This window comes from Paracoccus sp. TOH (assembly GCF_030388245.1).
GTDB classification, from domain to species: domain Bacteria; phylum Pseudomonadota; class Alphaproteobacteria; order Rhodobacterales; family Rhodobacteraceae; genus Paracoccus; species Paracoccus simplex.
Map to the genome: position 1 here is coordinate 57,672 of NZ_CP098362.1, position 56,274 is coordinate 113,945.

A 56,274-nucleotide genomic window follows, 5' to 3' on the forward strand; every position below is an offset into this window, starting at 1 on the left:
GGGCGACCTGTGGCCGGCCATCGGCCCGGTCGCCCTGCCGGACTAGGGCCGCCGGCCGGCCAGATCGGCCTCCCGGCGGCTCCGTTCCCGTGCCGGAATAAGAACCGCGGCCTTGCCGGCCGGCTTGCTGTCGCGCGCCATGCGACCGCCCCATGCCGTGGGGCCAAGCAACCGGCACGGCAACACTGTCGGAATATTCAGGTCGGCAAGGCTCGCCAAGCCGCGCGCTTCGATTAAGATATGTATAGTCGAAAGAGCATGGAGAGCCCTGATGGCCAACAGCGAAAGCAGCCCGGTGGTCGATCCCGAACTCGACGCGGCGCTCTGCGAGCTGCTGGCGCAGACGGCAAGGGAACCGATCTCGCCGCGGCTGCACGCCTTGGCACAGCGCCTCGAGGCGGCACTCGAGGCGGCCCGGCTGGGCCAGACCGGCCAGCGCGCCCACAGGAAAGCCGGCGGCGAAGGCGACCCGGCCGACCGCGGCGCGGATCGCCGGCGCGACGGCGGGAACGGCACCGCCTGAGGCGGTCCGCCCCCGGGGCCTCCCGGCTTCGGCCGCTTCCAGCCGCCCGGCGGCATGCGCGCGGAACCATCCCGGCGCGGCGGCATTGACTCGGCACCGGAACCGGCACCGCAGGCCCCGCCCGGGACGGCCGGCCCGCCACCGAACGAACCGCCGAACCGAACCTTCGAGGAGCGTGAAGCACTGCCATGTCGGATGACATCATCGGCCACATCCCCGCGCTTCGGGCCTATGCGCGCGCACTCTGCCGCTCGGTCCCCGATGCCGAGGACCTGGTCCAGGAAACCTTGCTGCGCGCCATCGAGAACGCCCATCGCTACCGGCCCGGCACCAACATGCGCGCCTGGCTTTTCACCATCATGCGCAACCGCTTCTTCACCAATTGCCAGAAGGCGGCGCGCGAGCGCACCGGCGCGGCCGACTGCGCCTCGGCGTTGCCGCAGGTCCGGCCCGACCAGGAATGGCACATCCGGGCCAGCGAGATGCGCTCGGCGCTGATCGAGATGCCGCGCCACTACCGCGAGGCGATCATCCTGGTCGGCGCGCTTGGCGAAACCTATCTCGACGCCGCCCGCATCCTCGACTGCGACATCGGCACCATCAAGAGCCGCGTCAACCGCGCCCGCGCCATGCTCAGAAAAACCCTGGAACCCGCGTTGTAAGGACGGGACGGGGCTGCCGGCGCGGCCGGGGGCAAAGCCGGCCGGAACCTCGTTCGCCCCGGTCCCGGCGTCATGGCCGGATGACGGCCGCAAAGGGCGCGGTGCCGCCTTTGGCAATCACGCGCGGCGGGCGACGGCTATCGCCCATCCGCCTGCCCTCAGGCCGCTTCGCGGTTCGCCTCGCTCTCGGCGATTTCGGTCAGTAGCTGGACGGTTCAGGTTTCCTCCTCCGGACCCTGCTCGAACAGCGCCGCCGCCTTCTTGATGAGACCGGCGATGGCCGGGCCGGTCTTGCCGCGCAGCGCCTTCGGGATCTGCCGCTCGGCACGGAATAGCGGCCCTTCAGCGCGTCATGGCACGGATCGCCAAGAAGCTGGTCAAGGTGCCCCAAACCGGCAAAGGCCAGGTTTGTTCCCGGGAACAAAGCGCCGAGGAAACGGTTCGGAAGGAAACAGGAACGGAGAAAGCCCATGTCCCGTCCCACGCCCCCTTCCGTATTCCATCCGACCCCGCGGCGGATCGCCATGGCCGGCTTCGACCGGGCCTGGCCGCTGGCCGCGCTCTGCGCCGCGCTGCTGTCCGCCTTGGTGCTGGGCGCGCTGGCCGCCGGTCGCGGCCTGCCGGTCTGGATGCCGCTGAACGCCACCAGCCACGGTCTGCACGGTCCCGAGGCCGCCGGCGTGACCGCGCTGGATCTTGCGCATACCGGCCTTGGCGCCGCCATCCATATCGCCTCGTGCTTCTTCTGGGCGGCGGTGGCGGTGCTGCTGATCCGCCGGGCGGCGCAGGGCGGCGCCTGGCTGGGCTGGACGGCCGGACTGGCCACGGCGGCAATGGCCGGGCTGGTCGATTACGGGCTGATGCCCGCCCGTCTGCGCCCGGGATGGGAGCTGGTGCTGCCGCCCTGGGGCGTCCTCGCCGGGTTGGCCGCCGTGGGCGTCGGCCTGTCCCTGGGGCTGATCGCAGCGCGGAGACTTGACCGCGGCGCTGCGGGAACATCGACGACCCGCGAGGGTTATGCGCCCCTCTCCGGCATGGCCGGGACGCCGCGCGAACCGCCGCTTACGGCGGTCGAGCGGCTGCGCCATCCGGCGCCGCATGTGCTCGACCAGCGCCAGCAGCGCATGGACCCGGCCAGTGCCGTCACCGAAGACCCGAACCGCCTTGGCAACGGCAACAAGCAGCCCGGCGATCCGCATCCTGACGAAAGGCCCGACCGATGAGCGATTATCCCAAGCCACCCTTTCCGGAACAGCAGCAATCGCTGCCCGGCAGCTTCCGGAAGATGAACCCGCGTCCCGACCATGGCGAGGAAAGCTGGAAGGGCACCGGCCGGCTGGAGGGCAAGGTGGCGCTGATCACCGGCGGCGACAGCGGCATCGGCCGCGCCGTCGCCATCGCCTATGCCCGCGAGGGCGCCGATCTGGCGCTGTCCTGGCTGGACGAGGCCGAGGATGCCGCCAGCACGGCGGAACTGGTGCGCGAGGCCGGGCGCGACTGCCTGTCCATCCCCGGAGACATCGCCGATCCCGGGCATTGCCGCACGCTCGTGGCCCAGGTGGTCGAGCGCTTCGGCCGCATCGACATCCTGGTCAACAACGCCGCGCATCAGAGGCTGTTCGACAAGATCGAGGAAATCCCCGACGAGGAATGGCGCCGCACCTTCGCCGTGAATATCGACGCGATCTTCTACCTGACCAAGGCGGCGGTGCCGCACATGCCGGAAGGGGCGGCGATCATCAACACCGCCTCGATCAATGCCGACAAGCCCAATCCCAAGCTGCTGGCCTATGCCACCACCAAGGGCGCGATCCAGAACTTCACCACCGGGCTGGCGCAGATGCTGGCCGAACGCCGCATCAGGGTGAATGCGGTGGCGCCGGGGCCGGTCTGGACGCCGCTGATCCCCGCCAGCATGTCGCCCGAGGACGTGTCCCGCTTCGGCGCCGACTATCCGATGCAGCGCCCGGCGCAGCCGGTCGAGCTGGCCACGGCCTATGTCATGCTGGCCGAGCCGATGTCGAGCTATGTCTCGGGCGCCACCATTGCCGTGACCGGCGGCAAACCGATGATCTGAAAGGAAAGGAGCCGATCATGAACAACCGGCAACTGGCCTTCTTCTGCGGCCTTGCGGCGGGCTTCGTGCTCAAGGGGTTTTGCGACCTGGCGATGACGCCCCGTCGCGAGCCGGCCGGCCCGCCACGGGTGCGCACCGCCGGCCGGCGCGAGATGGAGGACCCGCCCCGAGACTGGGACATGGTGGACGAACAGGGCGACGAATCCTTCCCCGCCAGCGACCCGCCGGGGAATTACTAGCAGAAAGGGCGGGGGTTGGTGCCCCCGCCCGCATCCGTTCCGGTTGGTTCGTGTCAGTGTTTGTGCTCGGGCTTGCCCTTGCGCTTGGTGCTGGCAAGCTCCTCGAGCTCCTTCTCGGTCATCGATTCATACATCTGCTTCGATGATTCGTGCAGCTCGCTCTTGCTGGTCTCGCCGCGCTTGGCGGACAGCGCCGCGCCGGCGGCCTTTTGCTGCGCCTTGGACTTGGCAGGCATGTCATCATCCTCCGAAGACCGGCGGAAGCGGCCGTTCCTTGCGGAAGGTCACTCGCCGCCATTGGTTGCACGGTCGTTCTGCCGGGCCTTGCGGTCGCCCGCCTCGCGGTTCTGGCCGCCGGCATTCGGCTCGTTCGAGCGCTGCATCTGCTTGGGGTTCAGCACCGGATCGGCATTGCCCATCTTTTCCTGCTGCGCCCTTTGCTGGACATTGAACCTTTCGTTTTCCGCTTTCGGGTCGAATTTCGCGCCCATGGCGAATCCTCCTGTTTTGCCGGGGCGGCCGGTCCGACTGGCGGCCAGCCGCGCCGGATCAGTGGCGATGTTCCGGCATTTCCTTCAGCTCGTCCTTGGTCCAGCGCGAGACGGCGTGGACGCTGTTGCTGGCGTCGCGCATGAAGTCCAGCTCGGTTGCCGGGACGGAAACCGGCTTCGAGCCGATGCCGAGGAAACCGCCGACGTCGATCACCACCGTCGCTGTGTTTCCGGCGCCGTGGACATGCGAGACATGGCCGATCCTTTCGTCCTCCGGGCCATAGATGGTGGCCCCGGTCAGCGTGGCCTCGGTCAACTCGGTTTCGTTCAGACGGGTATGCGTGGCATGGTCCATTGGGAACCTCCTCTGCTTGTCCGGTTGAGGTTCTTCCAACCACCGCAGGGCCCAGATGTTCCATAACGCGGATGTGAGGCGCGGCGCAGAGCCCCGGGAACGGCGGTCATTCGCCCAAGGGCAGGCCGCCGGCAAGCACGCTTTCGGCAAGCTCGGCGGGGATCGCGCCGGACAGCCGGCCGCGCTCAGCCGTCAGCCGGGTGGCCACGAAAGCCTCGGCAACCGGGCCGGGGCCGGATTGCAGCAGGGCGGCGGCTGCCAGCAGCAGGGCGCTGCGCTCGGCGAACCAGCGCGCCTCGGCCTCGGCCACGCCCCGGCTCCAGCGCGCCCGGTGCGCCGCCAGCGCGGCGTCATAGGCCCGGTCCAGGCCGGCCGCGGCATCCAGCCGCGCGTTCAGCACCTCGGCAGCCAGCGGCTCGCGCGCCAGCGTCCGCAGCGCGTCGAGGCAGATCACGTTCCCCGCCCCCTCCCAGATGCCGTTCAGCGGCGCCTCGCGATAGAGCATCGGCAGGGACGTGTCTTCGATATAGCCCGTGCCGCCCAGCACCTCCATCGCCTCGACCACCACCAGCGGGCAAAGCTTGTTGGCCAGGTATTTCGCCAGCGCCACGCCGATGCGGGCAAAGGCGCGGTCCGCCTCGTCCGCGCCGTCGAAGGCCCGCGCCACCGACAGGCCAAGCGCCAGGCTGCCCTGCCAGTCCAGCGCCAGGTCGGCCAGCACGGCGCGCATCAGCGGCTGGTCGATCAGCCGGCGCTGGAAGGCGCTGCGCTGCGCGGTCCAGTGCCCGGCCTCGCGCAGCGCCGCCCGCATCAGCCCGACCGGCGCCATGGCGGTGTCGAGCCGGGTGTGATGCACCATCTCGACGATGGTGCGGATGCCGCAGCCCTCCTCGCCCACCTGCCAGGCCAGTGCGCGGTGATATTCGATCTCGGCCGAGGCGTTCGAGCGGTTGCCGAGCTTGTCCTTGAGGCGCTGGATACGGATGCCGTTGCGGCCGCCCTCCAGCCAGCGCGGCATCAGGAAGCAGGTCAGCCCGCCCCCGGTCTGCGCCAGCGTCAGGAAACCGTCCGACATCGGCGCCGAGCAGAACCACTTGTGCCCGGTCAGCCGCCAGGCCTCGCCGTCGCGCTCGGCCCGCGTGGTGTTGGCGCGCACGTCCGAGCCGCCCTGCTTTTCCGTCATCGCCATGCCCAGCGTCAGCCCGGCCTTCTGCGCCATCGGCCGGACCGAGGGATCGTATTGGCGCGACAGCAGTCCAGCGCGCCACTCGCCCGGCAGCGCGGCGCCCGAGATCACCGGGACGGCCGCATGGGTCATGGTCAGCGGGCAGCAATGCCCCGGCTCGACCTGGCTGGCCAGATAGACCATGGCCGCATGGGCCAGATGGCCGGCGGGGCCGCCCTCCCAGGCAACAGCGTGATAGCCGGCGGCGGTCGAAAGCCGCAAGAAGCGGTGATAGGCGGGATGAAAGCGCAACTCGTCCAGCCGCCGGCCGCCGCTGTCGAACAGCCGCAGTTCCGGCGGATTGCGGTTCGCGTCGCGCGCTGCCTCGCGCAGCTCGGCCCGGCCTAGGGCGGCACCGTAGCCGGCCAGCCCGGCCTGCGCCGCGCCGCTGCCGGCCAGGGCGGCGCGCAACGCCGGATCGTCCTGCCACAGGTCGCGGTCGCCGGGCGGCGCGGGCTGGTTCAGCACCTCATGCGTTTCCAGCTCCGCCGTCGCTTCAAGCGCTGTCATGGCGTCCTCCCTTCGACTGCTGCGCGACCAGTCTAACCCATCCCACGCCCGTCGGACGAGTCCCGCGGCCGGCGGCCCGGCTTCACCCATTCGTCTGATACCAAGAAGAATTGCTTGGAAAACGCCACCGGCCTCGGGTGAAACTTCCCGCAGGGAGAAGAAAAATGTCTCAGCTAGACCCCGTCGGGGCGGGCCCGGTCACCCGCCTTGCCGCAGATGTCGCCAGCGGCCTGGTCGGACACGAGCGCATGGCCGAGCGGCTGGTGATCGCCCTGCTGGCCGGCGGGCATGTGCTGCTGGAGGGCCCGCCCGGCATCGCCAAGACCCGCGCCGTCAAGCGGCTGGCCGCGCATCTGCCGGACAGCCATGCGCGCATCCAGTGCACGCCCGACCTGCTGCCCTCGGACCTGACGGGGACGCAGGTGTTCCGCGCCGACAGCGGCCGGTTCGATTTCGTGCCGGGACCGATCTTCCACACGCTGGTGCTGGTGGACGAGATCAACCGCGCACCCCCCAAGGTGCAGTCGGCGCTGCTGGAGGCCATGGCCGAAAGCCAGGTGACCACCGGCGGCGTGACCCGGGCGCTGCCCGACCCGTTCATGGTCGTCGCCACCCAGAACCCGATCGAGCACGAGGGCACCTTTCCGCTGCCCGAGGCGCAGATGGACCGTTTCCTGCTGCACCTGGCGCTGGACCTGCCCGACGCCGAGACCGAGCGCGGCATCCTCGACCTGGTCGAGGCCGAGGCGATCCGGCCCCCCGCCGCGCCGGCGCCGCCGGTCGGCACCGGCCAGATCCACGCCGCGCGCGAGGCGGTGGCCCGCGTGCACCTGGCCCCGGCGCTCAAGGATTACATCGTGCGGCTGGTGATGGCGACGCGGCCGGGCGGGGCGGTGGCGGAATGGGTCGAACATCCGGTCTCGCCCCGCGGCACGCTGGCGCTCGCGGCGGCGGTGCGGGCGCGGGCCTGGCTCGACGGCCGCGACCACGGCCTGCCCGAGGATGCCGAGGCGCTGGCCGAGGACGCGCTGGCCCATCGCCTGATCCCGAACTGGCAGGCGCTGGCCGAGGGGCGCTCGGGCCGCAGCCTGATCGCCGACGTCCTTCAGGCGGTGCGGCCGTGGTAGCGATGGCGGCGGCGCTGGACCGGACCGGCCTGCGGCTGACCGCGGCCGAACTGATGGCGCTGCGCCCGCCGGCCCGCACGGCGCGGCCGCGCCCGGCCAGCCGCCGGCCCGGCGCCATCCCGGCCCGCATCGCCGGCCAGGGCATGGACCTGCGCGAGATCCGCGCCTTCGCCGACGGCGACGACCCGCGCCGCATCGACCCGGCCGCCACCGCCCGCACCGGCCATCTGCATGTCCGCAGCTTTCACGAGGATCGCGACGACAGCACCCTGTTGATCGCCGATTTCCGCCGGCCGATGCTGTGGGGCACCGGCGCGGCGCTGCGCTCGGTCCGCGCCGCGCGGCACCTGGCGGTGCTGGGCTGGCGTGCCGTCGCCCGCGGCGGCTCGCTGGGCCTGCTGGTCGCGGGGGACGAGGCGCCGGCCAGCCTGGCCCCGGCGACCGGCAGCGCACAGATGCAGGCCGTGGCCGGGCTGCTGGCGCGCTGCCACGATGCCGCGCTGCTGCGGACGGCGGCGGGCCATGATCCGACCCCGCTGGCGCCGGTGCTCGCCCGCGCCCTGCGGCTGGTCCCGGCCGGCGGGCGCGTGCACCTGGCGACCGGCCCGGATGGCCTTCTCGGCACCGAGGCGGCGCTGACCCGTCTGGCGCAAGGCCGCCGGGTCGAGATCCACCTGCTGCTTGACCCGCTGGAAACCGCGCCGCCGCGCCCGGCGCTGGCGGTCAGCGATGGCGCGGCCAGCCGCTTCGGCCGGCTGGCGCCCTTCGACCCGCAACCGCTGCTGGCGCATCTGCGGCAGCTCGGCGCCAGCCCGCATCTGGTCCCGCCCGATGACGCAGGATGAGCTGATCGCCGTCCTGGCCCCCAGCCGGCTGCCGGCGACCCTGCTGAACCCCGGCTGGCGCGAATTCCTCGCCCTGTTCGGGCTGGGGCTGCTGCTGGCGCTGCTGCTCGCCGCCCTGCTTTCGCCGCTGCTGGTGCGCCGCGTCTCGCGCCGGGCCCGCATCCGCGCCACCCGCGGCATGCCCCCGCAGGACCGGCTGCTGGCCATCGCCCGCATCCTGGGCCGGCTGCCCGAACCGCTGCGCCCCGCCGCCTACGGCGCCGCTGCCGCCCCCGACGAGGCCGAGATCGAGCGCATCGCCCTGCGCCGCGGACGGGTCCGATGACCCTGGCCTTTCCCTTGGCGCTGCTGTTGCTGCCGCTGCCGCTGCTGGTCCGGCTGCTGCCACCGCTGGGCGCACGGGGTGGATTGCGGGTGCCGGGCCATGTCTTCGCCAGCGTCAGCGACCGAAGCGCCGGCCGCTCGGGCCTGGTGCTGGCGGTGCTGGCCTGGGTGGCGCTGGTGGTGGCACTGGCCGGGCCGGGCATCAGTCGGCAAAGCCCGATGCTGCCCGCCTCGGGCCGCGATATCGTGCTAGCGCTGGATCTGTCGGGCAGCATGGCCAAGCAGGATTTCGCGCTGGACGGCCAGCCGATCTCGCGCCTTGATGCGGTCAAGCGCGTGGCCTCGCGCTTTGTCGCGGCCCGCAAGGGCGACCGGATCGGGCTGGTGATCTTCGGCGAGCGCGCCTATTTCGCCCAGCCGATCACCTTCGACGTCGCCGCCGTGGCCCAGGCCATCGACGAGGCGCAGATCGGCATTTCCGGCAAAGCCACCGCGATCTCGGACGGGCTGGGCCTGGCCCTGCGGCGGCTGGCGCAAAGCCGCGCGCCGACGCGGATCGTGGTGCTGCTGTCGGACGGCATCGACACCTCGGGGCAAGTGGGCGCGGTGGATGCGGCGCGGCTGGCGGCACGGCACGGCATCCGCATCCACACCATCGCGCTTGGCCCCGACGATCTGGAAACCCGGCCCAAAGCCCGCGACGCCGTGGATGCCCGCACCCTGCGCGAAGTCGCCGAGGCCGCCGGCGGCACCAGCTTCCGCGTGCGCGGCATGACGGACCTGGCCCGGATGGCCGCGACGCTGGACGCGCTGGAGCCCAACCCCTCGGACCGCCCGCCGCTGCGCTACTGGCAATCGCTGTGGATCTGGCCTGCCCTGCTGGCGCTGGCGGCGCTGCTGGCCATGGCCGGCAGGGGCGTGTGGACCGGCGCAGGGCCCGGCGGCAGGGGGCGGCCATGATCCTGCTGCGCCCCTGGTGGCTGGCGGCACTGCCGCTGCTTGCGCTGGTCGCCGCCTGGCTGTGGCGGCGCGGGCCCGAGGCCGGCGGCTGGCAGACGGTGCTGCCGGCGCCGATGCTGGCGGGATTGGCGGCGCTTGGCTGGCTGGACGCGGGCGGGCGGCTGGCGCGGATGCTGCCGCTGGCCGGCGCGGCGGCGCTGGTGCTGGGCCTGTCGGGCCCGGCGCTGCCGCGCGACGACGCGCCGGTCTTTGCGCAAAGCGATGCGGTGCTGCTGGCGCTGGACCTGTCGGCCTCGGTCGCCGGGGGCGCGCAGGCGCAGGGGTTGAAGGACGCGCAGGCCGCCGCCGCGCAGCTGATCGCCGGGCTTGCCGGCCGGCCGGTCGGGTTGATCCTCTATGCGCGCGAGGCCTATGCCGCCGCCGCGCCGACCACCGATCCGCAGGTGCTGGAAAGCCTGATCGCGGTGCTGGACCCCCAGACCCTGCCCGACAAGGGCAGCAACCCCGCCGCCGCCATGGCGCTGGCCGGGCAGATGCTGGCCGGGACGGAACGCGCCGACCTGGTGCTGGTCTCGGATGGCGGCGGGGCGGGCGACCCTGCGGCGCTGGCCGAGGCGGAACGGCTGCGCGCCTCTGGCATCGGCCTTTGGGCATTGACGCTGCGGGGCGAACGCGGCCTGGACGAGGCGGGGCTGCGCGGGCTTGCCCTTGAAGGGCTGGCCCCCGCCACCACGCCGCAAACGGTCATTGCCGGGCTGGGCCGCTCGGGTCTGGCCACCGATCCGATGCTGGCGGGGCTGCGCTACCGCGATCTCGGGCCGCTGGTCGCGGCGCTGGCACTGCTGCCGCTGCTCATCCGCTTCCGGAGGCAGTCATGAAGCCGTGGCTGATCCTGGCCCTGGCACTTGGCTGCCTGGCGCTGGCGGGGCCGCTGGCGCTGGGGCGGCTGGCGCTGGCGGCCGGCCTGCCGCGGCTGGCCGCGCCGCTGCTCTCCGACCCGGCGGAGCGGGGCGTGGCTCTGTATCGTGCCGGCGATTACGCGGCGGCCGATGCGGCCTTTGCCGATGCGGGCCGGACCCAGACCTACAATCGCGGCCTGAGTCTGGCGGCGACCGGCGATTACCTGTTGTCGCAGGCCTATTTCGACGCCGTGCTGTTCTCGAACCCCGCCGATGCCGAGGCGCGGCGCAACCGCGACCTGGTCGCCGCCATGGTGCCGCCCGAAACCGGCGACAGCATCGCGCCCGGCCGCATCGCCGGGGCCGGCGGCCTCGGCCCGGGCGAGGAGACCGCGGCCACCACCGCCGGCATCCTTGCCATCCACTGGAAGCGGGACGTCGATGCAAGGGGCATCGCCGCCAGCGACGCCTGGCTGGCCACCATCCCCGACGATCCGGGCGAATTCCTGAAGCTGCGGCTGAAGGCGGAATACGACCGCCGCGCCGCCCTGGGCCTGATCCGCCCGGCCGAGGGCGAGCCATGGTAAGACGCCCGCCCTTATTCCTGGTCCCCCTGTGGGCGCTTCTGCTGCTGGCACTGCCGGCGGCGGCGCAGGACAGCCTGCGCCTGATCCTGCCCAAGATGCAGCCGGTGGTGGGCGAGATGATCCCGGTCACCATCCGCGGCGAATATACCGGCTGGATCGCGCTCGAGGAGATGACCTTTCCCGATTCCGCCGGTTACGACTGGATCCAGCTCGGCCCCGACGAATGGCGCGACGAACGGGTCGAGGGCCGGTCCCGCCGCATCTTCCAACGCCATGTGGCGGTGTTCGCCCGCCGCCCGGGCAGTCTGGAGATTGGCCCGGTCAGCCATCACCTGACCAAGGCCGAGGGCAATGCCCGCCTGCCGGCCGAGGTGATCGCACCCCCCGTCTCGATCGACGTGCAGCCCTATCCGGCGCCCGGCACGCCGCTGGTGACGCGCAGCCTGAAGGTCACCGACGAGCTGTCGGGCGACCCGGCCCGGATCAGCGACGACCAGACCATCCTGCGCCGCATCACCCTGACCGCCGAGGGCACCATGGCCCATCTGCTGCCGCCGCGCCCCGAGCTGCGCGAGCGCTGGCTGATCAGCTTCACCGCCCCCGAACGCCGCGAGACCCGGCTGACCGAGCGCGGCCCGGTCGCCTTCGTGCAATGGGAATGGCACCTGCGGCCGATCACCGGCGAACAGGGCACGCTGCCGTCGATGCGGTTTTCCTGGTTCGACGCCAACAAGCGCGAGATGCGCGGCGACATCACCCGGCCGATTCCCTTCGGCTATGGCAAGCAGTCCGAAAATCTGGGCGGCGCGGCGATGGTGCCCAGGGGCCTGGCCTGGCAGGCGCTGGCCGCCCTGGCCGCGGGCTGCCTGGCCGGTCTGGCGCTGCTGCTGCGGGATCGCGGCTTCAGGCCGGTCCGGGGCCTGCAGCGCCTCTGGCACCGGCTGAGGCCCAACCGCGCCCTGCCGGCGCTGCGTGCCGCGGCGCGCGGCGACGACCTGTTCGCCCTGCGCCGCGCGGCCGAGGATTATGTCCGGGCCGAGAGCCAGGCGGGCCGCCAGCCGCGCCCGACCGCGATTGCGCGTCTGGACGCGGCGCTGTTCGGCCCGGTGCCGGCGCCGGATTTCGACCGCGCCGGCTTCCTGCGCGAACTGACCGGACGCTGACCGGGATCAGGCGGCGGCGCGGCGCATGGCGGCGGCCTCGATCGCGGCTTCCAGGATGTCCAGCGCCTCCTCCAGCTGTGCCTGCGGGATGGTCAGCGGCGGCAGCAGGCGGATGACGTTGTAGCGGGTGCCGCAGGACAGCAGGATCAGCCCGCGTGTCTCGGCCTCGGCCACGATGGCAGCGGTCAGGGCCGCGTCGGGCGCATTGCTGGCCCGGTCCGTCACCAGCTCGAAGGCGTTCATGGCGCCCAGGCCGCGCACATCGCCGATGCATTCCATGCCCTGCCGCGCCGCGATGGCGGCCAGGCGGGCGCGGATCGTCTCGCCGATGTCGGCGGCGCGTTCGCAAAGCCCCTCCTCCCCGATCACGTCCAGCACCGCATGGGCGGCGGCCACGGCCAGCGGGTTGCCGGCATAGGTGCCGCCGATCCCGCCCGGAGGCGCCGCATCGACGATCTCGGCCCGGCCGGTGACGGCCGAAAGCGGGAAGCCGCCGGCCAGCCCCTTGGCCATGGTCACCAGGTCGGGCACCACGCCGGAATGCTGGAAGCCGAACATGCGGCCGGTGCGCGCCATGCCGGCCTGCACCTCGTCGCCGATCAGCACGATACCGTGCCGGTCGCAGATCGCGCGCAAGGCACGCAGGAAACCGGCAGGGGCGATATTGAAGCCGCCCTCGCCCTGCACCGGCTCGATGATCATCGCCGCGATGCGCTCGGGATCGACGGACGAGGCAAACAATCGCTCAATATGCTGAACGGCATCCGCCTCGGATATGCCATGGAAGGCGTTCGGGAAGGGCGCATGCAAGATCTCGGCCGGCATGGCGCCGAAGCCCTTCTTATAGGGCGCGACCTTGCCGGTCAGGGCCATGCCCAGCAGCGTGCGGCCGTGGAAGGCGCCGGAAAAGGCGATGATGCCCGAACGGCCGGTATGGGCCCGCGCCATCTTCACCGCATTCTCCACCGCCTCGGCGCCAGTGGTGACCAGCATGGTCTTCTTGGCGAAATCGCCCGGCGTCGCGGCATTCAGCCGCTCGGCCAGCCGGACATACCCTTCATAGGGCGCGACATGGAAACAGGTATGGGTAAAGGACTCGGCCTGGCGGGCGACGGCGGCCATGATCCGCGGATGGCGATGGCCGGTATTGTTCACCGCGATGCCGGCGGCGAAGTCGATGAAGCGGCGCCCATCGGCATCCCACAGCTCGGCATTTTCGGCACGGGTGGCAAAGATGCCGCGCGTCGCGACCCCCTGCGCCACAGCGGCGCTCTTGCGGGCGATAAGATCGGTATTGCTGGTCATGCAGGCCCCCTGATTCTTCCAGGAAGACATAGCATCGCTCAATATCTTGCGCAATGGGTTTCGCCAAGCCCGACCTGCCCGCGCGGGCTTTCTCTGCCCGACCATGAGGCGGGCGGGGGCCGTATCCGGATCGGCGACCATGAACGCCGCTCGCGCGGGCTGCGGCGATGGCGGCGCTGCACGGCAAGTGGCCGGACGCCTCCGCTCAAAGTCCAGCCTTCGGCCCCCAGCGGGAGCCGCGGCCGGCAGGGATAGCCAGCCATGCGGCGCGGCGCTCATGCCCGGGCGGGCAGGATCCGTCCGGTGCAGGGACCGAGGCCGATGCGATAACCCTCGCCCTGGGCCTGCGCGAACAGCCCGACCTCGTCGCCATCCTCAAGGAAGGTGCGCGGCGTGCCCTTCACCATGACCGGCAGCTTGCCGCCCGCGGTCATCTCCAGCAGCGCCCCGGTCTGTTCGCGCGCCGGACCGCTGATGGTGCCCGAGCCCAACAGGTCGCCAACCCGCATCGGGCAGCCAGAGCTGCTGTGATGCGCCAGCTGCTGGGCGCTGGAATAATACATGACGTTGTAATTGGTCCGGCCCATGACCTGGCCGTTCAGCGTCCAGCCGATCTCGAGGTCGTAAAGCCCCGGCCGCGCTTCCTGCAGATAGGGCAACAGCGGGTTCACCCGCTCGGCGCCCGCGCAGCGGAACGGTTCCAGCGCCGCCTGCGTCACCACCCAGGCGCCGATGGTGGTGCCAAGCGCCTTGGACTGGAACGGGCCCAGCGGCTGGTATTCCCAGGCCTGCACGTCGCGCGCCGACCAGTCATTCAGCAGCACATAGCCGAAGATCATCGCCTCGGCCGCCTCGACCCCCAGCCGTTCGCCCATGCGGCTGTCGGCGCCAACGACGGCGCCCAGCTCCAGTTCCAGGTCCAGCCGTCGGCAGGGCACCCATTCCGGCCCGGCCTCGCCCCGCACCTGTCCCATCGGCCGCCGGATCGGCGTGCCCGAGACCACCACCGACGAGGCCCGGCCATTATAGCCGATGGGCATATGCGTCCATTGCGGCGGCAAGGCATGCTCCGTCCCGCGGAACAGCGCACCGACATTGAAAGCATGGTTCTTCGAGGCATAGAAATCGGTGAACTCGGCCACCCTGATCGGCAGGTGCAGCCGGGCCTCCGCCATCGCCACCAGCGGCAGCTCTCCTTCGGTTCCTTCGGCCAGCAACGCCGTCAGCCGCGCCCGCACCGCGTCCCAGCGCGCCCGGCCAAGCGCCATGAAGCCGTTCAGCTGCGGTTCCCCGAAGGTACCGCCGGCATCGATCAGCCCGCGCGCCTCGCAGGCGGCCAAGTCAAGGACCATGTCGCCGATGGCCACCCCGCAGCGCGGCGCATCGCCCGCCACGGAAAACACCCCATAGGGCAGGTTGTTCAGGGGGAACGGGCCATCCGCATCATTGGCGCTTTCGACCCGGGACCGCAGCAAAGCCATGCCTTTCTCCGTTTCAGAAATACCCTCGGGGGGGAGCGCCTGCCTGCCCCCGAGGGGGCGGGCAGGCGCCGGGGGGCAGACGCACCCCGCCTTGGGACGCGTCATTTCGTCCCGGGCGTGCCGTCGAACCTCTTCTCCAGCCGATCCCAGACCTCGCCATAGTCCCGCTGCATCGGCGCCTCGCGGGCGGCGAAATCGGTCAGGTGCTGGGGAAAGCGGGTTTCGAACATGAAGCTCATGGTGTGGTCCAGCTTCTCGGGTTTCAGCGCGGCATTGCTCGCGGTCTCGAAGGCGTCGCGGTCGGGGCCGTGCGGCAACATGCAGTTGTGCAGGCTGATGCCGCCCGGCGCGAAGCCCTGCGGCTTGGCGTCGTAGATGCCGTAGATATTGCCCATCAGTTCGGACATGATGTTCTTGTGATACCAGGGCGGGCGAAAGCTGTGCTCGGCCACCAGCCAGCGCTCGCGGAACAGCACGAAATCGATATTCGCCGTCCCCTCCTGCCCCGAGGGTGCGGTCAGCACGGTGAAGATCGACGGATCGGGATGGTCGAACAGGATCGCGCCCACCGGCGCATAGCTGCGCAGATCGTATTTGTACGGGCAGTAATTGCCATGCCAGGCCACCACGTCCAGCGGCGAATGGTCGATCCAGGTGTCATGGAACCGGCCGCACCACTTGATCACCACGCGCGAGCGTGTCTCGCGATCCTCGAAGGCCGCGACCGGGCATTTGAAGTCGCGCGGGTTGGCCAGGCAATTGGCGCCGATGGGGCCGCGGTTCGGCAGGTCGAACTTCTGGCCATAGTTTTCGCAGACGAAGCCGCGGCAGGGGCCTTCCAGCACCTCGACGCGATAGACGAGGCCGCGCGGCAGGATGGCGATCTCCTTCGGCTCCAGGTCGATGACGCCCAGTTCGGTACAGAAGCGCAGCCGACCCTCCTGCGGCACCACCAGCAATTCGCTGTCGGCCGAGAAGAAATATTCGTCCTGCATCGAGCGCGTCACCAGATAGACATGGCTGGCCATGCCGACCTGGATGTTCACGTCGCCGGCGGTGGTCATGGTCCGCATGCCGGTGATCCAGGTCAGCTCCTCGTCCGGCACCGGGATCGGATCCCAGCGATACTGGCCCAGGCTGACGATGTCGTCGCGCAGGTTCGGCGCGGTCTTCCAATAGGGCAATCCGAGCGGCGCAAACCGCCCGGTGTGCTGCACCGACGGCCGGATGCGATAGCACCAGGTCCGCTCGTTCTGGCCGCGCGGCGCGGTGAAGGCGGTGCCGGAAAGCTGTTCGGCGTAAAGCCCATATGCGCATTTCTGCGGGCTGTTCTGGCCCTGCGGCAGGGCGCCGGGCAGCGCCTCGGTCTCGAAATCGTTGCCGAAGCCGGGCATGTAGCCCTCATGCGGGCCGGCGGGGCCGGCGGCGCGGACCATCCCGCGCGGCAGGTCGTGCTGGGTCATCGGTCCTCCCTGCGCAATCTCATTGCATTTGCAATGATTATACCGTTGCAAACGCAACGGTGTCAAGCTGCCGGATCTTGTTGCAGCCGCAATGAATTTCTGCTGTCCTGCCGCCCAGGAGGCACCATGTCATTCGATCTGGACGGATTTCTGCCCTATCGGCTGAATGTCGCGGCGACCCAGGTCAGCCGCCGCTTCGCCGCGCTTTACGCGGCCGAGGCCGGCCTGACCGTTCCCGAATGGCGGGTGCTGGCGCATCTGGACCATTCCGGCGCGGTCAGCGTCCGCGACATCCATGCCCGGGTCAACCTGGACAAGTCGATGGTCAGCCGCGCGGCGACGCGCCTGCAGGAAGCGGGGCTGGTCCGCAAATCCGGCAATGAAACCGACCGCCGGCTGGTGGTGCTGGAGTTGACGGACGAGGGCCGGGCGCTGATGGCCCGCCTGGGCCAGATTGCCGCGGGTTTCCAGGCCGAGCTGCTGGCCGAATTGGGCGACGATGCCGCGGCACTCGACCGCGCCCTGACCCGGCTGGGCGCCCGCGGCCCGACCTGAACCCTTTCCGCCGGCGCCGGCTTGCGGGTTTGCGACATTTCGCGACAAAAAAACCCCGGGGCCGGATTGATGCCCGCGCTCACAAATGCTTGAAGCGGGCCAGCCCGCGCCCAGCCAGCCATCCCCAATCCTTTCCCACAGGAGCAAGCGATGGCGACGCTTTTCCCGCGCCCGGCCACGGGCACCGCACTCTGTCTGCTGATGTCACTGCCGGTTCCCGCCGGGTCCGTTCTGGCGCAGGAGACCAGGACCGGCACGGACGACACGATCATCCTCGACACGGTGGTGATCTCGGCCGAGGAACAGGGCAAGCAGGCGCTTGGCACCTCGACCGTGACCGCCGAGGACCTGGAAAAGACCCCGGTGCGCAACGACGTCTCCGAGATCGTGCGCAAGATGCCCGGCGTGAACCTGACCGGCGCCACGGCGACCGGCCAGCGCGGCAACCAGCGCCAGATCGACATTCGCGGCATGGGGCCGGAAAACACCCTGATCCTGATCGACGGCAAGCCGGTCATGTCCCGCAACGCCGTAAAGATGAGCCGCGGCGGTGAGCGCGACACCCGCGGCGATTCGAATTGGGTGCCGGCCGAGATGATCGAGCGGATCGAGGTGATCCGCGGCCCGGCGGCGGCGCGTTATGGCTCGGGCGCCTCGGGCGGGGTGGTCAACATCATCACCAAACGCCCCGAAACCTTCACCGGCCAGGTGTCGATGCATGCGACCGTCCCGGAAAACAGCAAGGAAGGCAGCACCAACCGCGCCAATTTCATGCTGGCCGGCCCGGTCGGCGAGACGCTGACCTTCCGCCTGTTCGGCAATTACAACCGCACCGAGGCCGACGCCGCCGACCTGAACCCGCCGCGCACCGATCCCGAGACCGGCGAGGCGCTGCCGCCGCTGGCGGGCAGCGAGGGCGTGACCAACAAGGATCTGGGCGCGTTGCTGAGCTGGAACCTCGCCCCCGGCCACCACCTTGATGTCCAGATGGATTTCTCGCGCCAGGGCAATGATTATGCCGGCGATACCCGCAACGGCGCGGTGGACGAGGACATGGCCGAGTTGCTGGGCAGCGAGACCAGCCGCATGTATCGCCGCGCCGTCTCGCTGACCCATCGCGGCGAATACGATTTCGGGGAATCGCACAGCTACATCCAGTGGGAAAACACCGGCAACACCCGGCTGTGCAGCGGCAATGCCGGCTCGGTCGAGGATAATTACACCCCTTGCATCGACAGCGATGGCGATGGCGAGGAAGACGCCTACGAATACCGCACCATCGACCTGGATACCGTCTCGGCCAAAAGCGAATGGATCCTGCCGATGAGCCTGGGCGGCAAGGCCAGCCGGCTGACGCTGGGCGCCGAATACCGCGGCGAGTTCATGGACGATGCGGTCTCGACCACCAACACCCTGCCGCCAGAGGTGGGCGGCGGCACCGGCGTGCCCGAAGATGCGGCCGACCGCGATCCCAGGACCGAACAGAACACCATCGGCCTGTATGCCGAGGCCAATATCGAATGGAACGAACAGCTGACCCTGACCCCGGGCCTGCGCTTCGACTACAACGACAATTTCGGCTCGAACTGGTCGCCCAGCCTGAACGCCACCTGGCGGTTCAACGAGGCATGGAGCATGAAGGTCGGCGTCGCGCGCGCCTTCAAGGTGCCGAACCTGTTCCAGCTCAATCCGAACTACGTCTACATCACGCGCGGCCATGGCTGCCCCTATGTGGACGGCGTGCGGCTGTCCGGCCCCTGCTATGTCCTGGGCAACCCGGACCTGGAGGCCGAGAAAAGCCTGAACAAGGAAATCGGCGTTGCCTATGCCGGATCGAACGGCGTCGAAGCCAGCCTGACCTATTTCCACAACGATTATGAAAACCGCATCGGCTCGGGCTTCGTGCAGTATAACGACAACAGCGACGACGGCCGGCTGTTCCGCTGGGAGAACCAGGGCAAGGCGGTCATCTCGGGGCTCGAGGGCAACTTCTCGACCGATCTGGGCGCGCGTTTCGCCTTCAACGCCAATTTCACCAAGATGATCAAGTCCGAAAAGGACAATGGCGAGCCGCTGAGCCTGGTGCCGGACTACACGGTCAACGCCTCGCTGGACTGGTTCGCCTCGGATTCGGTGACGGTGACGCTGGCGGCGACACATTACGGCAGGATCGACGCGGCGACGATGAGCGCGATCACGAATGCCGAGTTCGACCAGGCCAACGGGCGCGATCCCTATACGCTGGTCAACCTGGGCGCGACCTGGGACCTGACCGAGACGGCGCGGGTCTCGGCCGGGGTGACGAACCTGTTCGACAAGACGGTGCTGCGCACCGACTCCAGCACCGGGGCGAACACCTTCAACGAACCGGGGCGCGCCTTCTACCTGTCGCTGACCTCGACCTTCTGATTGCATCGCCCCGGCGGCGCCTGCATCCCGCGGGCGCCCCCACCGCTTCCGACGGCGGCGCCTGCGGTGTCGCCGTCGCATTCCGTTCCATACTGGGCAGATGCCGATGACCGATAGCATCGAACCGCGCATCCTGATCGTCGACGACGCGCGCGACATCCGCGAACCGCTGGGGCAATACCTGCGCCGCAACGGCTTGCGCACCCGTCTGGCCCAAGACGCCGCCGAGGCCCGCCGCGCGCTTGGCGCCGAACCCGTGCATCTGGCCGTCCTCGACGTGATGATGCCGGGCGAGGACGGGCTGAGCCTGTGCCGCGCCCTGGTCCATGAATACCGCCTGCCGGTGATCCTGCTGACCGCCCGCAGCGCGCAAGACCACCGGGTCGCGGGGCTGGATCTGGGGGCCGACGATTACGTCGCCAAGCCCTTCGACCCGCGCGAACTGCTGGCGCGGATCCATGCCGTGCTGCGCCGCGTGCCGCCGGAACGGCCAGCGCCCGGCAGACAGCGCCGCCGCTTCTCGGGGCTGGTGCATGATCCGGCGCGGGCCGTGGTCACGCTGGCTGCGGGCCGCGATGTGGCGCTGACCTCGGGCGAGAACCGGCTGCTGGGCCTGCTGCTGGACCATCCCGGGCAGGTGCTGTCGCGGATGCGGCTGCTGGACCTGCTGTCGGGGCGCGAGGCGCGGGCCTATGACCGTGCCGTCGACAATGCCGTCAGCCGACTGCGCCACAAGATCGAGCAGAACCCGCGCGCGCCGCGGCTGATCGTCACCGAATGGGGCGGCGGCTATCGGCTGGCGGCCGAAGTGGACACCCTGGCATGAGGCGCCTGCTGCCCGCCGGGCTGGCCGCCCGCTTCTGGTTGCTGCTGGTCGCGGCGCTTCTGGGCGCGAACCTGATCGCCGCCCTGCTGATGGCGCGCGAGGGCACCGCCTTCGACCGGGCGATCCGGCTTCAGGGCGACGCGCACCGGCTGCACGCACTGGTCGCCGCGCTGGAGACGGCGGATCCGGAAACGGCGCTGATGCTGCCCCGCAACAGCAGCACCGGCTTCACCCGCTTTTCGGTCGATCCGGTGCCGCTGGGTCCGCCCGATGCCACGCGGCTGACGCTGCACGAGGCGGACATGGCCGCCGAGTTGCTGGGGCACGAGATCCGGATCCGCGAAAGCGCCGCCCCCACCGGCGCCGACAACCGCGCGCCGCTGATGCTGGTCTCGGTGCGGCTGGCGCAGGGGCCCGAGGCCGGGCGCTGGCTGAACGCGCTGGTCTATCCGCTGCCGGCGCACAGCGCCTGGCAATGGAAACAGGGCTTCTTCGCGCCGCTGCTGGCCTCGCTTCTGGGCACGCTGGCGGTGGGGCTGGTCTTCGTGCGCCGCATGACCCGGCCGCTGCGCGCCCTGGCCGAGGCGGCGCGGGCGGCGGGCCGCGGCGACCACGACGCGCGCGTGGCCGAGACCGGCGCCGGAGAGCTGCGCGAGGCCGCCGCGGCCTTCAACGACATGCAGCGCCGCATCGCCGGTTTCGAGGCCGAGCGGATGCGGCTGCTGGCCGCCGTGGGCCATGACCTGCGCACCCCGATCACCGGGCTGCGCATCCGCGCCGAACTGCTGGACGAGGCCGAGCAGCGCGAGGCGATGATCCGCGTCCTGGACGAGATGGCGGTGATGGCGGACGGGCTGCTGCACGCCGCCTCGGCGGGGGAAGAAGCCGAAGCGCCGCAGCCCGTCGATCTGGACCGGCTGCTGGCCCAGCTCGGTGCCGATGGCGGCGCGACCTATATCGGCCAGGGACCGCTGGTCATGCCGCTGCGGCCGGTGGCGATGCGACGCGCGATCCGCAACCTGCTGGACAATGCCCGGCGCTATGCCGGGCCGGCGCGGCTGCATTGGCGGCGCGGTCCGGCATCGGTGCTGATCCGGATCGAGGACGACGGTCCCGGCATCCCCGAAGCGCTGCTGGCCCGCGTGACCGAACCCTTCGTGCGCGGCGAGGCCAGCCGCAGCCTGGATACAGGCGGCGCGGGTCTGGGGCTTTCCATCGCCCGGGACGTGGTGCGCACCCATGGCGGCACGCTGGCGCTGACCAATCGGGCCGAGGGTGGGTTGCGCGTGGACCTGACGCTGCCGCTGCGCGAGGCGGACGGATCGCCGCCGGACGGCGCACGGGCACGGTTCGCGGATTGGCGGCTGTTCAGGGACCGCGAAGGCGGCGGATCAGCGCAGCGCCTTGCAGGGCGGGTCCAGCCGGAAGATCTTTTCCCGTGACAGGCGCCAGTGATCCAGCGCGCCCATGCATCTTTCGACCTCGCGGCGCGGGCCTATGACGCGAATCGTTCCGGGAATCACTTCCTCGGCCGTCAGGGACTTCAATTGATCCAGAGCTTCGGCCGTTTCCTCGCGCGAGGGGTCGCGGTCGTCGGAATAGACCAGCACGAAGCGTTCATCCTGTTTGCGTTGCACCTTCATCGCCCAAAACCTATTCGATCAGTCCAGCGCCTTCATATTCCTTGCCGAAACCGATCGGCGCTGCGTGGCCGTTCGCCATCCTGACAATGTCGTCCGAACGTTGCTGGTTGCGTTCGGCCGACATGACTTCCGGGTTTTGCGACAGCAGCCTGGCCATCAGCCCGGCGATTGCAGGGCAGGCCATCGAGGTGCCGTCCATCACCCCTTTGGACTTCGCATCGACCCAAGATATAATACCAACGCCCGGTCCGATAAAGTCCACCTCGGGACCGATATTGCTGAATCGGGCAAAGAAGCGGTCTCCGACCGGCTTGGGTTTCTCGGCGACATTGCGCCCGGTGATCGCCCCCTCGGGCCAACTGCCCAGCACGCCGCCCGCCGAAACCCCCAGAACGGCCGCCGAGCGCGCCGGATAGGAAACCGGCGCCATGCCGTCATTGCCGGTCGCCGCCACGCAGACCACGCCGAGCGCCCGCGCGCGCCGCACCTCGCGCGAGATCGCGATCGGTTCCGAGGACTGGCCGAGGCTCATGTTGATGATGTCGCAACCGTCCTCGACCGCCTGGCGGATGGCGCGGGCGATGGCGAATTCGCTGGCGCCGCCGTCGCCCTTCTCGAAGACGCGATAGGCGTGCAGCTCCACCGCCGGGGCGATGCGGGCGACGATGCCGGCGACATGGGTGCCGTGGCCGGCGCCATTGTCGAACCATTCGTCGGCGGGCTCGGTGCCGGTGGTGTTCAGGCCCTTGACCACGTTCAGGCCCGGCGCCGGGTCGATGCCGGTGTCGATCACCGCCAGCTTGACGCCCTTGCCGTCGCCCTTGCCGGCCGGCTTCACCATCCGGGCCAGCGCATCGGGGAAATCCTCGGCGATGGGCGGCACGGCCAGGGTCACCTCGGTCTCGCCCTCGGGCGCGACCGGCACCTCCTCCAGCCCGCCGGGCCAATAGCCCGCAAGCGGCGCGCAGATGATGGCGTCGATGCTGGTCTGCCCGGCCGGCAGCGCGGTGCGGAACCAGCCCTGGTCGTCGGTCCTGACCTCGGATATGCCGAAGCCCCGCCGCCGGTTCAGCACGATGACGACATGCGCATCGGCCACCGGCCGGCCGGTTTCGGCATCGACGCAGCGCAGGGCCAGCGCCTTGGCCGAGCGGAAGGCGGCGGGCTTGGCCTGCTGGCGGATGATGTTCACCTGTCCGAAACGCAGCGGATAGAGCCGCAGCTCGGGCCGGATGCGCAGGCCGGGATAGGCGCGCTGCAGCACGAAGGCCTGCTCGGGCGTCATGCGGACCAGCGAGGCCTCGTCCTCGCCGATGGAATCGATCAGCCTGATGCGGCCGACCTCGGTTTCCAGGATGCGCAGCGGCGGCCGGGTGGGCGAGCAATCGCCATGCTCGGCGCCCTTGGGCATGCTGCTGGCGATGCCCGCCCGCGCCTTCCTGCCGAACAGCCGCCGGTGCATGGTGCGGAACAGCCGGAAGCTGCTGGTCTCCATCCCCTCGTTGAAGACATTGTCCTCGGGCACGATGACATATTTTCGGGTCTTCGCGGACATGGCGGCAATTCCTCGATGAATTTCCCGGCCGGCCATCGGCGGACAGCCGCCCGGTTCGGCCCCAGCAGAGGCCACAAACGCCTGCAAGGCAAGGGTTGCGTGCCGGGGCCGGCCGGGAATTGCCGGCACGGGGCTTGCCCGCGTCCCAGGCATCGGGCGTAATCGACCCAGCCAGGAAAGGGAAACGCATGACCAAGACGATTCTGGGCCTCAGCGGCAGCCTGCGCCGCGCCTCGTTCAACGCCGGCCTGTTGCGCGCCGCCGCCGATGTCGCGCCCGAGGGCGCGCGGATCCAGATCGGCTCGATCCGCGAGGTGCCGCTTTACGACGCCGATCTCGAGGACGCCTCGGGCCTGCCCGCCGCCGTCCGCACCCTGCAGGCGCAGCTGGCAGAGGCGGACGGGCTGCTGCTGGTGACGCCGGAATACAACAACGGCGTCCCCGGCGTGTTCAAGAACGCCATCGACTGGATGTCGCGCGGCGACGGCCTGGCCATGTTCGTCGGCAAGCCGGTGGCGGTGATCGGCGCCTCGCCCGGCGGCTTCGGCACCATCCTGGCGCAAAGCCACTGGCTGCCGGTGCTGCGCACGCTGAAGGCCGAACTGTGGGCCGAGGGCCGGCTGATGGTGTCGCGCGCCGGATCGGTCTTCGACGACCAGGGTAATCTGACCGACGCCAAGACCCGCGAGACCCTGCGCAATTTCCTTGGGGGGTTCGCAGCCAGCCTGCGGGGGGCCTAGGGATTCTCGCCCGGCGCCAGGGTGAACAGGTCGGCCCATTCCGGGTGGCGGGCATATTGCCCCCGCACATAGGGGCAAAGCGGGACGATGCGGAAGCCGTTCTGCCGTGCATCCCGCAACATGAAATCCAGCAGCGCCCGCGCCACGCCGCGCCCGGCCATGGCCTCGGGCACGCCGGTATGATCGGCGCTGATGACCGCGGGACCGCGCCGGGTGAAAGTGATCTCGCCCTCGGCGTCGATGCCGGTAATGCGGGCGACATAGCGGTTGCCTTCCCTGGCGACGGCGATTTCGGACATGCCGCTCTCCCTTTCAGCCAAAGAGGTGGCCGGCTCGCGACGGCCGGGGCCCGGCGAAGGTCAGGTCACGCTCGGTCCGATGATCGCGAGCATGGTCGCCTCCGCAGGTCCGTCCTCGGGGACAAGGATAGGGCCGGTGCCGGCCGCTTGTCAAAAGCCGCGTGGCGCCGCGCGCGACAAGATGCTTGTCGCGGCCCGGCCCCGCTTGCCCGGCCCCGGCCGATCCGCTAGCCCTGTGCCCCGAGGGAAAGGAGCCAGCCGATGCCGATCACCACGCCCCCCGCCCTGCGATGAGCGCCGCAGCCGCGACCCGGCCCCTTCTGGCCGCCGGCTGGATGATGGGGGCGGTCGCGTCCTTCACCCTCATGGCCATCGCCGGGCGCAAAGTCTCGCACGAGCTCGACACCTTCGAGATCCTGGCCTGGCGCTCGCTGATCGGCGTGGCGATCCTGGCGGCGGCGCTGTCGCTGCGCGGCGGCTGGGCGGTGGTCACGCTGCAGCGCCCGGGGCTGCAACTTGCCCGCAACGGCGCGCATTTCATCGCCCAGAACCTGTGGTTCCATGCGCTGTTCACCATTCCGCTGGCCCAGGTCTTCGCGCTGGAGTTCACCGCGCCGCTCTGGGTGCTGCTGCTGTCGCCGCTGCTGCTGGCCGAGCGGCTGACCATGGTGCGGGCCTTTTCGGCGCTGCTGGGTTTCCTGGGCATCCTGCTGGTCGCGCAGCCCGGCGCGGCGGGCCTGTCGCCCGGGCTGATCTCGGCGGCGCTGGCGGCGATCGGCTTTGCGCTGACCTATATCTGCACCAAGAAGCTGACGGCGGTGGTCGATCCCCTCTGCATCCTGTGGTGGATGTCGGTCAGCCAGGCGCTGATGGGCCTTGGCTGCGCGGGTTTCGACGGGCGGATCGCCCTGCCCTCGGCCGCGGCGGCGCCCTGGGTGGCGCTGCTGGGCACCACCGGGCTGGCGGCGCATTTCTGCATCGTCAACGCGCTGCGCGTCGCGCCGGCAACGCTGGTCATGCCCTTCGACTTCCTGCGCCTGCCGGTCATCGCCGTCGTCGGGCTGGTGCTTTACGACGAACCCATCGGCCTGGCGGTGGTCGCCGGCGCGGCGCTGATCCTGGTCGGCAACTACATCAACATCCGCGCCCCGGCGCCCGCGCAAAGGGCCGGATCATGAGCACCGGCACCCCTGCCACCCAGTTCCTGCGCCGCGCCGGCGTGGCCTTCCGCCCGGTCGAATACCGCTATGATCCGGGGTCCGAGCGCGTGGCCCTGCAGGCGGCCGAGGCCGTCGGCCTGCCGCCCGGCCAGCTTCTGAAAACGCTGATGATCGAGGTGGACGGCCGCCCGGCCTGCGCGGTGGTGCCGGGCGACCGCAGCCTGTCGATGAAGCGCGTGGCCGCGGCATTCGGCGGCAAGGCAGCGGCGATGATGCCCGCCGACAAGGCCGAACGCCTGACCGGCTTTCGCACCGGCGGCATCAGTCCTTTCGGCCAGCGCCGCCCGGTGCCGACCCTGTTCGAGGCCGGGGCGATGGATTGCGCCGAGGTGGCGATCAACGGCGGCAAGCGCGGGCTGTTGCTGCTGCTGGCGCCAGGGGACGCGCTGGCGGCGCTTGGCGCGCAGGCCGCGCCGCTCTGCGCCTGAGATCACCCCTCCCAGGCGATGTCATGCAGCCGCACCAGTTCGGCGACCTGCGCCGGCGTCAGCCGGTTGGGGGTGGCGCCGCGCAGCAGCAGCGCCAGCCGCGCCGTCGCCTCCAGCTCCTCGACGGCGTTGCAGGCGCCTTCCAGATCCAGGCCCGCCACCACCGGGCCGTGATTGGCCAGCATCACCGCCGAGCGTTTCCCCGCCAGCCCCCGCACCGCATCGCCGATGGCCGGGTCGCCGGGCCGGAAATAGGGCAGCAGCCGCACCCGGCCCAGCTGCATGAAGGCATAGGGCGTCAGCGGCGGCAGAAAATCCTCGGCATCGGCATCCGGCAGGGTCGAGAGCGCCACCGAGTGGCAGGAATGCAGATGCACCACCGCCGCCGTCCGGCTCCGCGTCTCGTAGAAGGCGGCGTGCAGCGGCATTTCCTTGGTGGGCCTGTCGCCGTCTATCTGCCGGCCCTGCGCGTCGAAGCGGGCCAACCGCGCCGGGTCGAGCCGGCCGAAGCTGGTGCCGGTCGGGCTGACCAGCAGCCCGCCATCCGGCGTCCGCGCCGAGATATTGCCGGTCGAGCCATGCGTCAGCCCGCGTTCGAACATCGAGCGCGCCAGATCGCAGATCCGCTCGCGCAGCCGGGCTTCCCCGGTCATGCCGCCACCGTCTCGCCGGCCAGCACCGCGGCGGCGGCGGCGAAGAAGTCGGGGCCGCCGAAATTGCCCGATTTCAGCGCCAGCACCAGCCTGTCTCCGGCGCGCATGGCGGGAACGCCCGGCGCGATCTCGGGGCCGATCTCCAACGCGCCGGGGGCCAGCCCCTCGACCACCGCGCCCGAGGTCTCGCCGCCGGCGGTGATCAGCCGCGTCACGCCGCCCGCGACCAAGAGCCGCGCCGTCTCGGCGAAAAAGGCTTCCAGCCGATGGGCGACCAGATCGCTGCCATGCCGGTCCTGAACCGCCCGCACCGCCTGCGGGTCGGCCGAGGAATAGACCAGCGGCAGGCCGGGCTGGGCCAAGGCCCAGTCGGCGGCGGCGCGCGGCGTCACCTGGCCGGCGATCACCGCCTCGGGGTCGATCTCCAGCCTCGGCTCGCCGCGCGCGACATGCTGGGCCACCTGTCCCCGCGTGGCGCGCGAGCAGGAACCCGAGAGCACCGCCGCCCGGCCCGCCTGACCGCGCCAACCCGCCGGCTGGCCTGCCAGCAGGCCCCGGCGCCGGAAATTCGCCGGCAGACCCAGCGCGATGCCCGAGCCGCCGGTGATCAGCGGCATGTCCTCGGCCGCCATTCCCAGCGCCACCAGATCCTCGTCGCGGATCGCATCGGCGATGGCGAAGGGGCGGCCGGCGCGCGCCTCCTCGGCCAGCCGGGCGCGGATCGCCGGCGCGCCGGCCCAGACCGTCGCGGCCGGGACGTGGCCGATGCCGCGCCGGCTTTGCGCGGCCAGGCAGCGGCGCAGGTCGGGATCGGTCATCGGGGTCAGCGGATGCGCCTCCATGCCGCTTTCGCTGAGCAGCCGGTCGCCGACGAACAGATGGCCCTGATAGACCGTGCGGCCCGTCGCGGGAAAGGCCGGGCAGAAGATCACCGCCCCGGCCCCCAGGGCGTCGGCCAGCGCCTCGGCCACCGGGCCGATATTGCCCCGCGGCGTGGAATCGAAAGTCGAGCAATATTTGAACAGGATCTGCCGGCAACCCTGCGCCCTGAGCCAGTCCAGCGCCCGCAGCGATTGCGCGACGGCCTCCTCGGGCGCGACCGAACGGGTCTTGAGCGCGACGATCCCGGCCTCCACCGCGGGATCGGCGGGGGCGTCAGGGATGCCGCAATATTGCACCACCCGCATCCCGCCCTTGACCAGCGTATTGCCCAGATCCGAGGAGCCGGTGAAATCGTCCCCGATACAGCCCAGCAGCATGGTCGCCCCCTTACATCCAGTCGCCGGGCGCGACGGCGTCCTGCGCCTGCCGCAGCCGCCAAAGCTCCGAATCCTCGTCGCGCTCGACATCGGCGCAGGTGATCGGCGCACCGGCCCGGACATCCCGCACCAGCCGCCGCCCGGCGGCCAGATAGTAGGGGATCGGCGTCGCATCCGCCAGCACGGCGGCCGGCGTCATGCGCGACGAGACATGGGCGATGGTGTGATGATGCCCCTCGGCCAGCAACAGCGTGCCGGCCGGCAGGTCGCGATCGGCATGGGCGGTCAGGTCGATGACCGGCCGCGGCCGCGCCGCACCCGAGGACTGGCCCAGCAGCGCCGCCTCGAAGACGGTGGTGGCCGCTTCCAACCCCAGCAGGTGGCGCGGCAGGCCGATCATCGCCGTGCGGCCGTTCCGGGCCACGACATGCCCCTTGTCGCGCAGCATGTCCCAGCTTTCGTCGTCCTTGCAGGCGACGGTGACGAAGACCCCGCCGGCAAAGCTCGGCTCTCCCGGCAGGCGCAGGCAGTGGAACACGTCAAGCGCCGGGACCGTGCCCAGCAGCCCGCCATCGGCGCGCGGGGCCATGACATCGGCGACCTCGGTGATGCGGGCAATGGGCGCGTGCAGGTCGGCCCGGTCGGGCCGCAGGCCAAGCGCGTTGGCCACCACGGTCATCTCGCACAGGTCCGGAACCGCGCGCTGCGGCAAGGCTGCGGCCAGCGCGGCGCGGGCTTCTGCGACCGCGGGCCAGGGCCGGTCGCCGGCCTGGATCCAGGCGCCGAAGCCGGGCGCGGCGACGGTGACGCCGTTGCTGGTGATGGTGTCGGAGCCCGGATCATAGACGAAGTCGTATTCGCTGGACTTGCCGGCGGCCACCAGCTCCAGGCCGACCACCTCGGCCCAGCTCGCCAAGCCGATCAGCAGGCTGGGCTGGTCGCCGTCGACCGGCGAGACCACCCGGCCGCGCGCCGACGCCATGCGGGCCAGGATCGGGCCGACGACGCTGTCGGTCTCCTTGGTGACCATGACCACATGCTTGTCGGCCTCGATCGCCAGCCGGGCGTGGCGGGCGCCGGCCTCGGGGTTGCCGGTCGCCTCCAGCACCACCTCGACCGGCAGTTCGGCGAGCAGCGCCGGATCGGCGGCGGCGATGGGTTTGCCCGCCGCCCAGGCGGCGCGGATCGCGGCGGCGTCGGTGCATGCCGCGATGTCGGCCCGGTCATGGCCGACCGAGGCCAGCGCCGCGGCGGCGATGGCGGTGTCGCGGTCGAAGGCTACCCGGCAGCGCAGCCCCCGCACATGCCGCGCCTGCGACAGGAAGCTGCGGCCGAAGCCGCCGCTGCCGATGATGGCGCATTCGACCTCGCGGGTCTCGCGCCCGGCGAAATGACGCAGATGGTTCATGCCCTGCCCCCTCTGATACGCGGCTTATTCGACCGGCTGGCGGCGCCGCAGCCGCCCACCCAGATGCAAGAGCTTCGGCAGGATCAGCAGCACCAGCGCCAGCGTCATGATCGAGCCGACCAGCGGGTTCGAGAAGAACACCGACAGCGAGCCGTCCGACAGGATCATCGACTGGTGGAAGGCGTTCTCGGCCTTGTGGCCCAGCACCATCGACAGCACCAGAGGCGCCAGCGGATAGTCCAGCCGCGTGAACAGATAGCCCACCAGGCCGAAGACCAGCACCAGCCACAGGTCGAAGGTGGCGCTTGAGACGGTATAGCCGCCGACGAAGCAGATCGCGACGATCATCGGGCCGATGATGGCAAAGGGGATGCGCAGCAGCGCGGCGAACATCGGCACCGTCAGCAGCACCAGGATCACCCCCACCACGTTCGAGATATACATGCTGGCGATCAGGCCCCAGACGAAATCCGGCTTGGTCGCGAACAGCATCGGCCCCGGGGTCAGCCCCCAGATCATCAGCCCGCCCATCATCACCGCCGCCGTGGCCGAGGACGGCACGCCAAGCGCCAGCATCGGCAGCATGGCGCAGGTGCCGGCGCTGTGGTCGGCGGTCTCGGGGGCGATGATGCCCTCGGGGCGGCCGGTGCCGAAGGGTTTGCCCTTGCGCGAGGACTGCCGGGCGATGCCGTAGCTCATGAACGAGGCGGCGGTGGGGCCGCCCGGCGTGATGCCCATCCAGATGCCGACCAGCCCCGAACGCACCGAGGTCGCCCAGTAGCGCGGCAGCTCGGCGATGGTGCGCAGCACGTCGCGCAGGTCGATGCGGGACGAGACGCCGCGGAAGGACAGGCCCTCCTGCACGGTGGCCAGCAGCTCGCCGATGCCGAACAGGCCGATCACCACCACCAGGAAGCTGATGCCGCCCAGAAGGTCGGAAAACCCGAAGGTCAGCCGCACCTCGCCGGTGACGTTGTCCATGCCGACCGAAGCCAGCAGCAGCCCGGTGGCCAGCGACACCACGGTCTTGACCGGCGCGGCGCTGCCCATGCCGATGAAGGCGGCGAAGGCCAGGAAATACACGGCGAAATATTCCGGCGCGCCGAAGCGCAGCGCGAAGTTCGAGGCCCAGCCGGCCAGCAGGGTGATGACGATGACCCCCAGCAGCGCGCCGATCCCCGCCGACATGAAGGCGAGCGTCAGCGCCCGCGTCGACTGGCCGGACTTGGCCATCGGATAGCCGTCGAAGGTGGTGGCCACCGAACTCGGCTCGCCCGGGATGTTGAACAGGATCGAGGTGGTCGAACCCCCGAACAGCGCCCCCCAATACATCGAGGACAAAAGGATGATGGCCGAGGTCGGGTCAAGCGTGAAGGTCAGCGGGATCAGCAGCGACACCCCGTTCGGGGCGCCGAGCCCCGGCAGCACGCCGACGATCAGGCCCAGCAGCACCCCCACGACCATCAGCGCCAGATGCATCGGCGTGATGGCGATGCCGAAGCCGTGGATCAGCAGATCGAAATTTCCCATCGCCCCGCCCTTTCAGTAGATGCCCAGCAGGGGCTCGATCGGCCCCTTCAGAAGCGGCATCAGGAACGCCACCTCGAAGATCAGGTAGAGCGCGGCGGCGAAGCCGATGCCGATCGCCAGCGCCACCGGCAGGCGATAGCCGCCCTGCCGCCAGGCGTTCCAGGCGATATAGCCGGCCGAGCCGACATAGATGCCAAGCGCCAGCGTCGCGACCACGAAAGCCAGCATGGCCGCCAGGAAGCGGCCCAGGCGCCGCAGCCGCTCACCGTCCAGGAACGGCTCCTCGATCGCCCCGCCGGCGGCGGCATGGGCCTGGGCGCTGCGATGTCGGATGAAGGCCGCCACCAGGTTCCAGAGGCTGGCACCGATCAGGATCAGCCCGACATAGAACGGAAAATAGCCCGATTGCGGGCCGCTTTCCTCCCATCCATGGCCCAGTTCGGCCGCGCCGATCACCGCGGCCACCCCAAGCGCGCCGGTCCCGATCGCGGTGCCGATCTCGGCATGAAAACGTCTGACTGTCATCGCTCCCCCCTTCGCCGTCTTGCAGAAGACGGCCCGCCGGACAGGTTCCGACGGGCCGTTCCGGTGCGGCTTACTCGCCGATCCAGCCTTCGGCCTTGAAGACCTCGACGGTCTTCGCCTCGCTGTCGGCGATGAACTTCTGCAGATCCTCGCCAGTCAGGAAGGCGCCGGTCTGCGAGGTCTTGCCCAGATAGCCCTTCCACTCCTCCGAGTCGGCCACCTGCTTCAGCGCGTCGCGGTAGAAGGCGACCACCTCCTCGGGGACGCCGGCCGGCAGCCAGACGGTGCGCGGCATCTGGTAGCTCTCGATCTCCAACCCCTGCTCCTTGCAGGTCGGGATGTCGTGCCAGCCCTTGCCGTCATGGATCGGCTCGCTTTCGGCCATGCGCTGCGGCGCGAAGACGCAAAGCGGGCGCACGGCGCCGGCCTGCCACTGGCCAAGATTCTCGTTCGGGTTGTTGACATTGGCCACGACATGGCCGCCGGCCAGCTGCACGCCGACCTCGCCGCCGCCGTTGAAGGGGACATACTTGAAGTCGGCGCCGGAGGTCTGCTCGATCAGCGCCACCAGTGTCTCGTCGGTATCCTTGGACTGGCTGCCGCCGAAGGGCAGCTTGCCGGGCTCGGCCTTGGCCGCCTCGATCAGGTCGCCGGCGGTCTGGTAGGGCGCATCCGCCTTGACCCAGATCAGGAACTCGTCCATCGCCAGCGCGGCGACGGGCTGCAGATCCTCGGCCTTGTAGGCCAGCTTGGCGATATGCGGCAGCAGATAGACGTTGTTGGTGCCAAAGATCACCTTGTGGGGGTCGCCAGCATTCTGCTTGGCGTAAAGGAACGCCTCGGCCCCCGAGCCGCCGCCCTTGTTCAGCACCACCATGGGCCGCTCGACGATCTTGCCCTTGGTCAGCACCGATTGGATGGTACGGGCGAAATTGTCGGTGCCGCCGCCAGCGCCCGAGGCGACGACGAATTCCAGCGGCCGCTCGGGCGCCCATTCCGCCGCCGCGGGCAATGCCGTCAGCAGCGCCAGGGCCGCGACCGTTCCGATGTTCCTGTGTTTCATGATTCTCTCCTCCTCCGTTATTCCGCCCGGCCCCCTCAGCCGGCTGCGAGTGTGCTTGCCCCGACCGGCTGCGCGGCCCAGCCCGCCTGCAGCGGGCGCTGTTCGCCGCGAACCGGGTTCAGCTTCGCCAGATCGAAGCCCAGCCGGGCGGCAGCCAGCGTCGCGCCCAGATCGGCCTTGCCCTGACCGGCGATGTCGAATGCCGTGCCATGCGCGGGCGTCACGATCGGGAAACCATAGCCCGCGATCAGCGTCACGCCCCGGTCGAAGCCCATCAACTTCATGGCGATCTGGCCCTGGTCGTGATACATGGTCAGCACCGCATCGAACTCGCCGCGCGTCGCCCGCACGAAGACCGTGTCCGAGGGGATCGGGCCGGCGACCTTCAGCCCTTCGGCCGCGGCACGCTCGATGGCGGGGGCGATGATGTCCTCGTCCTCGTCGCCGAAATTACGGCCGTCGCCGGCATGGGGGTTCAGCGCCGCCACGCCGATGCGCGGCGCGGCCTTGCCCGCGCCCTCCATCACCTCGGTGGTCAGGCGGATGCTGTCCAGGATCCGCTCGACGCTGAGACGCGAGGCCACGTCGCGCAGCGGGATATGCGAGGTCACCCGGGCGTTCCACACCTCGTCCAGCACATTGAACTCACGGCCGCTGCGGCTGGCGTCCAAAGTGGCGTCGATGAAGCCGATCTCGTCGACATAGGCGGGACGCGCCAGGCGCATCGAATGCTTGTTGAAAGGGGTGAACATCACCGCATCGGCCAGCCCGGCCTGCGCCAGGCGCAGCACGGCGGCGAAGTTCTGCAGCGAGGCCGCCCCGGCCTCGGCCGACGAGGCACCCAGCCGCAGCCCCTCGACAGGGCAATTCGCCAGATCGACCATCACCCGGCCGGCGGGCAGCCCCTTGCCCAGGCGGTCGGCGGCGATCACCGGCAGGTCCAGATCGACCCCGGCATGCCGGGCGCCCATCCGCAGGACACGGGCATCCCCCACCACGATCACGTCGCGGTCCTTCATCTCGTCATGGGCCAGCAGCTTTGCCGCCAGTTCCGGCCCGACACCGCCCGCATCCCCGATTGCCAGTGCCATCCGCATGTCCGAATCCCTCCCTGAGCGCCTGTCTGGTATGCTGTATACAGAATTTTGCATCGCGTCCACGATTTTCTTGTCGCACCGGCGGAAAAATCTTGCGGCAACCTTTTGATTTCAAAAAAATTTTATACGCAGCAGAACGGACGGCACCGCGCGGGGCGGTACCGTCTGCAAGCCATGCCGCGTGCTCAGCCTGCGGCGAGTTCCTCGGCCACCACCCGCGCGCAAAGCGCCAGCGAGATCGCGCCGGCATCGGGATGGCCGATGCTGCGCTCGGCCAGCGGACGGGCACGCCCCAGTTTCGGGCTCAGCTCCGCCGTCGCCTCGGCCGCCTCGGTGGCGCGCGTCGCGGCACGTCGCCAGGCCTCGGCCAGCGCGGCGCCGTCATCCACCGTGGCGCGCAGCGTCTCGGCAAAGGGCAGGAAGGCATCGACCAGCGTTTTGTCGCCGGGACGGGCGCCGCCCAGGCGCAGCACCGCCTGCAGCCCCGCCTCGGCGCCGGCGGCGACATGGGCGGGCGTCAGCGCGTCCCGGTCGGTCAGCGCCGCGCCCCAGCCGCGCAGGGCCACGCCCCACAACGCCCCGGAAGTGCCGCCGGCCCGGTCCGCCCAGGCATCGCCGGCCATGGCCAGCACCGTCGCCGCGCCGCCGCCGGCCTCGGCCGCATCGCGCGCCGCCGCCGCCGCCGCCTTCGAGCCGCGCGCCATGCCCTGGCCGTGATCGCCGTCGCCCGCCTGGGCGTCGATCTGGCCCAGCATCTCCTCGGCCTCGGCCAACGCCTCGGCCAGCCGGCCCAGAAGCCGGGCAATGCAGGCCCCGGCCCGTTGCGACTCGGCCGAGCCGGGCGCGATGGCCTGCGCCGGCGCGACCTGCGGCGCGACGACGTCCTGCGCCCCGGTCGCGGCAGGGGTCACATTGCCCTTGCGGAAGGCCGGCGCATCGGCGGGCGCGAGCCAGTATTCCTCCAGCTCGTCGTCGAGCCAGAGGATCGACAGCGAGCATCCCGCCATGTCGAGGCTGGTGACGAATTCGCCCACCTCCGGGTCAACGACGGTCAGCCCCTCGGCCTCCAGCCGTTCCGAGAGGTGGTGCCAGAGGACGAACAGCTCCTCGTATTTCGTGCAACCCAGCCCGTTCAGCACCACCGCGACCCGGCCGCCATGGCCTTCGGGGCGCTCGGCCAGCAGCGGCGCCAGCAGCAAATCGGCCATGTCGGCGGCGGATTTCATCGCCTCGGTGCGGATGCCCGGCTCGCCATGGATGCCAAGGCCAAGGGCGACGCCGCCCTCCTCGACCCGGAACAGGGGCGCCCCCTGCCCGGGCAGGGTGCAGCCGTCGAAGGCCACGCCAAAGGACACGCTGGCGGCATTGGCGCGCTGCGCCACCGCCTCGACGGCGTCGATGTCCAGCCCGGCCTCGGCCGCCGCGCCGGCGATCTTGAAGACCAGCAGATCCCCCGCCACGCCGCGGCGCTTGCCGCGCTCGGCCAGCGCGGCGCTGGCCACGTCATCGGTCACCGCCAGGATGCGGGCGTCGATCCCCTCGGCGCGCAGCCGCTCGGCCGCGGCGCCGAAATTCAGCACGTCGCCGGCATAGTTGCCAAAGCCCAGAATGACGCCGCCGCCGCGATTGGCCGCCCGCGCCACCCCGGCGACGGCGCTGGTCGAGGGCGAGGCGAAGACGTCGCCGGCCACCGCCGCATCGGCAAGCCCGGCGCCGACATAGCCCAGGAAGGCCGGGTAATGCCCCGAGCCGCCGCCGATCAGCAGGGCCACCTTGCCCTGCGTGCCGGGCGCCGCGCGCACCGCGCCATGCGGGACAGCGACCACGCGGCCGCGATGTGCCGCGCAGAACCCCGCAAGCGCGGTCGCGGCGAAATCCTCGGGATTGTCAAACAGTCTGGTCATGGCGGCTCCTCCTGCCGGCAAGGATGGTGCGGATATAATCGCGGTTCTGCGCGCAGACGCCCAGCCCGTCGCCGCCGTAATGCTCGACCAGGAAGGGGCTGTCGAAGCCCAGGTCCAGCGCCGCGTTGATGGCAGCCCGCCAGTTGATCGTCCCGCCCAGAAGCGGCGCGGGATGGGTCATCACCTGCCCGGTGGCGCTGTCTTCCATCCGGTAGTAGTTCTTGACGTGCCAGTAGCCGGCAAAGGGCAGGCACAGCCGGATCATCTCGGCCCAGGGCTCGACGGGGCGATGCAGGCGGATCAGGTTGCCGATGTCGATGTTCAGCCGCACCGCCGGATGGTCCACCTCGGTCACGAAGCGCACCGCGTCGCGCGCGGTGCCGAGATAGGTGTCCTCGTACATTTCCAGCGCGATCGTGACGCCGCAGCCCTCGGCATGCCGTGCAAGGTCGCGGATCCGCTCGACCGCCAGCCGGTAGGTGGCGGGATCGTCGGGGTTGCGCGGCCCCTGCTCGGTCCAGAACCAGGTCGCGCGCTGCTGCGCCGGGGTCAGCGGCCCGAAGAAGCCGAAGCTGACATGGCCGACGCCCAGCTCGGCCGCGGTGTCGATGACCCGGTGACCATAGGCAAGATGGTCCGCGCCATGCGCAGGGTCGATGACGCTGCGCCGCGAGGTCGAGATGGCCGGGATGCCCAGCCGCAAATCCGTGCAAATATCAAGAAATTCCGCGCGCCGGGCCCTGTCCAGGTCGGCGATCCGCAGCCAGGAATCGGTGGGGTCCACCGCGTCGAATCCGGCCGCCGCCACCTCGGCCAGGGTCGCGGCCCAGATCCCGGCCGGCGCGTCCTGCACCAGGCTGCCGTCAGGCAGCATGCCGGGGAACGGGATCATCGCCGCGGCAATGGGCCAGGTCTCCGCAGTCCACCGGGCGCTCATGACCGGGCCCGCGCGATCCGGACGACACTTGTGAATGACGGCATCTCTCCCTCCCCCTTCGAATCACCCCCTGCCCTGTCCTAGCGCATGACTTGTCGATCTTCAATTATTCTGTATGCAGAATGCAAAAGGCATGATTGACTTGCGCAGCGGCTCTGCGTAGCCAAGACAGATCTGAGGGAGGGAAAGCAGCGTGGACGAATCCAAGGCCCGGACGGCGGGATTGCCCGATACGCCGAACCGTATCGAGCGGCATTCGCTGCACGAGGCGATCCTGACCCGCCTGCGCGACATGATCATCGAGGGCGAGCTGGCCCCCGGAACCCGGATCAACGAGGGCCAGGTCGGCGCCTTCCTGGGCGTCTCCCGCACTCCGCTGCGCGAGGCGATCAAGTTCCTGGCCAGCGAGGGGCTGATCGAGCTGATCCCCAGCCGCGGCGCGGTGGTGAAGAAATTCACCCCCAAGGAGGTGCGGGACATGATCGACGTGCTCCGCACGCTGGAACAGCATGCCGCCCGCCGCGCCTGCGAGGTCGCCACCGATGCCGGCATCGCCCAGGTGCGCGATCTGCACGACCGGATGCTGGACTGCTATCGCCGTCGCGACCGGCTGGCCTATTACAAGCTGAACCAGGGCATCCACACCGCCATCGTGGCGCTGGCCGACAATGCGGCGCTGGCCGATGTGCATGCGCTGCTGCAGACCCGGCTGAAGCGGATCCGCTTCATCGGCCACGAGGGGCCCGAGAAATGGGCCAGCGCCGTCGCCGAGCACGAGGAGATGATCGCTGCGCTGGAGGCGCGCGACGCCGATCGCCTGGCCGCGATCATCGGCCAGCACCTGGACCAAGCCTGGGAGCGGGTGAAGCACGCCCTGGCCGACTGAGGCCGCGGCGGCGGCGACGGGCAAGCCGGCCCTTCACGACATCGCCCGGCTGGCGCCATGCGATGAACACGCTTTGCATGCTGCTGTTCTACGGCGCCTTCGGGCTGCACCTCTACTTGCTGCGCCGGCGGAAGCATCGCTTCAAATACAACGGAACATTATCCCCGGAACTGCGCAGCAAGGCGCGCTGGTTCGAAAGCCAGAACGCGGCAAGCCTGTGTTCGAGGCTGTCGTGCCAGATCCGGTATCGCTGCGGCGGATCCTGCTCGGTCTCCAGCAGCATCGCCTCGGCCAGGTCGCGGATGACGACGGAGCCTTGGGGAAGCGGCTCCGGCCGACTGCCGGAAAGCATAGGCGCATCGGCAAGGAACCGAACCGGGTCGAGCACCTGATCCGTATCCATGTCAGGAACCGGGCATTCTCAAGCGACACCAGCACATCGCCTGTTCTCGGGGGTTCATCGCAATGACCTTGGGCCGAAGTTTCAAAATTGCCAGCCCACTCGCCCTGCGGGCGAGCAGCCGGTGTTTTTTGGATCATCTGTCTTGATGAACGATCCGAACCTCATCATTGCCCATCTTCGTCACGAGATAATCGCCGTCAGGCGCGCAGGTTCTCTGCATTTTCCAAACGCGCAGGATAGACCCCTATCCCGGTTACATCTCTGTATCATTGCAAGATCCGCAGAACTTTCGCCGCGACAAGAAAATCGTCAACCGGGATTCTCAATGCCGCGCCTGCTCGCGCGGGCAATTCCCATACTGCGCGACTGTCCCTGCCTCAAAAATAATCCCGAACTATCTTACAAGATCCCACCATTCATCCTCCTTGAACGAGGGGTCCAGTTGTCCATAGCCCGATCCCAAGAACTGCGTTTCCAGAACGACGTCTGCGTGCCCCAAATCCATAGGCTCCGAGCCATCTGCAGCAAACAGAAGATGGTTGGATTTCAGGTCGAGGAGAAGGGGCCTATACAGGATCTGCCCGACAACGATGGCATCCTTCAGCGCGATCTGTTCGAGCCAAAATTGATTTGTGGACAGGTTGCGATTTGCAAACAGGTCCACCGATCCGTATCGCCCTCCATCACTGATCGCCAGAAACTCGTCCCAGAAGGCCGAACCGGAATTCGGCCGGGCGATCCCTTCCGGCACATCCCCAATCAGCGGGGCGGCCGGTTCGTTACGCAGTTTCTCCCTCAACGCCTCTATGCGCTGTCTCAGGCGGTCGTTCATGGTGGTCCTACAATATCGATAACGATCGGTGTGCCCGGCGGCAGATTTCGAATCTGCGGCCAGATCTGCTGGGTGCCGATATGCCAGTTGGTGAAGCTGTCAAGGAATCGCAGATTACTTGCTGCATCCGGACCGTTCAACTGAAGCTCGTGAACATGATCCGGCTGCATCCGTTGCGTTATCCTCTCGATGAGCTTGTTGGCAAAGGCGGGATTCCTTTCTCCATACTGGTTCCATATCCGCCGAATCATGTCCTGCCGATATGCCCGTGTGACCGAGGGATCGCGCGACACGGGGCTCGTGGCACGAGACAACAGGCCCTGCTCGCCCAACTGCTGAAGTGCCTGTGCTTTCCTTTGGAACTCGACGCGGGGCATCCTTGGATCATATTCGACCGTCACTCGATGCGGGACCGTCCCACCGCACCCGTTCAGCCCCAGCGGGTCCACCCAGCCGTTCGGATCGGCGACATAGCCCTGGGGCCGGAAGCCGCCCTCGAGGCCGATGGGGTCGGGCGCCAGGTATTGCGCCGCGTCGGGGTCGTAATAGCGGAAGCGGTTGTAATGCAGCCCGCTTTCCGGGTCCTGGAACTGGCCCTGGAACCGGATCGGGCAGTCCGGCGCCGCGTCGTCATTGGCGGCGCGGCGGCGCAGATCGGCGATCTCGCCCCATAGCGACAGCTCGGCCCGCCAGACCACCTCGGCACCGTCCTCGGAGAACATCTCGCGCGGGGTGCCGATATGGTCGGTGACGATGTAATGCAGCGCCCCGTGCTGGACCTGCGCCAGCGGCCGGAAGCTGCCCGGCTCGTAGACCCAATGCCGCGCCGCCTGCCATGCCGCGCTGCCGTCGGCAGCCAGCGGCGCCTCGGCGATGAGCCGGTCGCCCTCCCATTGATAGGCGGCGCCCTGGCCGCCCGACAGCCGCGCGACCCGGCGGCCGAACGGGTCGTAGCGATAGCGCCAGCGCCGGCCCTCGGGCGTCTCCAGCCCCACCAGTTGGCCCAGCCCGTCCCATTCCATGCGCCAGATGCGCGGGCGGAAACCGGGCTCCTCGATGCGCTTCTCGATCACCCGGCCGCAATCGTCGTGGCGATAAAGCACATTGCCGCGCCGGCGCACCCGGCCGGCGGCGGTCTCGACCGACCGGGCCACGCCCGCCTCGATCACCGCCGCGAGGTTGCGGGCCGGGTCGTATTCGAACTGCTGCAGCGGCGCCTTGTCGCTCAGCCGCGCGGTCACCTGGCCGCGGGCGTCGTAGCGGTTCTCGATGCTGCCCATGCTGCGGTCGTGGATCGCGGTGGCGCGGTCCAGCCGGTCCCAGGCATAGCTGCGATGCAGCCGCGCGCCCATGCGGGTGGCATCGCCGAAGCCGCTGGAGGCGCCCAGCCGGCCCAGCCGCGCCTCCTCGGGCAGGCGGGCGAAGGGGCCGGCGATCTGCTCGGCCAGGTTGCCGGCGAGAGTATGGCCCTGCGACAGGGCAAAGCCCGCCTCGGAATGGCGCAATTGCTCAAGCCCGCGCGGATCGTGGCGGAAGCTCAGCGGCTGGTGCCCGGCGACGGTCAGCGCCACCGGCAGGCCGGCGCGGCTATAGGCGGCGGTCAAGTGCAGCACGTCGCCCGAGCGCGCGATCCTCTGTCCCGCCAGGTCGTAATCCGAGGCGATCTCGCGCCCGTTCAGCCGTTCGGCGACCACCCGCCCCAGCGCGTCGTAATCGTATTCGACGGTCGCATCGCCGTTTTCGGCCCGCACCAGAAGGCCACGCTGGTCATAGGCGAAGCGGGTCTCGGACAGGCCCTGCCCGTCCTGCACCCGCATCCGCATGAGCCGGCCGGAGGGCGACCAGTCGTAATGGCGCTGGCTGCCATCGGGCGCGGCGGCCAGGATCACCCGTCCCGCAGCGTCCAGGGTGTAGCGGGTGACCAGGCCGGAATAGTCGCGCTCGGCCACCACGCGGCCGGCGGCGTCATAGCGGTATTCGTAACGCTCGCCCCGTTCGTTGACGACGGCGGTCAGCCGCATCTCGCGGTCATGCTCCATCCGCAGGCGATGGCCCTTGGCATCCACGGTCTCAAGCGGCAGGTCGAAGGCGCCGTAACGGTAATGGCGGGCATTGCCGTCCGGGTCGATGATGGCCGAGAGCTGACCCTCGGCATCCCATTCGATCCGCGTCACCGCGCCGTCCGGGCGCTCGACGGCGCGGACATTGCCGCGCGGATTGTCAGGGCCACGCGTCACGTCGAAGCGGGTCGCGGCGCCGATCTGGTCGGTCGTCCACAGCAGCCGGCCCTCGGTATCGCGCAGGCTGCGGACCTCGTTGCCGTCCGGGTCGCGGAAACGGTCCGGCCGCATCAGCGGATCATAGAAGATCCGCTCCTGCACGTCGCCGGGCATGTCGATGCGCAGCACCTCGCCCTTGGCGCCAAGGCCCAGGCTGGTGATGCGGTTCAGCGCGTCGGTCGTGCCGACCAGATTGCCGTGGCCGTCGTGACGGAACGCGCTGCGGTTGCCGGCCGGGTCGATCACGGCGCGCAACAGCCCGTCCGGGCCATAGTCCCATTGCGTCACCGCGCCCTCGGCGTCGGTGGCGCGGATCAGGTTGCCCGAGACGTCATAGGCGAAGGTGCTGCGCCCGCCCAGCGGGTCCACGCGCGCCGTGACGTGGAAGGCCCGGTCCCATTCGGTCAGCCAGACCTGCCCCGTCGGGTCGGTCTCGCGCCAGACCACGCCGTCCTCGGTCCAGTCCCAGACGGTGACGGCGCCCTCGTCGCTGCGGGTGACGGTGCGGCGGCGCGCCACGTCATAGTCCAGCGTGCCGCCGGCATGGCCGCTGTCGGACCACAGCCGCCGGATGCGGCCATCGGCGCCGTATTCGTAATGGACATGCGTGTCCTTGACGTCGTGCCAGCCGGTCAGCCGGCCCTGCTCGTCATAGTCGTAACGCAGATCGCCGGTCTGGGACGAGCGCACCTGCACCAGCTGCCCGGCCCGGTTGTAGTCCCAAGCAAAGACGCAATCCTCGCCATCGGCAGCGTCCAGCACCGCGTGGCGGATCAGCCCGCCGGCGCTGTGGACGGCCAGGGCGAAACCGTCGGAATGCTCGACCCGGCGCAACCCGTCCGGGCCATAGAGGAAGGCGATGCGGTTGCCGTTGCGGTCCTCGATCCGGGACAGGCGGCGGGTGTCGGCGCCCTCGTCGGCAAAGACCAGGAACAGCCGGCTGCGACGGTCGTGGACGAACAGCTCGGCCGAGCGGCGGCCCAGCAGCTCCAGATGCGGAAAGCGCAGGTTGTGGCTCATCACCTCGTCGCCGGGGGTGTGGAAGGTGATGAGCGTGCCTTCGTCGTTCTGGAAGGTGACGGTCTCGGGGTCCATGCGCAGCTGCTGCGCCCAGGTGCCGGCCCAGCCCTTGCCCTGGATGCCGGCGGACTCGACCGCATGGGTGCGTTGCAGCACCAGCGGGATGGTGCCGGGAATGGCGATATCGGTGCGCGTCTCCATGAAGCGGCCGGTGGCCACGTCCACCGGGCAGCCGAAGCCGGTGCGGCAGCCGTTCGGCGCCTCGCCGGCATGGGCGGCCGAGGGATCGCCGCCCTTGGGCTTGCGGCCGCCGATGGGCAGCAGGTCGGCGGCGATCACGGCAAGATTGGCCAGCCGGCTCTGCCAGCCCACGTCGATGGCCAGCGCGATGGCGCTGGTGTCGATGTCGATGGCGATGTTGGGCACGCCGTCGTTGATGGTGCCGTCGCAGGTGGTCTTGTGGCCGATGCGGGCAATGGGCCAGTTGTTGGCGAAGACCGTCTCGGCCCCCTCGGCCACCTTCGAGACCGCGTGGTCCGAGCAGTCGACGATATCGTTGACCCGCGCCACCGGCTTGTTGCGGAACCAGACATTGGCCGAGCCGGTCTTGATGGTGCCCTTGTTGGTGCCGTATTGCCCGGCGACCGAGGCGAAGCCGAAGCCGATGCCGCCCACCAGGCCCGCCGCGCTGGCCGCCGCCACCGCCAGCATGATCGGCCCCAGCGCCGCGCCGGCCGTCGCCACCACCAGCACGCCCACCGCCACCGCCGCCACCGCGCCCAGCACCATGGCCCCCAGCGACCAGCCGCTGACATGGGCGATGGGATGGCCGACGGTCGCCGGCATCTCGCCATCCTCGGCGATGCGCTCGAAGCCCATGGCCTCCATCGCCCAGCCGCCAAGCGCCTCGCCGGCCTTGAAGCCGATGAAGCCGGCGACCATGCCGGCCGCGACCGCCGCCGCCGCGGGCGCCGCCGCCGTGGCGGCGGCGCTCAGCACCGCCGTACCGGTCAGTCCCGCGCCCATCGCCGTGCCGGCGCCATAGGCCGCCGCCATGGCGACCGGCGCCACGGTCAGCGTGTTCTGCACCGCGTCGGAATTATAGGTGGCGATGGCGGAATCGACGCCCTGCTCGAAGCCGTTCGGCCCGGTCTGCGCGTTCGAGGCGTCGATGGCCTGCTGATGGTAATCGCTCAGCACCGGCGCCGTGTCGGTGCCCTGCCCGCTTGCCGGGCCGCCCTCATGCCCGCGCCGGCTGGCCACGCGCCCGGCGCCCAGGGTCATGCCGTCGAGCCAGCCGCCCATCGCCCTCAGGCCCCCACCGTTTCCAGTTGCAGGGTCGAGACGATGCGCCGCATCTCGGCCTGCTGCGCCGCGCTCATCTCGCCCCCGGTCGAGGCGGTCAGCACCAGCACCCGGCCGCCGCTGGCGCTGACGGTGGTGATCAGCTGGTGGATCGGCCCCTGCTTGGCCACCCAATGGCATTCGATCTCGATCGCGGGGACGCCGTTCACAGACAGTTCGCGCCGGGCGTCGATGCGGAAATCCTTCAGCGCCTGCGCGGCCTGTTTCGCCTGGTCCTCGACATATTCCGCGAAGCCCATGCCCCAGGGCATGTCGTCGCGGGTGATGGTCAGCGACACCCCCGGCCCCGCCGGGTTCGAGGACACGACATTGATGGTCCGGTCCTGCCATGCGCGCGGCAGGTCGATGCTGCCTTCATTGATGCGATACATCAGCCCGCTGAATCCTTGTTGAGATGAATCATTCCGGCCACCTGGTCCAGCACGCCCTCGGCCAGGGTGACGCGGGTCGAGCCGAATTGCAGCACGATCCCGTCCTTGGTCATGGTGATGGTGCCGCTGCCGACCTTGAGCGTGATGGCTTCCTTGGCCTCGGCGTAAATGGTCTTGGCGGTCTGCTGCATCTTCAGGTCGGAATGCAGCGAGACCAGCTTCTTGGCGGTGGCGGTGATGTCGTCATCGGCAGAATAGGCGATGACGCCCGGCCCGGCCTTGCCGGCCACCGCCGTCTCGGTGATCTTCGTGGCCTGGCTGGCGCGGGTCAGCGCCACCGTCTCGGTCAGGTTGCCCGAAGCCACGGCCTTGGTCTCGTCCCCGGTCTGCACGGTGATGGCGCGGTTGCCGTTTTCGACCAGGGTGGATTCGTTGTCCTTGATGACCCGCTCCATATCCTTCTGCGCGTGCAGGAAGATCTTTTCGGTGCCATTGGCATCCTCGAAGCTCAGCTCGTTGAAGCCCGAGCCCTGATGGGTCTTGGTCTTGAAGCCGCTTTTCGTCTTGCTGGCGGGCAGGCCGTAGATATTGCCGTTCTGGCCGTTCACCACGCAACCGGTGACGATGGGCTTGTCGGGATCGCCGTCGATGAAATCGACCACCACCTCCATGCCGATGCGCGGGATCACCACGCCGCCCAGCCCGTTCCCGGCCCAGTTCTGCGCCACCCGGCAGCGCATCGAGATCGCGCCCTCGAGATCCCAGTGGAACCGCACCAGGATGCGGCCGAACTCGTCGCAGTCGATCTCGCCCTCGCCGACCACCATGGCGGTCTGCGGGCCTTGCATGACCGGCATGGGCGTGCGCCGCGGCGGCACCATCGGCGCCTTGTCCGGCATCAGCACATAGGCGCCGGAAAAGGAATAGCCGTCGCTGCCCGCCCCGCCCGAGCCATAGGCCTCGGAGACGAAATGGTGGCTGGCCGACAGGCACAGGAACCGTTCACCCGTGCCCGGCACCTCGTCGCCGCCCAGGGTCACGGTCTTGCCCGAGCCGAGCGCCAGGCAATCGCCCATGGCGCGCACCCGGCTGTCGCCGCCGCGGAACTGCTTCATGCGCCGCTGGGCGATGCGCCGGCCGGTCGTCTGATCCGGGAAATCGCCGGGATATTCGAAACTTTCCAGCTGACCGAAGGCATGGGCGGCATCGCCCAGCTGGTCCACCTCCATGGCGGCGGTCGGGGTCTTGAAATTGTAGTCGATCAGCCGCGTCGCGCCGGTGGTCAGGTTGCGCTCGGCCGACCAGTCCCAGAAATGCTCGCCCTCGGCCTGATGATGGCCGTCATAGGACTTGTAGGGCCGCAAACCGATGGTCTCATGCGCCAGCACGTCGTCGGTCAGCACCATGGTATGGCTGCCCGAGGCATGGCGGAAATGGAAGCTGATGCCATGCCGCTCCATCTGCCGGCGGGCGAAGTCCATGTCGGATTCGCGATATTGCACGGTATATTCCAGCACCGGGTAATCCTCGGACAACTGGAACTCCAGCGCCGGATCGCCCAGCGGGGCGTAATCCGCGAACAGTTCGGTCAGGATCTGCACCACGGTCTTGTTGTGGAAGATCCGCTGGTTGCGGCGCCGGCTTGCCAGCCACAGCCAGGGCCGCAGGGTCAGGTCGTAGCGATGGCCGTTTTCGCCCACCCCGGCCCAGCGGGCCTGGGTCACGATGCCGTCGAACTGGCGCGGCCCGGACCGGCCCTCGATCTCGACCGTGGCGTGGGTGCCGATCAGCGCATCGAAATCGACCTTGCTGTGAATGGCCAAGGCCTCGACGCGATAATCGAAAAGCTCGTTCAGATGATCCGAGCCGTCGAGCCGCAAAAGCGCCAGCTCATCAGGCCCCAGGGCCGTGGTCAGGCGACCAAGACGGCCTGTCTGCTTGAAAGGGACGTTCACAAATGCCTCCACTCAATGCATCACCATTCATAACGCCATTCGCCGGGCATTCAAAGCGCGGCCGGACGGGGGTGGACAAAATCCGCCGCCTTCCCTTACGGCATCGCGATGGGCTGGACCGCGATCGAGGGCGCCTCGCCCGCCGCGCGCAACTCCTCCAGCACCCGCGGCAGCAGTTCCTCGGCCGGAACGCCCGAAGGCGCGGCGGCCACCGCCGCGATCGGCGCATTGGTGGCCAGCGCGATCAGAAGATAGGATCCCGTCCCCGCCGGCCCCTGGGACAGCGCGAAGCCGAAGGAACGGCCGCCGCCACCAGCATCGCCCAATTGCGAGGACAGGTCGTAGATCTCGCCCGAGGGTGGCACGATCAGCAACCAGAGATTGCGCCCCTCGCCCGCATCGACCGAGCCGCGGATCTGCAGCCGGTCCCCGGCAGCGCTGGCCTGCGCCTGCAGCATGACGGGCGGGGCGGGGCGGCCGGCGATCTCGCGCAGGAAAGCCAGCGTGGGGCATTGCGCATCGCTGACCAGACCGCGTTGGACCGAGGGGCTGACGCCGAACCGGCCGCCATAGGCCGCGACCACCGGCGCCGGATCCAGGTCGGCCGGACCGAGAAAGCGGATCTGGCCGGCATTCGGCCCGGCGGCGATCCGGTCGGCCAGCACGCAGGCCGGCAGTGGCTGGGCGGCCAGGAACCCTTCGCGGGTCGAGGCGTCGCGCGGCACCAGATCGGCGGCGGCCGGCGGCTCGGGCGGCGGCGCAACGCCGGCGGGGCGCAGCATGAGCCAGCTTACCCCGCCCGCCGCCGCCAGCAGGACCGCCGCGGCCGCAACCAGCGGCCAGCGGCTGCGGACCACCGGCTGGGGCGCTTCGGGGGCCTCGACCGGCGGCGGCGGCAGCGAGGCGCCGAAGGGGCTGGCGGAATGCGCCGGCCCGCCCAGGCCCGAGCCCTGGCCGAAGCTGCCGGTCAGCCCCTCGGCCACCGGCGGCTCGTCTCCGCCCTGGCTCCAGAGCGGCAGGCGATAGCGCGAAGGGATCAACGACGGATCGTCCAGCATCCGCAGCACCGCGCCCATGTCGGCCGGCCGCCGCGCCGGGTCGGGCTCCAGCATGTGCTGCAGCAGCGGGAACAGCCGATGCGAGATGCCGGTCAGGTCCGGGATCCCCTGCCGCGCGGCCGAGGCCGAGACCACGGAATCGCCCATGTCCAGCGGTTTGCCGCGCGCGGTCGCCGCGACCAGCAGCGCCAGCCCGTAGACATCGGTGCGCGGCCCGATCTCGCCACCCCAATGGCCCAGCTGCTCGGGGGCGATATACTTGAACTTGCCGGCGAAGCGCCCGGCCAGCCCGTCGCCCAGCTCGGTGGAGCGGGCGATGCCGAAGTCGATCAGCACCGCCTCGTCGATGCGGTCGTCGCGCAGGATCACGTTGTCGGGCGAGAGATCCCGATGGGTGACGCCGCGGTCATGCGCCCGCATCAATCCCGTGCCGATGCGGCGCGTCAGCGCCAGCACCTCGGCCTCGGCCAGGGGACCGTCCTGCTTCAGCCGGTCACCGAGATGGCGGCCCTCGACGAATTCCATGATCAGGCAATAGCGGCCCAGCCCGGGATCGAGGACGAAATTGTGATAGCGCACGATCGATTCGTCGCGCAACTGCACGAGCACCCGAGCCTCGCGCCGGAACATGTCCAGCACCGCCTCGTCATTGGCCAGGCCCGGCAGGATGACCTTGACCGCCACCGGATCGCCGGTGAAGACGTTCTCGGCGCGATAGACCTCGCCCATGCCGCCGGCGCTGACCAGGCCGAGGATGCGATAATTGTTGTTGATCAGCGTGCCTGCCTCGACCAGCCGGACCTCTGGCTTGCTCGCCTGCGCGGGCTGGGCGCCGACGACCGTCGGATCGGCGGCGGACGGCTCGGGGGCAGCCATCACCGTGCGGTCGGCCGCGTCCGGGGCGGCATCGGGCGTGTCGTCCTCGGCATCGGCCATGGCTATTCCACGTCCTCGGCCACGGCCGGCAGCGCCAGGCAATCGACCACGATCACGCTGACATTGTCGCGCGCGCCGCGCCGCAGCACCTCCTCGAGCAGCGCCGAGGCGACGGAAGCGGCAGGACCCGAGCGCCCCAGCAAGGCGGCGATCTCGGCATCGTCCAGATGCTCGGTCAGCCCGTCCGAGCAGACCAGGAAGCGGTCGCGGTCCTTGGCCATGCCGGTGACGGTCTCGGGATCGGCGGCGGCACCCACGCCGATGGCCCGGGTGATGACGTTGCGCCGGCCCGAGCTGCGTGCTTCCTCCTCGGTCATGCGGCCGGCGGCGACCAGCATCGCCACCTCGCTGTGGTCGCGGGTCAGCCGGGTCAGGGCGCCGTCGCGCAGCAGGTAGATGCGGCTGTCGCCCGCCCAGACGCAGGCCAGTTCCGCCTCGTGCAGCAGCAGCGCCGCTACGGTCGAGCCGGCACCGCCGGCATCGTTGCGCTGCGCATGGTCCAGGATGCGGCGATGGGCGCGGTCGATGCGCTCGATCACCCGCGCCCGCTGGTCCTGGGCGCTGACCGGCACGCCCAGCGAGGCCAGTTCCTCGGCGATCATGCCGCTGGCCACTTCGCCCGCCGCATGGCCGCCCATGCCGTCCGCCACCGCCCAGAGACCGAATTCGGGCCGGGCGGCGATGCTGTCCTCGTTATGCGCGCGCTGGCGGCCGCGATCGGTCAGCGCCGCGAAATCATAGGTGAAGACCGGCTGCGGCGTGTTCATGCCTCGACCTCGCGGATGGCGCCGCCGGCGATCAGCCAGCCGATCTCGGGCGGGCTGGGCCAGCCCTGGCAGCACAGCAGGCCGGAAGACCCCGTCTCGGCGGCCTGGAACCACCAATAGCTGCGCGACGCGGTGGCATGGGCGTGATCGGTGGCGGCCAGCTGCGCCAGCAGCCCCTCGGGCGGCAGCGACGGGTTGGCGGCCCAGAAGCCGGGCCAGCCCGGCGCCGCATGACCCGGCGGCGGCAGGTCGAGCGCCCGCGCCGCCTCGCGCGGGTCGAAGCCCTCGGCGCCAAGCATGTCCAGAAGCGCGCGATGCGCGGCGCGATAGAAATCCTGCGCCGCATCCAGCACCGGCGGCGTGCCGCCCGCCTGCGCCACGATCAGCGGAAAGCGCCGACCGCTGCGGTCGCGCGAGGCCAGCCAGACCCCGCGCAGCGCCTGCCCGGCGCCGGTCAGGGCCGGGCCGATCCAGAAACAGACCGCCGGCGCCGCGTCGAACTGCGCCTGCCAGTCCGGCCCGGCCGCGTCGCGCCATTGCCCCAGCACCGCCTGCGCCCAGTCGCCGAAACCCTGCCAGCCCTCGGCCAGCCCGGCCGAGATGAAATCGCCAAATCCCGGGTGCTTGCCGTAGAGCCCGGCCGCACCCGCCGTCAGTCGATGCTCTGCGGACATTGGAAATCCCTGATCTCGGGCATGGTGAAGGGGTTCGTCACCGCGTTGATGGTGAAATCATAGGTGATGTTGCGCCCGCCCAGCATGAAGGTGGCGCGCAGCGTGTCGCCGCGCTGCTCCTTGTAGCGGGCGGCGTCGAGCAATTGCATGAAGGTCCAGGAACTGCCCTCGAAGCGCAGCACGGAATCGCGCGCCAGCGGCGGCGACAGTTGCAGCACCGTGGCCTTGCCGGCACCCGGCCAGACCACGGTGCGCGGCAGCGCGCCGGTCGCCGTCTCGATCACCGTGTCGTTGATGGCCAGGATCGCGGATTGCACGGTCGGATGCGCATCGACCTGCGCCACGGTGATCTCGACCGAAGGGCTGGTGCCGCCGCCGGCGAAAAAGGCGCGGCGGATGCGCTCGGCCCGCTCGAACTGCCGCAGGGTGGCGGTGGACAGGCGCTGGGTCATCTCCTTGTCCTCGCGCCATTTCAGCCCCTCGGGGCTGCGCTCGACATAGGGTTCCAGGTATTCGGTGAAATAGCGGTCCATCTCGCCGCCCGGACCGAAGAACCGGGCGAAATTGTCGATGGACAGGCTGCGCGAGCCGCTGCCGAACGGATAGGCCGAGGCGACGCTGTCGCGGCACATGAAGGTGATGCGGTCGGTCAGCGCCCGGTTCATCACCTCGATCGAGGCATCCGAAGCGCCCGAGCGGAAATCGCCCTCGGCCTTGGTCACCATGCGCGCCAGCGGGTCGGGCAACTGCGAATTGTATTGCGTCAGCGAGTTCAGCAGCGTCGGCAGGGCGGCGGCGGATTGGTCGGGATTGTGCTCGGCCAGCCGCAGGTTTTCCCAGATCGCGCCCAGGTTGCCCAAAAGCGTGTCGATGGGCCGCTTGCCCGGTTCGCCCGCGACCAGAAGCTGCCAGTTCTCGAAGGCTTTCGAGATCGCCTCGATGGGGGCGGTGACGCTGTTGGTCTCCTCCTCTGCCCCGGCGCCGGCGCGGCGGGTGCCCTTGCCCTGCTTGCGCATCGCCGCATCCATCAGGATGCGCTGCACCCCGGTCGAGCGCGACTGGATGCGCGAGGCCAGCGCGTCGCCGATACCGCCCGCCGCGCCGCCTCCCTCCGTCCCGGCCTCGGCCCCCGCGGGCGGCAACTCGCCCTCGAGCTGTTCGTATTCGCGGGAAAGCTGCGTCTGGTCGGCCACCGCCTTGACCAGTTCCAGGATGGGAGAGTTCTGCGCCCCGGCCGCCGTCCCCAGCGCCGCATATTGCGGCTTGTCGGCGACCATCGAGGTCAGCGTCAGATTGTCCAGCACCTTGCTCCAGGCGGCGATGAACTCGGCGCGGTAGCGGTCCAGCAGATCGCGGTCCAGCCGCGCCAGCCGGCCCTCGATCTCGTCCGAATTGGCGAAATCGCCCAGCACCCACTGGTCGCGGCGCAATTCCTCGCCCACCACAGCAAGCTGGTCGTAGAAATAGCCCCAGAAACCCTCATAGGTGTAAAGCCCGGGGATGGTCAGCGTGGCCAGGTCGCTGCCGTCGCGGGTGGCAAAGACCTGGCCGGCCGCGCCGCCGCCCGCCGCGTCCAGCAGGTTCCAGTCCGGCAGCCCGGCCGCCACGGCGCCGTCCTTGAGAATGGCATAGGCCTGTTCGTCCAGCGGCAGTTGCGCGATCGCGGCGCGGGCGCGATCCACCGTCGCCTGATCCAGCGTCACCAGCAAGTCGCGGCGATCGTCCAGCGTCAGCATGGCCTTGAGGTGGCCGGCAAGCCGGTCGATCATCTCGAGCCCGGTGCGGCCGGGATAGTCCTGTCGCCAGCTTTGCACGAACCAGGCCTCGATGGCCGGGTCGTCGGTGGTCTCGCCCTGCTTGCCGAGCAGCAGATAGACCTTCAGCGCGCGATAGATCTCGGTCATCTCGCCCGAGGCGATGATTTCCGGCATCCGCCGTTCCAGGTCCAGGATCAGCCGCGGGCGCAGCATCCGTTCCAGCGCATTGGAATAGGTATCCGTCGCCACCTTGTTCAGCCGGTCGCGCTGGCTCAGGCCGAAGCCTTCCCACAGGCTGGGCTCCTCGCTGTCGCCATAGCCGGCCGGCATGGTGGCCAGGTCGTTCAGCAGCGGCAGCACCGGCGTCAGGTCCGGATCGTCGATCACGTCGCGCTGCAATTCCTCGGCGGCGGCGCGGCGCCAATTGGCGGTCTCGGCCTCGGCGGTGCGGACCAGGTCGCGGTTCTTCCAGTAGCTGACGCCGATGGCGGTGCCGGCCCCCAGCGTCGCCACCGCGATCGCCGCCAGCGCCACCGAGCGCAGCACGAAGGCCCGCCGCACCGCCTTGCGGTCATGCGAGACCCAGCCCTGTTCCGGGAACACCACGCCGCGCAGAAGGTCGTGGATGAAGAAACTTTTCCCGCGCCCCGACATGAAGCCCGAGCCGATGCCCATGCCCGGCTCCTGGATCGCGCCCAGCACCTGGTCGATGGGCGTGCCCTCCTGCGTGCCCGAGGTGAAATAGAAGCCGCGCAGGATGGCGTTGGTCTTGTAACGCGTCGGCTCGAACACCCGGCGCAGGAATGTCGACACGCTGTCGCGCAGCAGCGCCATCTGCCCCGGCAGGCCGAAGATGGCGATGCGGGCGACGCCGTCCGGTTCCTCGGACAGCCGGTCGATGATCTCGTCCGACAGGCGCGAGACCAGGCGGTCGAACTCGGCCGGCACGGCTTCGTGGGTGATCGCCTTGCGGTCGGCGGTCTGGAAGGTCACGCCCCAGACCAGCTTGCGGCGGCTCAGGCTGAAGCTGCTGAAATATTCGCGGAAGCCGGCGATCAGGTCGGCCTTGGTGAGCATCACATAGACCGGGAAGTCGATCTTGAGCTGCTCGTGCAGTTCCGCCAGCCGGGCGCGCACCGTCTCGGCATGGGCCTGCAGCGTCGCCGCATCCTGCTGCATCATGTCCTCGACGGAAAAGGACAGGATCACGCCGTTGATCGGCCGGTTCGGGCGGGTGCGCTTCAGCAGGTCCAGGAAGGCGTCCCAGCTGGCCTTGTCGGCCACCTTGTCGCTGTCCTGCGTGGTATAGCGGCCGGCGGTGTCAATCAGCACCGCATCCTCGGCAAACCAGAAATCCATGTTCCTTGTGCCGCCGAAGCCGCTGATGGCCTGGGTCTGCGCCAGGGGAAAATCCAGGCCGGAATTCGCCAGCGCCGTGGTCTTGCCGGCGCCCGGCGGGCCGATGATGACATACCAGGGCAGATCATAGAGCGAGGCCGCGCCGCCGGATTTCTTCAGCACGGCCAGCGCTTCCGTCATCTTCTCGGCCAGCGCTTTACCATCGCCCTCTGGCTCGGCGGGCACCAGCGCCTGCTCGATGGCGCGGGCGGCGCGGACGCGGCGGCGCCAGCGGACCAGCAGCACCGCCAGCGTGGTGGCCAGGATCAGCCCGACGACCAGCCCGCGCCAGAACACCGAGGCCAGGGGCGCCCAGCCGGTCATCGGCCCGCCGATCCAGACCGCCGCGCACAGCGCCGCGATGCCCAGCAGGGTGACGGTCCAGCGCCACCAGCCGTGCTTGCTCCAGCGCGGGGTCGGGACGTAGATGCCTAGCAGTCTCAATTCGCGGCCTCCTGCGGGGCGGGGGCGTCATAGGTGCCCTCGCGCGCCAGCATGATCTCGACCCGGCGGTTGGCGGCCTGGCCCTCGGGCTGGGCGTTGTCGCCGACCGGATCGTCCTCGCCCCGGCCCTCGGTGGTGACGCGGGCGGGGTCGCTCAGCAAGGGTTTCAGCACCTCGGCCACGCCCTCGGCGCGGGCGGCCGAGATCTGGTAATTGTCCTTGAACCGGCCCCGGCCCGAGACGGGCACGTTGTCGGTATGGCCCTCGATCAGGATCGGGCCGCTCTCGCCGTTCAGCACCTCGGCGATGCGTCCGGCCAGATCGGCGAAGCCCGGCTTCACCGTGACTGAGCCCAAATCGAACAGCTGCAGGTTGCCGACCCGGACGGCGATATAATCGCCTTTGGCCTCGACCGAGACGCGGCCGTCCGAGATCTCGGCCGCAAAGGCGTCGCGGATGCGTTGCAGTTGCGGGATCTCGGCCACATAGACCTCGCCCGGGGTGCGGTCGATCTGGATCACCGGCGCGTCCAGCGCCACGCCGCGCAGATCCTCGGCCGCGACGGCACCGTCGCGGTTGATCAGCGTCAGCAGCGTCGCGAATGCGGCGACCAGCGCCACGGCGGCGATGCCCGCCACCGCCGGCACCGGGATGGCGCCGAAGCGGCGGGCCTTGCCCTGCACAACCGGCGCCCACATCACGGAAATATCCTCGTCCGGGCGCGGATGCACCCGGCGCAGGCTTTCATAGATGGCGCTGCGGATGCGCATGAGCTCGGCCGCGCCGTTCGGCATGGTGCGGAACTGGCCCTCGAAGCCCAGCGACAGGCAGACCAGCATCAGTTCCAGCAGGTTGTAGTTCTGCGCCGGGGCATAAAGCGCCTTCTCGGCCTCCTGGAAGAAGCCGACGCCGGAATCGCGCTTGTGGAAGAAGCGCGCGACCATGGAATATTGCTGCCAGTTGCCGCGATCGGCGCCGGGCAGGTTCTGCACGATGTCGTCGGCCGTGCCGGACAGCGCGTATTTGGCCACCAGCGCCTCGTGCGGGTTGACGCCGGCGGCGACGGCATTGCGCTCGAAGCGGTCGATTTCGCGCGTGACATGCTCCATCAGCGGCGCGACCTGCAATTCGACCAGCCCGGTGCGCAGCCGCCCGAGCAGGATCAGCAGCGGCGCCGCTGCGGCGATCAGCGGGTTCGAGGAACTGGCCGCGCCCAGATCGCGCACCTGCATCGCCTGCGCCTGCGGGATGCGCGGCGCCACGCGGTTCTGCGGGGCTTGCTGCGTGGCGATGTCGGGAAAGAAGCCGCGCTGATCCGGCCCCGCCGCCCGCCCGATCTGCGAGGGATCGGCCGGGCCGAAGGGGCTTTGCCCGCCCTGCGCCGGCTGCTGCCAGCCGCCGGGATAGCCCTGATAGCCGGGCTGCGGCTGAGGCGCGGCCGGCCGCGACGGACCGCCGATCCAGGTCTGGCCCTCGGCCGGCTGGTTGCCCCAGCCGCCCGGCTGGCCGAAGGGCGAGCCCGAGCCGCCGCCCGGCCCGCCGATGGCGGTGCGGCCGTCCTCCGGCCCCGGCGCCGGGCGCGACCAGTCCTGCGGGCGCTGGCCCGGAAGCGGGCCGCCAAAGACCGTCTTGTCGCCGTCGTCGTCCTTGCCCGCCATCACGACCTCTCGGGCACGGCCCACAATTCCAGCTTCAGATTCGGCCAGTCACCGGCGAAATGCATCCCGATGGCGGTCGCGGTCGAGAACTCGCGCCACAGGGGCGAGTTGCGCTCCAGCCGGAAATAGACGTTCGAGGACAGCACCCGGATCTGCCGCGGCGGGTTCGGCAGGTGCTGAAGCGCGATGCCGGGCAGGTTGTTGTTGACGATTTCCGACATGCGGGTGTTCGGCCCGACCTTGCACAGTTCGGGGAACTGCATCTGCACCTGCGACAGCGGCTTGGCGCTTTCGACCTCGATGATGAAGGTGGCCTCGCGGAACAGGTTGCGGTCGGCGACGGCTGCCAGATAGGAGTTCTGCCGCACCTGCTGCAGGGGCAGCCGGATGGCCCGGCCCACGTCGCGCGACAGCAGGCGCTGGATATCCGCCACGATCTCGCCGAAACTTTCCTTGGGATTTTCGTGGTCATAGGCCGGATAATCGGGCGCATGGCGGCTGGCGCTGTCGAAGCTCGCCAGTTCCCCCGCCAGCGAGACCAGCTCGCGATACAGCGCCTCGGGATGCACGGCCAGGGTGCGGGACAGGTGGCGCAAGACGCCGATCTGCCGGTTCAGCACCATCAGCATCAGGTAATCGCTGGCCTGCAATCCGCCCCCGGCCGAGGGGTCGGTGGCATAACGCGACAGGCTTTCCAGCCGCGCCTCGATCCAGCCGATCACGCGGGTCAGGTAGCCCATGACCTGCGGATGCGCGCCGATGACCAGCGAGGGCGGCGGGAAGGTCTCGTCCAGCGTCACCACGCCGTCGCGCACCTCGGCCACGCGGGCCAGGCGGATGTTCTGGTAGCCGGGGCGCGGGGTCTTGCGGATCGCGATTTCCAGCCGCGGCACGGCCAGCTCCAGCACCTGCTCGATCCGCGCCGACGAGGCGCTGTCGCTGACCGTCTCGGTCACGATGCCCCAGCGGGTCGTCGCGCCCTCGTCCTCATAGGGGGCGGCGTCGCGCATGTTGGGGCTGCTGTCGGGCAGGGTCAGCCAGACGAATTGCCCGGCCGCGTCCTCGGGCACGCGGACCGGCACCGGCAAGGGTCCGGTGCCCGGCGCGTCGAAAGGGGTGCCGTCGGGCATGATGCCGGCGACGGCGCGCAGCGCGATCATGCCCTGCTGCGCCTGGTCGCGGTCCAGCACCAGTTCGCCCACGCCCCAGGGATAGGGGGTGATCAGCCGGGTGCGGGCCTGGACCAGATGCTCGTGATAGCGGTCGGCCTGCTGAAGATGCTGCGGCTGGAGGAACAGACCCTCTTTCCAGGCGACTTTGCTGAACCAGGACATGCGTCACCGACTCCCGTTCTTGTTCGCTTCGATCCGGCGGAGGCCCGGACCGGACCCGCAACGGTTGTGCCAACCTAGCTGCGGGCCCGGTCCGAGGCCAGTCAGAATTGCCAGCGGAACTGGCCCGAGACCCCGACGCTGTCCAGCCGGTCGCCGAAGCGCGCGTCGATCCGCGCGCCGGCACTGATCTGGCGGCCGCGGGCCTTCGGTCCCAGCACCTTGACCCAGTTCGCGCCAAGGCTGACCTCGCCATAGGCGCCCAGATTCTCGGATTTCAGCACCTGCGGCTCGAAATCCGTATCGTCCGAGGCAAAGACCGACACCGTGGGATCGGCGAAATCCTTGTACCAGGTGCCGGTGGCGAAGGCGTAAAGCGCCGAGTTCCGCTGCTCCTGCACGAAGGTCTTGGCCACGGTCGCGCCGGCAAAGCCGATCTTGCGGGTGCTGTCCTTGAAGCTCAGCCGATAGCCATCCTCGAAGGGGATGGAATCCGTGGACATCTTCGACCAGGCGAAGCCCATGGTCGGCAGGACCGCCCAGCCGCTGTCACCGATCGGCATGGCATAGCTGATCGAGCCGCTGAGCGTCTGCGCGTCGCTGGAAAAGTCGGTCTCGTCCAAGCCCAGGCCCTTGTAGCCGGGCAGCGGGTTGTTGGCGATGGTGAAGTCCGTGCGCTCGAAGCGGTATTGCAGGTCGGCCTGGAACCGCTCGCGCGTCGCGGTGGCGTAGATGCCGGCATAGCGCTGTTCGAAATCGGTCGAGGTATAGGAGGTCAGGATCGCCGTCAGATCCTGCGAGTTGTTGGGGTTGATCGCATAGACCGGCTGGCTGGTCGAGCCGCGGTTGATGC

General features: G+C 69.8%; 52 protein-coding genes (2 of these 52 running past the window's edge). 21 read left to right on the plus strand and 31 right to left on the minus strand.

Annotated elements, in window-relative coordinates:
• The 6 genes from NBE95_RS17410 to NBE95_RS17435 form a co-directional block, all read left to right on the plus strand.
• Positions 1–46: the 3' portion of an NAD(P)/FAD-dependent oxidoreductase gene (locus tag NBE95_RS17410; protein ID WP_289896298.1), read on the plus strand. 1,607 nt of this gene lie to the left of the window's left edge; 46 of the gene's 1,653 nt are visible here — the last part of the coding sequence; its start codon lies off the left edge, out of view; the stop codon is at positions 44–46.
• Between the two features lie 225 nt (positions 47–271).
• Positions 272–523, plus strand: coding sequence for a hypothetical protein (locus NBE95_RS17415; RefSeq protein ID WP_289896299.1), 252 nt, complete (start codon positions 272–274; stop codon positions 521–523).
• A gap of 188 nt (positions 524–711) precedes the next feature.
• Positions 712–1,185 (plus strand): sigma-70 family RNA polymerase sigma factor, encoded by a 474-nt coding sequence (locus tag NBE95_RS17420; RefSeq protein ID WP_289896300.1) that lies wholly within the window; start codon positions 712–714, stop codon positions 1,183–1,185.
• Between the two features lie 470 nt (positions 1,186–1,655).
• Positions 1,656–2,408: a hypothetical protein gene (locus NBE95_RS17425; protein ID WP_289896301.1), complete on the plus strand. Its 753-nt coding sequence runs from the start codon at positions 1,656–1,658 to the stop codon at positions 2,406–2,408.
• Positions 2,405–3,262 carry a glucose 1-dehydrogenase gene (locus NBE95_RS17430; RefSeq protein ID WP_289896302.1) on the plus strand — a complete coding sequence of 286 codons (858 nt, stop codon included), beginning with the start codon at positions 2,405–2,407 and terminating at the stop codon, positions 3,260–3,262. Before NBE95_RS17425 ends, NBE95_RS17430 begins: the two co-directional genes overlap by 4 nt.
• A 17-nt stretch (positions 3,263–3,279) precedes the next feature.
• Positions 3,280–3,501: a hypothetical protein gene (locus tag NBE95_RS17435; RefSeq protein ID WP_289896303.1), complete on the plus strand. Its 222-nt coding sequence runs from the start codon at positions 3,280–3,282 to the stop codon at positions 3,499–3,501.
• Positions 3,502–3,554: 53 nt separating this feature from the next.
• Here the strand turns inward: NBE95_RS17435 and NBE95_RS17440 are convergent, their stop codons facing one another.
• The 4 genes from NBE95_RS17440 to NBE95_RS17455 all read right to left on the minus strand — a co-directional run bounded on the left by NBE95_RS17440 (position 3,555) and on the right by NBE95_RS17455 (position 6,082).
• On the minus strand, positions 3,555–3,737 hold the full coding sequence (locus NBE95_RS17440; protein ID WP_289896304.1) for a DUF3008 family protein: 183 nt from the start codon (positions 3,735–3,737) through the stop codon (positions 3,555–3,557).
• A 48-nt stretch (positions 3,738–3,785) separates the two neighbouring features.
• On the minus strand, positions 3,786–3,992 hold the full coding sequence (locus NBE95_RS17445; protein ID WP_289896305.1) for a hypothetical protein: 207 nt from the start codon (positions 3,990–3,992) through the stop codon (positions 3,786–3,788).
• A 58-nt stretch (positions 3,993–4,050) separates the two neighbouring features.
• Positions 4,051–4,347 (minus strand): PRC-barrel domain-containing protein, encoded by a 297-nt coding sequence (locus tag NBE95_RS17450; RefSeq protein ID WP_019353472.1) that lies wholly within the window; start codon positions 4,345–4,347, stop codon positions 4,051–4,053.
• A 106-nt stretch (positions 4,348–4,453) separates the two neighbouring features.
• Positions 4,454–6,082: an acyl-CoA dehydrogenase family protein gene (locus tag NBE95_RS17455; protein WP_289896306.1), complete on the minus strand. Its 1,629-nt coding sequence runs from the start codon at positions 6,080–6,082 to the stop codon at positions 4,454–4,456.
• Between the two features lie 164 nt (positions 6,083–6,246).
• Between NBE95_RS17455 and NBE95_RS17460 the strand changes: the two genes are divergently transcribed.
• From NBE95_RS17460 to NBE95_RS17490, 7 genes are read left to right on the plus strand one after another with little or no spacing between them, the layout of a single operon-like run.
• Positions 6,247–7,209, plus strand: coding sequence for an AAA family ATPase (locus NBE95_RS17460; RefSeq protein ID WP_289896307.1), 963 nt, complete (start codon positions 6,247–6,249; stop codon positions 7,207–7,209).
• 2 nt (positions 7,210–7,211) lie between these two features.
• A complete protein-coding gene (locus tag NBE95_RS17465) occupies positions 7,212–8,054 on the plus strand; it encodes a DUF58 domain-containing protein (RefSeq protein ID WP_289896539.1) in 843 nt (280 codons plus the stop codon).
• On the plus strand, positions 8,041–8,379 hold the full coding sequence (locus NBE95_RS17470) for a hypothetical protein (RefSeq protein ID WP_289896308.1): 339 nt from the start codon (positions 8,041–8,043) through the stop codon (positions 8,377–8,379). Before NBE95_RS17465 ends, NBE95_RS17470 begins: the two co-directional genes overlap by 14 nt.
• Positions 8,376–9,338, plus strand: a complete 963-nt coding sequence (locus NBE95_RS17475) for a VWA domain-containing protein (protein WP_289896309.1) — start codon at positions 8,376–8,378, stop codon at positions 9,336–9,338. Before NBE95_RS17470 ends, NBE95_RS17475 begins: the two co-directional genes overlap by 4 nt.
• Positions 9,335–10,216, plus strand: a complete 882-nt coding sequence (locus tag NBE95_RS17480) for a VWA domain-containing protein (RefSeq protein WP_289896310.1) — start codon at positions 9,335–9,337, stop codon at positions 10,214–10,216. Before NBE95_RS17475 ends, NBE95_RS17480 begins: the two co-directional genes overlap by 4 nt.
• Positions 10,213–10,824, plus strand: coding sequence for a hypothetical protein (locus NBE95_RS17485; protein WP_289896311.1), 612 nt, complete (start codon positions 10,213–10,215; stop codon positions 10,822–10,824). The genes NBE95_RS17480 and NBE95_RS17485 overlap by 4 nt, the downstream gene beginning before the upstream one ends.
• A complete protein-coding gene (locus NBE95_RS17490; protein WP_289896312.1) occupies positions 10,818–11,987 on the plus strand; it encodes a hypothetical protein in 1,170 nt (389 codons plus the stop codon). The genes NBE95_RS17485 and NBE95_RS17490 overlap by 7 nt, the downstream gene beginning before the upstream one ends.
• 6 nt (positions 11,988–11,993) lie before the next feature.
• On the opposite strand, the gene gabT is transcribed toward NBE95_RS17490, so the two are convergent.
• From gabT to hmgA, 3 genes are all read right to left on the minus strand, one after another.
• The gene (gene gabT, locus NBE95_RS17495; RefSeq protein WP_289896313.1) at positions 11,994–13,292 is read right to left on the minus strand and encodes a 4-aminobutyrate--2-oxoglutarate transaminase; all 1,299 of its coding nucleotides are present in this window, start codon (positions 13,290–13,292) and stop codon (positions 11,994–11,996) included.
• Positions 13,293–13,567: 275 nt separating this feature from the next.
• Positions 13,568–14,773, minus strand: a complete 1,206-nt coding sequence (gene fahA / locus NBE95_RS17500) for a fumarylacetoacetase (RefSeq protein WP_289896314.1) — start codon at positions 14,771–14,773, stop codon at positions 13,568–13,570.
• Positions 14,774–14,874: 101 nt separating this feature from the next.
• Positions 14,875–16,236 carry a homogentisate 1,2-dioxygenase gene (gene hmgA / locus NBE95_RS17505; RefSeq protein WP_289896315.1) on the minus strand — a complete coding sequence of 454 codons (1,362 nt, stop codon included), beginning with the start codon at positions 16,234–16,236 and terminating at the stop codon, positions 14,875–14,877.
• 126 nt (positions 16,237–16,362) lie between these two features.
• Here hmgA and NBE95_RS17510 point away from each other — a divergent pair, with 126 nt between their 5' ends.
• The 4 genes from NBE95_RS17510 to NBE95_RS17525 all read left to right on the plus strand — a co-directional run bounded on the left by NBE95_RS17510 (position 16,363) and on the right by NBE95_RS17525 (position 21,468).
• A complete protein-coding gene (locus NBE95_RS17510; protein ID WP_289896316.1) occupies positions 16,363–16,791 on the plus strand; it encodes a MarR family winged helix-turn-helix transcriptional regulator in 429 nt (142 codons plus the stop codon).
• 150 nt (positions 16,792–16,941) lie between these two features.
• Entirely contained in the window at positions 16,942–19,200 is a 2,259-nt protein-coding gene (locus tag NBE95_RS17515) for a FepA family TonB-dependent siderophore receptor (RefSeq protein ID WP_289896317.1), read from the plus strand.
• A 106-nt stretch (positions 19,201–19,306) separates the two neighbouring features.
• Positions 19,307–20,026 (plus strand): response regulator transcription factor, encoded by a 720-nt coding sequence (locus tag NBE95_RS17520; RefSeq protein ID WP_289896319.1) that lies wholly within the window; start codon positions 19,307–19,309, stop codon positions 20,024–20,026.
• Entirely contained in the window at positions 20,023–21,468 is a 1,446-nt protein-coding gene (locus tag NBE95_RS17525) for an ATP-binding protein (RefSeq protein ID WP_289896320.1), read from the plus strand. Before NBE95_RS17520 ends, NBE95_RS17525 begins: the two co-directional genes overlap by 4 nt.
• On the opposite strand, the gene NBE95_RS17530 is transcribed toward NBE95_RS17525, so the two are convergent.
• Both NBE95_RS17530 and NBE95_RS17535 read right to left on the minus strand, forming a co-directional pair.
• Positions 21,418–21,669: a hypothetical protein gene (locus NBE95_RS17530; protein WP_019351895.1), complete on the minus strand. Its 252-nt coding sequence runs from the start codon at positions 21,667–21,669 to the stop codon at positions 21,418–21,420. The genes NBE95_RS17525 and NBE95_RS17530 overlap by 51 nt on opposite strands.
• Before the next feature lie 10 nt (positions 21,670–21,679).
• Positions 21,680–23,224, minus strand: a complete 1,545-nt coding sequence (locus tag NBE95_RS17535) for a S8 family serine peptidase (protein WP_289896321.1) — start codon at positions 23,222–23,224, stop codon at positions 21,680–21,682.
• 188 nt (positions 23,225–23,412) lie between these two features.
• Between NBE95_RS17535 and NBE95_RS17540 the strand changes: the two genes are divergently transcribed.
• Entirely contained in the window at positions 23,413–23,964 is a 552-nt protein-coding gene (locus NBE95_RS17540; RefSeq protein WP_289896322.1) for an NADPH-dependent FMN reductase, read from the plus strand.
• On the opposite strand, the gene NBE95_RS17545 is transcribed toward NBE95_RS17540, so the two are convergent.
• Positions 23,961–24,263: a GNAT family N-acetyltransferase gene (locus NBE95_RS17545; RefSeq protein ID WP_289896323.1), complete on the minus strand. Its 303-nt coding sequence runs from the start codon at positions 24,261–24,263 to the stop codon at positions 23,961–23,963. The genes NBE95_RS17540 and NBE95_RS17545 overlap by 4 nt on opposite strands.
• 290 nt (positions 24,264–24,553) lie before the next feature.
• On the opposite strand from NBE95_RS17545, the gene NBE95_RS17550 reads away from it, so the two are divergent.
• Complete coding sequence (locus NBE95_RS17550) at positions 24,554–25,441, plus strand: DMT family transporter (protein WP_289896324.1); 888 nt, start codon at positions 24,554–24,556, stop codon at positions 25,439–25,441.
• The gene (locus tag NBE95_RS17555) at positions 25,438–25,911 is read left to right on the plus strand and encodes a YbaK/EbsC family protein (protein WP_289896325.1); all 474 of its coding nucleotides are present in this window, start codon (positions 25,438–25,440) and stop codon (positions 25,909–25,911) included. The genes NBE95_RS17550 and NBE95_RS17555 overlap by 4 nt, the downstream gene beginning before the upstream one ends.
• Before the next feature lie 2 nt (positions 25,912–25,913).
• Here the strand turns inward: NBE95_RS17555 and NBE95_RS17560 are convergent, their stop codons facing one another.
• The 9 genes from NBE95_RS17560 to NBE95_RS17600 form a co-directional block, all read right to left on the minus strand.
• Positions 25,914–26,564: an aldolase gene (locus NBE95_RS17560; protein WP_289896326.1), complete on the minus strand. Its 651-nt coding sequence runs from the start codon at positions 26,562–26,564 to the stop codon at positions 25,914–25,916.
• The gene (otnK, locus tag NBE95_RS17565) at positions 26,561–27,823 is read right to left on the minus strand and encodes a 3-oxo-tetronate kinase (RefSeq protein ID WP_289896327.1); all 1,263 of its coding nucleotides are present in this window, start codon (positions 27,821–27,823) and stop codon (positions 26,561–26,563) included. The genes NBE95_RS17560 and otnK overlap by 4 nt, the downstream gene beginning before the upstream one ends.
• Positions 27,824–27,833: 10 nt before the next feature.
• Positions 27,834–29,231 carry an SAF domain-containing protein gene (locus NBE95_RS17570; protein WP_289896328.1) on the minus strand — a complete coding sequence of 466 codons (1,398 nt, stop codon included), beginning with the start codon at positions 29,229–29,231 and terminating at the stop codon, positions 27,834–27,836.
• A 24-nt stretch (positions 29,232–29,255) separates the two neighbouring features.
• Positions 29,256–30,761: a tripartite tricarboxylate transporter permease gene (locus NBE95_RS17575; RefSeq protein WP_289896329.1), complete on the minus strand. Its 1,506-nt coding sequence runs from the start codon at positions 30,759–30,761 to the stop codon at positions 29,256–29,258.
• A 12-nt stretch (positions 30,762–30,773) separates the two neighbouring features.
• Complete coding sequence (locus NBE95_RS17580) at positions 30,774–31,286, minus strand: tripartite tricarboxylate transporter TctB family protein (RefSeq protein ID WP_289896330.1); 513 nt, start codon at positions 31,284–31,286, stop codon at positions 30,774–30,776.
• Positions 31,287–31,356: 70 nt separating this feature from the next.
• Positions 31,357–32,349: a tripartite tricarboxylate transporter substrate binding protein gene (locus NBE95_RS17585; protein WP_289896331.1), complete on the minus strand. Its 993-nt coding sequence runs from the start codon at positions 32,347–32,349 to the stop codon at positions 31,357–31,359.
• A 35-nt stretch (positions 32,350–32,384) separates the two neighbouring features.
• On the minus strand, positions 32,385–33,440 hold the full coding sequence (locus NBE95_RS17590) for a 4-hydroxythreonine-4-phosphate dehydrogenase PdxA (RefSeq protein ID WP_354670375.1): 1,056 nt from the start codon (positions 33,438–33,440) through the stop codon (positions 32,385–32,387).
• A gap of 191 nt (positions 33,441–33,631) precedes the next feature.
• Entirely contained in the window at positions 33,632–35,350 is a 1,719-nt protein-coding gene (locus NBE95_RS17595; RefSeq protein WP_289896333.1) for a dihydroxyacetone kinase family protein, read from the minus strand.
• Positions 35,334–36,287 carry a sugar phosphate isomerase/epimerase family protein gene (locus NBE95_RS17600; protein ID WP_289896334.1) on the minus strand — a complete coding sequence of 318 codons (954 nt, stop codon included), beginning with the start codon at positions 36,285–36,287 and terminating at the stop codon, positions 35,334–35,336. Before NBE95_RS17600 ends, NBE95_RS17595 begins: the two co-directional genes overlap by 17 nt.
• 223 nt (positions 36,288–36,510) lie before the next feature.
• On the opposite strand from NBE95_RS17600, the gene NBE95_RS17605 reads away from it, so the two are divergent.
• A complete protein-coding gene (locus NBE95_RS17605; protein ID WP_289896540.1) occupies positions 36,511–37,173 on the plus strand; it encodes a GntR family transcriptional regulator in 663 nt (220 codons plus the stop codon).
• Positions 37,174–37,285: 112 nt separating this feature from the next.
• Here NBE95_RS17605 and NBE95_RS17610 read toward each other — a convergent pair whose 3' ends face one another.
• The 12 genes from NBE95_RS17610 to NBE95_RS17665 all read right to left on the minus strand — a co-directional run.
• Entirely contained in the window at positions 37,286–37,576 is a 291-nt protein-coding gene (locus NBE95_RS17610; protein WP_289896335.1) for a hypothetical protein, read from the minus strand.
• Positions 37,577–37,970: 394 nt separating this feature from the next.
• Positions 37,971–38,408, minus strand: a complete 438-nt coding sequence (locus NBE95_RS17615; RefSeq protein WP_289896336.1) for a hypothetical protein — start codon at positions 38,406–38,408, stop codon at positions 37,971–37,973.
• Positions 38,405–43,012 carry an RHS repeat-associated core domain-containing protein gene (locus NBE95_RS17620; protein WP_289896337.1) on the minus strand — a complete coding sequence of 1,536 codons (4,608 nt, stop codon included), beginning with the start codon at positions 43,010–43,012 and terminating at the stop codon, positions 38,405–38,407. Before NBE95_RS17620 ends, NBE95_RS17615 begins: the two co-directional genes overlap by 4 nt.
• 5 nt (positions 43,013–43,017) lie before the next feature.
• The gene (locus NBE95_RS17625; protein WP_289896338.1) at positions 43,018–43,443 is read right to left on the minus strand and encodes a DUF1795 domain-containing protein; all 426 of its coding nucleotides are present in this window, start codon (positions 43,441–43,443) and stop codon (positions 43,018–43,020) included.
• Complete coding sequence (gene tssI / locus NBE95_RS17630; protein ID WP_289896339.1) at positions 43,443–45,398, minus strand: type VI secretion system tip protein TssI/VgrG; 1,956 nt, start codon at positions 45,396–45,398, stop codon at positions 43,443–43,445. The genes NBE95_RS17625 and tssI overlap by 1 nt, the downstream gene beginning before the upstream one ends.
• 95 nt (positions 45,399–45,493) lie before the next feature.
• The gene (locus NBE95_RS17635; protein ID WP_289896340.1) at positions 45,494–47,392 is read right to left on the minus strand and encodes a serine/threonine-protein kinase; all 1,899 of its coding nucleotides are present in this window, start codon (positions 47,390–47,392) and stop codon (positions 45,494–45,496) included.
• Between the two features lie 2 nt (positions 47,393–47,394).
• A complete protein-coding gene (locus NBE95_RS17640) occupies positions 47,395–48,159 on the minus strand; it encodes a protein phosphatase 2C domain-containing protein (protein ID WP_289896341.1) in 765 nt (254 codons plus the stop codon).
• Positions 48,156–48,833 carry a type VI secretion system-associated protein TagF gene (tagF, locus tag NBE95_RS17645; RefSeq protein WP_289896342.1) on the minus strand — a complete coding sequence of 226 codons (678 nt, stop codon included), beginning with the start codon at positions 48,831–48,833 and terminating at the stop codon, positions 48,156–48,158. Before tagF ends, NBE95_RS17640 begins: the two co-directional genes overlap by 4 nt.
• On the minus strand, positions 48,812–52,432 hold the full coding sequence (gene tssM, locus NBE95_RS17650) for a type VI secretion system membrane subunit TssM (RefSeq protein ID WP_289896343.1): 3,621 nt from the start codon (positions 52,430–52,432) through the stop codon (positions 48,812–48,814). Before tssM ends, tagF begins: the two co-directional genes overlap by 22 nt.
• A complete protein-coding gene (gene icmH, locus NBE95_RS17655) occupies positions 52,429–54,090 on the minus strand; it encodes a type IVB secretion system protein IcmH/DotU (protein WP_289896344.1) in 1,662 nt (553 codons plus the stop codon). The genes tssM and icmH overlap by 4 nt, the downstream gene beginning before the upstream one ends.
• A complete protein-coding gene (gene tssK, locus NBE95_RS17660) occupies positions 54,090–55,424 on the minus strand; it encodes a type VI secretion system baseplate subunit TssK (protein ID WP_289896345.1) in 1,335 nt (444 codons plus the stop codon). The genes icmH and tssK overlap by 1 nt, the downstream gene beginning before the upstream one ends.
• A gap of 101 nt (positions 55,425–55,525) precedes the next feature.
• Positions 55,526–56,274, minus strand: the end of a protein-coding gene (locus NBE95_RS17665) for a hypothetical protein (RefSeq protein WP_289896346.1). It continues 5,446 nt past the right edge of the window; only the last 749 of its 6,195 coding nucleotides appear in the window; its start codon lies beyond the right edge, outside the window; the stop codon is at positions 55,526–55,528.

Coding starts and splice junctions, on each gene's coding strand:
- NBE95_RS17580 (WP_289896330.1), bottom strand. CDS start 31,286: ATGACAGTCAGACGTTTTCATGCCGAGATCGGCACCGCGATCGGGACC.
- NBE95_RS17625 (WP_289896338.1), bottom strand. CDS start 43,443: ATGTATCGCATCAATGAAGGCAGCATCGACCTGCCGCGCGCATGGCAG.
- tagF (WP_289896342.1), bottom strand. CDS start 48,833: ATGTCCGCAGAGCATCGACTGACGGCGGGTGCGGCCGGGCTCTACGGC.
- NBE95_RS17460 (WP_289896307.1), top strand. CDS start 6,247: ATGTCTCAGCTAGACCCCGTCGGGGCGGGCCCGGTCACCCGCCTTGCC.
- NBE95_RS17640 (WP_289896341.1), bottom strand. CDS start 48,159: ATGAACACGCCGCAGCCGGTCTTCACCTATGATTTCGCGGCGCTGACC.
- NBE95_RS17575 (WP_289896329.1), bottom strand. CDS start 30,761: ATGGGAAATTTCGATCTGCTGATCCACGGCTTCGGCATCGCCATCACG.
- NBE95_RS17620 (WP_289896337.1), bottom strand. CDS start 43,012: ATGGGCGGCTGGCTCGACGGCATGACCCTGGGCGCCGGGCGCGTGGCC.
- icmH (WP_289896344.1), bottom strand. CDS start 54,090: ATGGCGGGCAAGGACGACGACGGCGACAAGACGGTCTTTGGCGGCCCG.
- NBE95_RS17450 (WP_019353472.1), bottom strand. CDS start 4,347: ATGGACCATGCCACGCATACCCGTCTGAACGAAACCGAGTTGACCGAG.
- NBE95_RS17445 (WP_289896305.1), bottom strand. CDS start 3,992: ATGGGCGCGAAATTCGACCCGAAAGCGGAAAACGAAAGGTTCAATGTC.
- NBE95_RS17585 (WP_289896331.1), bottom strand. CDS start 32,349: ATGAAACACAGGAACATCGGAACGGTCGCGGCCCTGGCGCTGCTGACG.
- NBE95_RS17455 (WP_289896306.1), bottom strand. CDS start 6,082: ATGACAGCGCTTGAAGCGACGGCGGAGCTGGAAACGCATGAGGTGCTG.
- NBE95_RS17420 (WP_289896300.1), top strand. CDS start 712: ATGTCGGATGACATCATCGGCCACATCCCCGCGCTTCGGGCCTATGCG.
- fahA (WP_289896314.1), bottom strand. CDS start 14,773: ATGGCTTTGCTGCGGTCCCGGGTCGAAAGCGCCAATGATGCGGATGGC.
- hmgA (WP_289896315.1), bottom strand. CDS start 16,236: ATGACCCAGCACGACCTGCCGCGCGGGATGGTCCGCGCCGCCGGCCCC.
- NBE95_RS17510 (WP_289896316.1), top strand. CDS start 16,363: ATGTCATTCGATCTGGACGGATTTCTGCCCTATCGGCTGAATGTCGCG.
- NBE95_RS17590 (WP_354670375.1), bottom strand. CDS start 33,440: ATGGCACTGGCAATCGGGGATGCGGGCGGTGTCGGGCCGGAACTGGCG.
- NBE95_RS17545 (WP_289896323.1), bottom strand. CDS start 24,263: ATGTCCGAAATCGCCGTCGCCAGGGAAGGCAACCGCTATGTCGCCCGC.
- NBE95_RS17615 (WP_289896336.1), bottom strand. CDS start 38,408: ATGAACGACCGCCTGAGACAGCGCATAGAGGCGTTGAGGGAGAAACTG.
- NBE95_RS17435 (WP_289896303.1), top strand. CDS start 3,280: ATGAACAACCGGCAACTGGCCTTCTTCTGCGGCCTTGCGGCGGGCTTC.
- NBE95_RS17515 (WP_289896317.1), top strand. CDS start 16,942: ATGGCGACGCTTTTCCCGCGCCCGGCCACGGGCACCGCACTCTGTCTG.
- NBE95_RS17540 (WP_289896322.1), top strand. CDS start 23,413: ATGACCAAGACGATTCTGGGCCTCAGCGGCAGCCTGCGCCGCGCCTCG.
- NBE95_RS17480 (WP_289896310.1), top strand. CDS start 9,335: ATGATCCTGCTGCGCCCCTGGTGGCTGGCGGCACTGCCGCTGCTTGCG.
- NBE95_RS17535 (WP_289896321.1), bottom strand. CDS start 23,224: ATGTCCGCGAAGACCCGAAAATATGTCATCGTGCCCGAGGACAATGTC.
- NBE95_RS17595 (WP_289896333.1), bottom strand. CDS start 35,350: ATGACCAGACTGTTTGACAATCCCGAGGATTTCGCCGCGACCGCGCTT.
- NBE95_RS17425 (WP_289896301.1), top strand. CDS start 1,656: ATGTCCCGTCCCACGCCCCCTTCCGTATTCCATCCGACCCCGCGGCGG.
- NBE95_RS17470 (WP_289896308.1), top strand. CDS start 8,041: ATGACGCAGGATGAGCTGATCGCCGTCCTGGCCCCCAGCCGGCTGCCG.
- NBE95_RS17570 (WP_289896328.1), bottom strand. CDS start 29,231: ATGAACCATCTGCGTCATTTCGCCGGGCGCGAGACCCGCGAGGTCGAA.
- NBE95_RS17430 (WP_289896302.1), top strand. CDS start 2,405: ATGAGCGATTATCCCAAGCCACCCTTTCCGGAACAGCAGCAATCGCTG.
- NBE95_RS17440 (WP_289896304.1), bottom strand. CDS start 3,737: ATGCCTGCCAAGTCCAAGGCGCAGCAAAAGGCCGCCGGCGCGGCGCTG.
- NBE95_RS17600 (WP_289896334.1), bottom strand. CDS start 36,287: ATGAGCGCCCGGTGGACTGCGGAGACCTGGCCCATTGCCGCGGCGATG.
- NBE95_RS17635 (WP_289896340.1), bottom strand. CDS start 47,392: ATGGCCGATGCCGAGGACGACACGCCCGATGCCGCCCCGGACGCGGCC.
- NBE95_RS17550 (WP_289896324.1), top strand. CDS start 24,554: ATGAGCGCCGCAGCCGCGACCCGGCCCCTTCTGGCCGCCGGCTGGATG.
- NBE95_RS17465 (WP_289896539.1), top strand. CDS start 7,212: ATGGCGGCGGCGCTGGACCGGACCGGCCTGCGGCTGACCGCGGCCGAA.
- NBE95_RS17490 (WP_289896312.1), top strand. CDS start 10,818: ATGGTAAGACGCCCGCCCTTATTCCTGGTCCCCCTGTGGGCGCTTCTG.
- NBE95_RS17555 (WP_289896325.1), top strand. CDS start 25,438: ATGAGCACCGGCACCCCTGCCACCCAGTTCCTGCGCCGCGCCGGCGTG.
- NBE95_RS17610 (WP_289896335.1), bottom strand. CDS start 37,576: ATGGATACGGATCAGGTGCTCGACCCGGTTCGGTTCCTTGCCGATGCG.
- gabT (WP_289896313.1), bottom strand. CDS start 13,292: ATGACCAGCAATACCGATCTTATCGCCCGCAAGAGCGCCGCTGTGGCG.
- otnK (WP_289896327.1), bottom strand. CDS start 27,823: ATGCTGCTGGGCTGTATCGGGGACGATTTCACCGGCTCCTCGGATCTG.
- NBE95_RS17530 (WP_019351895.1), bottom strand. CDS start 21,669: ATGAAGGTGCAACGCAAACAGGATGAACGCTTCGTGCTGGTCTATTCC.
- tssK (WP_289896345.1), bottom strand. CDS start 55,424: ATGTCCTGGTTCAGCAAAGTCGCCTGGAAAGAGGGTCTGTTCCTCCAG.
- NBE95_RS17560 (WP_289896326.1), bottom strand. CDS start 26,564: ATGACCGGGGAAGCCCGGCTGCGCGAGCGGATCTGCGATCTGGCGCGC.
- NBE95_RS17415 (WP_289896299.1), top strand. CDS start 272: ATGGCCAACAGCGAAAGCAGCCCGGTGGTCGATCCCGAACTCGACGCG.
- NBE95_RS17485 (WP_289896311.1), top strand. CDS start 10,213: ATGAAGCCGTGGCTGATCCTGGCCCTGGCACTTGGCTGCCTGGCGCTG.
- NBE95_RS17475 (WP_289896309.1), top strand. CDS start 8,376: ATGACCCTGGCCTTTCCCTTGGCGCTGCTGTTGCTGCCGCTGCCGCTG.
- NBE95_RS17520 (WP_289896319.1), top strand. CDS start 19,307: ATGACCGATAGCATCGAACCGCGCATCCTGATCGTCGACGACGCGCGC.
- NBE95_RS17525 (WP_289896320.1), top strand. CDS start 20,023: ATGAGGCGCCTGCTGCCCGCCGGGCTGGCCGCCCGCTTCTGGTTGCTG.